Below are 57,671 nucleotides of genomic sequence, written 5' to 3'. Positions count from 1 at the left end.
CGCCATTATGGGTTATACTTGCACTTCCTCTAAAGTCATCTAAAAACCTATAGTTTTTATCTTTTGCATTTTCCTGCGCATTAGCAGTACTTAATAACAGCAATAACATTAAAGTTCCTATCTTCTTCATTGTACGTGATTACAATGCCAAAATTAGGGGAAGAACTTAGGTGCGGTACTACCCAAATAACGGATGTTTATACCAAAATTACAGATAATACATATGTAGCTTGATGATGTGATCATCAATAGGTTATCTTTATTTCAAATACAATGAGTCGTGAAGAATATTTTAGAAATTAAAACCATTGTAGACTACTTTAAATTGAGAAATTACGAAGTTCTGCATCCTTTGGTAGGTATTGTCGATTTTAAAAAGGTAAACCAAACCGGATATACCAATCAGAAGAACGACGGATTTCATTACAGCTGTTATGCTATTTTTTTGAAGGATGCCGTGGGCTGTAAATTAAAGTATGGAGGTAACTCATATGATTATGACGAAGGTACTTTGGTTTTTATGGCGCCCAACCAGACTATTGAACTTGGCGGTTATGAACCGGGTTTTGTACCCAAAGGCTATGCTTTGCTTTTTCACCCAGACCTATTGCTGGGTACAAGTTTGGCAAAAAAGATTCACGAATTTAATTTCTTTGCGTACTCAAGTAATGAGGCTTTGCATTTATCCGCTAAAGAGCGAAAGCTAATCTTGAGTTTATTGGAAAAAATTCAGTTTGAATTGGAACAGCCCATTGATAAACATAGCAAGAAACTGATTGTGACCAATATTGAGCTATTTTTAGACTATTGCCTTCGTTTTTATGACAGGCAATTCATTACACGTGAAGTAGTGAATAAGGGTACTTTAGAGAAGTTTGATCATCTACTTTCTCAATATTTTTCATCGGAAAAGCCAAAAATTAATGGTTTACCTTCAGTAGCATATTTTGCGGATCAGCTTCATTTATCTTCCAATTATTTTGGTGATCTGGTTAAAAAGGAAACCGGCAAATCTGCCCAAGAATTTATTCAAGCAAAATTGATAGATGTAGCTAAGGAAAAAGTATTCGACCCTAACAAATCAGTGAGTGAAATCGCCTATGAACTAGGTTTTAAATATCCGCAACACTTTAGTCGGTTGTTCAAACAAAAAGTAGGGCGTTCCCCTAAGGAGTTTAGGACCTCTATTAATTAATTGAGGTTAAAACCATTTCACACACATTACACTCCCCTCCTACCGTCGGCTCGTATAATAAGTGTTCCATTACCTTTAGAAGAAAGTTTTTAGAAAGAAAAAAACAAGGAAAAAAGTAGAAACTTTCGCTTTTAACCAAAGCTCAAGTTACATAACGCGGAACATTATAGTACAAAATAACTAGTTGTGTAAAACGGCGCATGCTTGCATTTGATATAATATCAGATATGATGCCTTTAGGTTCATATCGGCAGATATTATGTCAAATTCGTTTTACCGGGTAGCCTTTTAGATTTATTTAAAATTTGAGTATTCGAGGAAATATATACAAGATTTTTTATTACAATATTCTCGTCAGCTTGTCGCAACAGCTAAAATTTGCAGCCGCATAAACTCGCAGCTTTAACTCGCAGCTTTTTTAATTGATTTGTAATCAATCAAAAAATCTCGTGATCAAAATTCTTAGTCCTTGCTAACCTCTCGGCTTAATTGAAGTTTTTCTTTAGGCACTTTTAACATTATGTCAAATACGGCATAAATTCTGAAGATTAAGAATCTTTAGGATTTTGAGCGAGCTGTAGCGTTGGCATTAAGTTCTTCTATGTTTAAGTCCAACGCTATGGCTGGCTCACAAAATAAAATCCTCCTCAGGAGAATTCTATTTTATGCCCTCTTTTTTTCTTGATACGGCATAGTATACTTTGAGCGAGTTGATGCGGAGGCTTGGTTCTTTGATGAAACATATTACTTGAATTGCAGCTACATCAACTCGCCGAAAAATAAATGTTCCTTTGGTTGCACTTATTTTCTCGCGTCTAAAATATGGCCGCTCCCCTCACCTATTGTTTTACCCAAATTTTCTTAGGGCGAACTTTACAATTAATACGACTCTTTGTTTTATCTTATTTAGATAATGTTTTATGAAGTCCTTTCATAATCAGGAATATTATTTCTGAAGTATGTACTGTATTAAATAGCCTTTCATTTTCTGCAATAGACAAACCATTGTTTTTGCTTAGACGCTCTAACGTATAATTGTTCAAGAAGTCTCTGGTTAACTTGTAATCAATTTTGTCTTCACTCTTTTTAGAATTATAGTGACTTACAAACTCTTTATAATTTTCGTTTTGAGATGATTGCCATTCAATAGTTAACTCTTCAGGTTTTTTTCCATTAAGTCCTTCTATTATTCGTGATGTTATTCCACCAAATATGCCCATAAAATATACAGGTATATTATTTTCTAGCGCAAGAATTGACTCTTCTAAAAGACCTGGATATTTACCTTTAAAGTTAGACATACTACCACCTGTAAAAATTCTAGCATCTGTATTGCTTTGCATCTTTTGTCTCATCTTAGTAAGACTTTCTGCCCAGATGAATAGATTGTCATTTCCTTCAGGTACATAAAATTTTGACTGATCAATCCCTAGGTCTGCTGGTGGTTCAACAGTCACAGGTAAAACACCATTTTTTTTAAATTCTAAAATATCTGTAGTTTTAAGATTGAGATGGATAGGGAAGCTGAAGTAATTTTTAAAAAACAACTTTCCTGCTTCTTTGCTTGGTCTATACTGATGTACGAGATTTGAAAACATTCTGGTGTATCCGTTTTGGCGCAAATCACCACCATAAATCAAGCAGCTACCGTGAATTATTAAAAACCTTGTTATTTCAGTTATTAGGTTTCTTTGATGTGCTAATGAGAAACCTAAATTTTCTATTTCAGGACTATCGCTTATTGAAATAGCAACATTTTGACCATCAAAAAGATAAATTTCTTTTTCTTTAGATGAATCTTTTAGTTCTTTAGTAACAAGTTTATCTAAATCTTTAGTAGTAACGTTCTTTTTATCCTCTTTTTTCATAGCTCTGGAATATATGTTGGCAGCAATAGAGGTGTTATAAATTTAATTTTTTTGTCCACATCATTTAGTAAACTGAGTTCCTCAATACCTATTGGTGGGTCTGGATATAAAACAATAAGAGATTTAACTTCTTTATTTTCTTCTTTCAGATTCTCGATGTCTATGTAATTAAATAACTCTGGTGCTTTTGGAAGCACTAAGCAGCTATATTGTTTTTCTAGATCATACATCTTAACGATAGATTTTAAATAAAGCTCGTTGTATTTATCACTTATTACTTGTGATAATATTAGATTTATAATTTCCTCAAAATTATTATTCCAGGCAATAGTAGGAAAGTTTCCACTGTATGGAAAACTTCTTCTTTCACCTTTCTTAATATCAATTACACCTATAATTGGGCACCTATATCTTTTAGCAATAATTATCTCTTTTCTACACCATTCTCTATCTGAATATATATCAGTATTAAATATTACGAATGCAGAATGATCAATATGTTTTGTTATTTCCTGTTCAAATTGATGACCATCTGCAATATCATTAGCATCAAAAAATGCTTTCAGTTTAGTATTACTATAAATATGATTTCTAAACTGTATCGCTAAATCTTTTCCATCATCTTTTGCGTGTGAAATAAATAATTTAATTGGTGGATCACTATGCTCTTCTGTATCGTAGTCTTCTTTAACATTGAATAAAAATTTAGCAATACTTTCTAGCAATCGGTATTTAATAACTCTGCTATTACTTATAAGATTCTTATCTGGGCTAAAATGGCTTTGATCCGTCTTAATAAATTGAAAATTATTTAAGCGCTCTGGATTTAAATCAAATGCGTACTCACTAAAAGGTATAGGAAGTATTCTTGTGCTTCTAGGTTTTGATTTTAATAAATCATCTATTGTTTCTGTCCAATTAGAATCATTAAACATATGCTCATCAACCAAAAGGATTAGCGCATTTTTATCAGATTCTGAAAATGGTATTTTAGCAAAGGTTTCTTTATTATAAGGCTTTGTCCTGTAATGTACAGGTATATCATATTTAGCGTGAGTGACATTACCGTTTTCACCGCTATAAGTGTTATAAATACTTTCAGCATATTCTTTACCTTCTTTAAATTCCGGATGCCATAAGACATATATTGATAATGGGCTTTTAAACTTTTTCATTTGCATAAATTTCTGGTTAGTCTTGCTATTGATGCATTAACTATTTTATCTGACTCACTTCGCCTTGAGAATGCTAATTCTATCGCATCCTGAAATACTTTTCTGTTTTCTGTCCAATCAATAACAACGGCATATCCGGAATTAATATTAGCCATAAATCTCTCAGAGTAATTTGCAATATTATAGGTGGTGCCTAATCCATAATCTGGATGAGAAGGAAGTCTAATACCTAATAAACCAGCATATCTATCGCCAACTCTTCTATTAAGAGCTCCTCCAATTTCCCAATCCACGTGCATTCTACATTTAGTAATCGGTCCTAACAGAACAGCAAGTATTGTTGTGTCTCTCATATAACCTTGATTAATTAATCTATGTATATAATCGTCACTATTTTCGCCATTAATTTCATCTAGCATAACAGATTGATTAATTATTAAATCGCCAAAAAGATTATCAAATTCTTGCCTTTTTAATTGATCATCATTATGATAATAACTTACAAACACATTGCGTTTGGCTATGTTTTTAGGCAATCCGTAACCCCATTTAAAACAATTTTCTTCAACCCTAAAAGCATCTTTCCGATTCCATAAACCGTCCGTTCCTGTATATGCCCCTCTAATCGTGTGTCCTGAGTTGAATTGGTCCACAAGCCAATTCCTATCTTTATTTTCAAATGTTCCTACAGAATTCCCATTCACTAAACCAACTTTCACTGTGTCTATTAATTGTTTATCATCCCTAAAAGTTAGCTTTGATATTAAATATTCTTTACTCAATTTTTTTTCTTTTTATAGTTGCCAGTCCAAAACATCGTCTAGTGCATGATTGCTCATATTGCTTTCATTAATATAACTGAACATTTTTAAGTGCTTTTCGGTATATCCAGTCACATTTGATATGTATTGATTTAATGACTTTGTACCTCTTACAACTGGTACCGTCTTAATATAATCTGGTAGCGATGCGTTGGAAATCCCTTTAAGAGTTAATGCTCCAATAGTTGTTTTATCATAACCATAGCCTATTTCCCAAGGCACCCATTTAGAATAAATAGTACTTGGTGAAATAACACAAAGCATATGTGAACTATTGTTAATACCTTTTTTTATACAACGCACAACACCTGCTGGATTATTAGTTTGCACCTGATGTTTCAAATCGTAATCGTACTCATCGAGGTACACATCAATATTAGCTTTCATTATATATTGAGCAATCTTCTTACAATACTCTAAATCACTTTTATGATGACTAATAAATACACATTTTACATTACTAGCTAAATTTTTTAAAGCTAGTGACGCATTTAAACTGAGAGCTCTATTAATTCCTGCCATCCTAAATTCCAGTTATTATATGGGTAATTTAATTTGTTTATGATCATATTCTTTCCAATTAATTGGATCTCCACTAATACCATTTTTTGAGTTTTGAGACAACCATGTAATCACCTTTGTCCCAACTTCGTTTAATCCTTTATACTTCATTCCCTGTCTTTTTTTACAGATCTTAATAAACTCTTGCGGTATCAATAAAGATTGATCTCCGAGATAATAAAATTTTTGAGAAATAAGAACAATTTCTGAACTCGTATCTTTTATAAGATGCTTTTCCTTTTGTACAGTTGAATGAGCAGATTTTTCCTGTATCCATTCTTGAGTTTTAGAATCCCTATGATAAAAATTATCCCCATACATTTGAACCAAACTTCCGTTTATTATAGGTTTCTTATATTGAAACCTTTTATCTTGCCAATATTCATCAAAAGTTAGTTTTTCTTCTAGTTGCATTGCAAAAACCAAATGATTTAGTTTTTTCAACTTTTGACTTCCTGTTCCAATTATCCAATCTCCAATGTTTAAATTTTTATTTTTTCTAATATCAGGTTTACAAACAGCTAATGTGCAGTATCCGCCAAAGGGATTAGGAGCTAAGCCATAATCGTGCTCTACAACATATGAGAAGTATTCCATATTTTTTTAGCAATTTATAGTAGCCATTTTATATAATGGTTTTCTTTCACTTCCAGACGGAGTTTCCGTAGGTAAGACATCACCATTAATAATATCTATAAGCTTGTCTAAAGAGTTCCAACCTATTGTTGCTCCTCCATATTTTTTAAAAGCATCTGGTAATTCTGCAGAATCGTTATTACCATGAGTATAAATTCCAACGATTTTTTTACCTTGTTTATGTGCTTCTTCTATTTCATAATTGACCCAATCTCTTTTATGAGTGTTTGGGCCAATAAGACATATCAGAGAACCTGACCAACTTATCTGCCTTCTTAGATATCTTTCGAGTACTTTTTTTTGGGGAATTCTACCATCTTTATGTTTTGTGCTATCGACCGAATAGTTCCTAATTTTATAACCTTTTTCTGCAAACCTTTCTTTCAATCTTTGAACTTTATCATCATCCTTTCCATAATGACTTATAAATACGTTGTTACCTTTTTCTTTACCCATTTATATTATATTTAGATATTTTGATTAATATCCCATTTTGGAGGATACCAGTAATCAATTTTATTAGTTTTTGGTCTAAACTTTTGCTTGATTCTTGAACGACCAGATATTCCAGATACATTTGGATGAGCTACCCTAGCGTATTTGTCTACTTCACAAAACAAATTCTGACAGTCAATAAGTTGTAAGGACCTGCTCCAAAGATTTTTAAAGTTTAAATTATATCTTTCAAATTCAATATTTTGTCTTTCTGTGACATATTTTATAATATCAATTTCATTATAATCACCTAAATCTGTAAAACACTTTCTGATTCCATCATAAGCTCCGGGACCAGGGACAACGAAATCCATTTCATTAAAATTTACTACTTCGCTATAGTTGATGTCAATTGCATATTGATAAGCCAAAAAATTTCCAATAGTTGGATATTCTTTAAGAATATTAAAAAGGTTCTCTAGACTAATGGAATTGGAAACTTTGTTCACAAAACCATCATCAAACATGTGTTCGATTAATTTTAAATGGTTTCGATGTTTTTTTGAGTACCCAAACTTACTACGACCTGAAGTCATAATATAGGCACCTGAATAAATTGAAACACCATTGTTCATTAATGTTGTTAAAATTTCATCATAATCTTCAAAATTATAATCTGCATGTGAAATACTTCCTAAACGACTAGTAAGAAGTTCCCAAGTTTCAATTTTATTAAATGTCTTAAATAGTAAAATTCTGAACAGAACCTCTTTTGGTTCTTGACTATGGTTATAAATTACATTTTTAATTAAATATTGACTTACTCGGTCAGAAGCTCTGTAAGCATTTGTGAACTTATGTTTTGCTAAAATTTTATCGTGTGTCCAATGAACCTCATTATTAATTCTATTAAAGAATATATTTTGTCTTTCCTCAGCAAACTTCCAATATGTTTTATAGACTACCGACTCTTTTGGAAGTGATTTCTTTATTAATATTTTCAATATATATTATTTATTTTTTTCCTAAATAAGTCAGCGTTCTGTTCTTTTTACTTACCAATACTCTGCCTCCATTATTTTCAATCAAAGTATTAAAAACCCTGTATGAATTCAAGATGGTTACTTCCCATTGTCTGGCTGTACAATCCTTTATTTCTAAATCTTTTACTAGACGCTTTACAAGTTTCAATAGGCCAGTATCTATATTGTTACTGTATTTTAATAATTTGTTGTCCTTTGATTCGCTATATATTAAAAGTGATATCAATTCTTCTATAATTTGTGCGCGAGCACCATCTTCATTTGTATCTATTTCTATATTACTTTTTCTTTTACGTTTTATAAGTTTTCTTATTACAGGAGACCATCCTAAATTTGCTAAATATCCAAAATGAAAAATATCATGAAATCTATAACCATCATCTTCATAATTGTTATCTGTTAATGGATCTCCTATAGTTTCGCCCGAATCTTTATTGATTATTTTGACCAATTGTCTTCCCCCCTCTTTAAATGAAATAAACTCAATTTCAAATTCTTGAGGTAATGACTCTGTTTCATCAAAACCTTTATCGTAATTAGTAAAATCAGTTTCATCTTTCTCAGAGAAACGATCTGAAATTTTATTTATATTTTCTTTTGCTATTTCATTTAAATCTATGTTGTTTTCAGAAGCAATTACAGCTAAATACCATAGCACATCACCTAACTCTTCTTTTAACTTATTTTCAAAATTTACATAAGAATCTCCATCTCTTAATTTTTTCTTTAATTCACTAATAACTGATCCCGCTTCTCCTATTATTCCTAAATATGGTATTACAATATTTGCAGTCTCATCAGCATTGTACTTTTGTAATGTTAATTTTGCTTTGTTCTGATACTCGTTAAATTCCATAGATTTAATTCCAATATTATATCTATCAAACTAGTTTTCAATAATAGAATACTAATTCAATATAAATTACTTAGTTTTTATTAAAAAAATGGGGGAGTCTAAAAATACAAAAATTTAACAAGTAAACTATTACGGAAAACCGTTAGGAAAGTTAAAAATTTAGTAAAATACCATTGCACACACACATTAAATTTCCCTCCTATCGTCGGCTCGTACAATAAACGTTTTGTTACCTTTTAAAAAGAGAGTTATTTAAACAAAAATTTGAGAAAGTGTGGTGCCACATACTTTACTTTAAAATACAAAAATCTACTCTTAGCTAACCATTATTATTTTTTGTAATCTCTTTAAATGTATATTTACTTTTGAAAATAAATCTAATTTTTAGAAATTCTTACAGGTCTTATTATTACTTGTTGTTTAGCATCATTATTACTGATTTCTAACAAAGAGTGCTTTCGCTCTTCACTACTTAAAACCATTTCTGACCCATCAAAAAAGCTTATTTCCGCCCTTTTATAGAGAGGGTCTTTATTACCTGTTAAGTCAATTGGTATTTCTTGACCAACTAATAATTGCATTTCCTCAAAAGATTTATCAGATTTTACTTTACATGGATATTCAACATCATATTCTACTCGTGCCGAATACAAACCACCCCCGCCACCTGGTTTACTTTCACTTTTAGCAGTTACGTTTAGTACAAATCCTTCATTAGTTATAGAACCAACACTATGCCCCCCTCCATATCTTTTAGCTGTTTGTCGCGAAACAATGGATGTTGGTATAATTGACCCTTGGACAACGTTATTACAACTTTCAACAAGCTTCCTAGGGGCAGTAATCGGACATGATTTACTTCGAGTTTTCCTTTTACCCTTCCAGCCTGGGCTTGGTGTTCCTACAGCACAAGATGCATTTATATGCTCAATATTAGATTGATATTCATCAACTTGAAACACTACTTTTATAGTACCTATTTTCCTTGGAATAACTTTAATAGTAATCGGTAATATTTTTTCTTTTTTCTTTCCGAAAACCCAACCCTTTTTATAAAACAAATGAACTTCTCCTTTTATGTAATTAGTACTAGATGAATTTTCATTCAAAATTTCATTTATTGTTTCAGAAATTTTTTTGTTAGATATTAGAAATTCTATGCCAGTAGAATTCTGAGTGGACGCTTTCAACGTAATTTCATCTCCAATAGATATAAAATTATCTTCATAATCTAAGTTATAACCCTGAAAATTTAGTTTAACATTATTAGACCAATCTTTTACAAACAGAGGTATTTCAGTCTTGGTAATTCTTGGTTCATTTTTTGTAAATGGTAAATCACTAACTATTTGACTGATAGAATTTGTTAAGTTCTCCGTTCTATTAAACCCATTATTTAAAGACTCATCGAATTCATTTTTCAATGTAATAGTATTTTCAAGTAACCGAAATTGTTGTTCTGTAATTTTATCATCAATTTCATCGGCAGTATCTTTTATCGCATACCTTAAATTCCCGATTATACTTTTAATTTGAACAGATGTATTATTTATTGAATTATTATAAGCAAATTCTGCCGAGGCGGTGGCATCATCTATAGAACTGCTCATTTCGTCTAAAACTAAAATTGCATTTAATGCTGATATAGGAGAACTCGAAGGTGTGGAACAACCAGTAAGCATAAAGACCGTTGCCACCAAAATACTTTTTTTCATGGTGTTTGATTTAATTGGTTACAAGAATTACTTTAAAAAATTTTGATAAAGTCAAAAGTATTTTTCTATTTCTGATCAATAAATACCTATTAAAGGGTATTTTATAAATTATTGGGGGAGAAAATTGTACATTTTAAATCTTTGAGAAGCATAAATATATAAAATATTAACAAGAATTCTATTACGGTTTTTAGTAACTGATTTAAGTTTGTAGTAAAATACCATTCCACACACATTTCCTTCCCTCCTGCCGTCGGTCAGTTAATAAGTGTTTATTCATTGCTTGTTTATTATTTTTTAAAGGTATTCATGAATCTCAAAGCGAAATTGCTTTTCGATTTCATTATCTTTTCAGAAGAGGTTTTTAGAAGAAAAACAAAAGAAGATTGAAAAAATAACTTTGCTTTAGCTAAAGCAAAGTTACATAACGCAAGACATTATAGAACAAAAACTGATTATTGCTTTTTTATGAGAGAAGTCTATTAAAAAGCAATAATTAATGTGTTTTATTTCTTTTTCATTGGAGGTAAATCGAAAGCTGTTGCTTCGTGCTCAAAATGATTTCTGTGTGAACCATCGCAAAAAGGTTTGTTATTAGAAAGTCCGCAACGACATATACCTAACGCTGTTCTACCTTGTAAGTTATATGAATTACCTTGGCTATCTACAATTTCAAAATCTCCTTCTACTTTTACAGACCCATTACTATTTATGGTTAGTTTTGTTTTGCTCATACTATTAAATTCTTCTATTTGATTTTGGTAAAAATAGGAATATAGATTTAATTTTTATCTTGAATACTTAAGAGTTATTAATTTTAAAACAACATGTAATTGCTTCTTTTATTTATACTTTTTTTACAATGTAAATTTCACTTTAACTCCTAACAATCTGTAAATTAGCAGTAAGTCAGAAGTTGAAATACCAATTGGTACCGAAACGACTATACATCTTAAAAATACGTTAGGTAACACGGGCTGCTTTATCAGGACAATAGCACTTACAGGAGATGCTAGAAATCAGTATCAAATTGAGTCAAAAGTTGAATATTGTTTGGTGCCAACAGGAGAAGAAATGCCTATTGTTATTAAACATATAGGTAAATCAACGAATCAACAGGCAGGTTTAAAAATTTTCTACAACGGCGATCAAGTAATTGAGATCAATTTGAAGAGTAAGTGATTTGTTTTAGGTAGCGGTTTAATAATACAATCTGAAATCAAGCAACTTACAGACATTGTAATGTCTTTGGTGCAGTTCTTCAACAACATCGAACATATCATCATCTTCTTTAAATAAGTTAAAGAAAGCCTTATCAAGGTTAGCGCTACTTACTCCGTTGTATGCATTGCCATAACCAGACACAGCTTTTGCATTGGTAATGTCTAAAAAATATTGTGCTTCCTCTTCGTCTAAATCTAGAATTTTTGCGTTGGAGAAGTGTAAAATCTTTCCTTTTAATCGTCCTTCAAATAGCTCTGCAATTTCCTGTAAGGTATAGTAGTAATCGTTTAAGCAAATACTATTGGCTTCACCATGCATCACCAAATAGATGATTTCATAGTCCTTAAAATTGTGATCATCTAAGACCAGTCCGTTTAAGCTATCTTCTAATCCTTCAATGGTATCACATTTTTTGTAGATACTTGCTATACCGTATTTCATGGCCAGTTGCTCCAAGCTTTCCTGTGCTTCGGTAACCTTATCCGTTTCTATGTCTTGAACGCCTTCTAAACAATAAATGAAGTTTTCTTCATCTATAAATTGCTCTTGGGGTAATTGATTTCTTTTTTCTAGCAATATGCTGTAATTATATGAACTACAAAATTACTGTAACTCATTTATACTTTTTAGCGTTTTTAGATAAAATTAGCAATGAAAATACTAGGGTTAATGATAAGACTTATATGATAAGTATGGTATAATTGCCGATCTTTTCATAAAACGCTTGTAGCTATAAATTATTCAACATTCTGATGTTTAAAAGCACGTGTTCGTCTTCAAATTCTTACATTAGCGAAGTAAACTTTAGGAGTAGCTATTTCATAGTTTGAGAAATATCCTTAGAACCTGATTTGATTAATATCAACGTAGGGAAAAGTTATCAGGATCAACAACCTGTACTTTCCTTTTATCATTTCATTATTTATTCTTTCTGTTTACATCAAAATTAAAATCATTGTTGCGTTTTAGGCATTGATAACCTAATGGAAAAGATGATACATATTAAAGTAAACAACAGCACTCACCTATTCAAGCCGAATACTACATTAGATGAAATCATTAAAGGATTGGATATTTCTGTTAACGGAATAGCCGTGGCGGTAAATGAGAACATAATTACCAAAACAGAGTGGCATACTAAAACACTGAACGAGAGTGATGAAGTATTGGTCATTAGAGCTACCCAAGGGGGTTGAAAATCAGGCTTTCTATTCCCGTATTACCCACATGAAGCAAAAGGATTTCCATTACAATATTTAAATCACAAAAATGATCGTATTAATAGCACCAGAAAATGATATCCCTAACGAAATTGAAATACTTCATCAGTTATTTCAACAAGGTTTGGCATATTATCATTTGAGAAAACCATTTAAAGACTATCAAGAACATTGCAATTATTTAAATGCGATCGACACCAAATATCATAATAGAATTGTAGTTCACCTTTTTCATGAGTTGATCAATGCATATGATTTAAAAGGCGTGCATTTTCAAGAGCAAAAAAGAATAGACCATATTGATAATCCTGGTCAGTATTTCAAACGTTTAGATATGTACGGTAAGACTATAAGTTCTTCTTTTCATGATCCAGAGGTATTAGAAGATTGTGAATTTGAATTTGACTATCATTTACTGAGTCCCGTGTTTTCTTCCATCTCTAAACAAGGATATGAAGGAAAAGGTTTCGACGTCAAACTTAGTGAAAAGTTAATCGTGGGCATGGGCGGAATAACCGATAAAAATGTACGACAAACACTAAAGCTCGGTTTTAAAGGTATTGGTGTCTTAGGTGGCGTTTGGAATATGGAAAACCCTGTTGAAAGCTTTGTAGCCTTGAAAAAACAATATGAAGCGGCATGGATTGAAGAGAAGAAAACTTCAAATAGAAATAGCATGAATTAAGCTTTTAAGTAAAGAATCTAAATGATACCAACATTACATTATATATCACAAGGCAGTACACCACAAGAACACTTAGAAAATATTCAGAAAGCGTGTTCTTCTGGTGCGGAATTGGTGCAACTGCGTTTAAAAAACCAGTCAGAAAAAGTAGTACTTGAAACCGCACAACAAGCACGAAAAATAACATCAAAGTTTCAGGTACTATTAATCATTAACGATCACTATAAAATTGCCGCTGCAGTAAAAGCAGATGGTGTGCATTTAGGTAAATTAGACTCCTGCCCTACTAAAGCAAGAAAAGAGCTGGCGTCTTGGCAACTCATTGGTGGCACCGCCAACACATTGGAGGATTGTAAAACTCTGATCCATAAAAAAGTAGATTATATAGGTCTGGGTCCTTTTAGGTTTACGAAGACCAAAAAGAATTTGAGTCCCGTATTGGGCATGAACGGTTACTTGACCATACTCGAAGAACTCAAAACAGAATTGCCTGTAATTGCCATAGGCGGTATTGTTATAGATGATGTTTCAGAACTAATGAAAACAGGTATTCATGGTATCGCAGTTTCTGGTGAAATAACGCGCAATTTTAATAGCATTCCAGATTTTAAGAAACGCATCAATGGTGGCGAAATAGTAGAAGAACGTTGGATATCCGAAGACAAAAGAAAATAAGATGTTACAGATAGCAGATAAGAAGTTTAGCTCAAGGTTGTTTACGGGAACGGGAAAATTTAGCTCGTCGCAAGTAATGAAAGAAGCCATACTGGCATCAGAGAGTGAATTGGTGACCGTGGCCTTAAAACGGGTAGATGTTGGTGATGCTCAAGATGATATATTAAGCCATTTAAATCATAATCGCATTAATTTATTACCCAACACATCGGGAGTTCGTACTGCAAAGGAAGCTGTTTTTGCTGCTCAATTATCTCGTGAAGCGTTAGCGACCAATTGGGTGAAATTAGAAATACATCCCGATCCAAAATATCTGCTTCCCGATCCCATAGAAACGCTAAAGGCTGCCGAAGAATTAGTTAAACTAGGTTTTGTGGTTATGCCCTATATACATGCTGATCCCGTTCTGTGTAAACGATTAGAGGAAGTTGGTGTGCAGTGTGTAATGCCTTTAGGTGCGCCTATAGGAAGTAATAAAGGATTAAGAACACAAGAATTTTTAGAGATTATTATTGATCAAAGCAATGTCCCTGTTATTGTAGATGCCGGTATTGGAGCTCCTTCACATGCAGCCTTTGCAATGGAGCTTGGTGCAGATGCCGTGTTGGTAAATACGGCCATAGCCGTTTCTCAAAACCCTGTAGCAATGGGCAAAGCATTTAAAATGGCGGTAGCAGCGGGCAGAATGGCTTTTGAAGCGAAACTGGCACCTATAGTGCATAAAAAAGCCGAAGCAAGTAGTCCCTTAACTAGTTTTTTGAATTAGAAGATTATGAGCAGTTTCAAAACCCTATTCGATACCTACAATTGGAACGATACCTTAGCCAGTATTTTTTCTAAAACAGAGCAAGATGTGTTACGCGCATTAAATAACACAAAACGAGATTTAGAGGACTTTAAAGCTTTAATATCGCCTGCAGCCAAACCGTACTTGGAGCAAATGGCGCAATTGAGTCGCCAGCTCACCAAGAAACGCTTTGGGAATACCATACAAATGTATTCGCCCATGTATTTAAGTAACGAATGCCAGAACATTTGTACCTACTGCGGTTTTAGCATGACCAATAAAATTCCGCGTAGAACCTTGACCGACGCTGAAATTTTAAAAGAAGTAGCGTATATAAAATCTAAAGGCTATGACCATATTTTATTGGTTACAGGCGAAGCCAATAAAACCGTTGGTGTAGATTACTTCAATAATGCCTTGCAGTTAATTCGTTCTAAATTTTCAAATATCACTATAGAGGTACAACCCTTATTGCAAGATGAATATGAGCTGTTAATTGAAAATGGCTTGTATGCCGTTTTGGTATATCAAGAAACCTACCATAGAGAGGAGTATAAAAAGCACCACCCAAAAGGCAAGAAATCTAATTTCGATTTTCGATTGGATACTCCTGACCGATTGGGCAAAGCCGGAATTCACAAAATTGGATTGGGCGCATTATTTGGATTAGAAGATTGGCGTGCAGATAGCTTCTTTACAGCATTACATTTAAAGTATTTACAAAAGACGTACTGGAAGACGAAGTACTCCATATCGTTTCCTAGATTAAGACCCCATTCAGGAGGATTGGAACCAAAGGTTGAAATGACCGACCCAGATTTGGTGCAACTCATCTGTGCCTTTAGGTTATTAGATGAAGATGTAGAACTCTCCATGTCTACACGTGAAAGTGAGCTGTTCAGGAATAATATTGTGAATTTGGGCATTACCTCTATAAGTGCGGAGTCTAAAACCAACCCTGGTGGGTATGCCGTAGCACCAGAATCTTTAGAGCAATTTGAAATATCAGACGAAAGACCAACAGAAGACATAACTGCCATGTTAAAAAGTAAAGGTCTAGATGTTGTTTGGAAAGATTGGGCTAATAATTGGCAATACTAGGTATTCAATTTAATTTACTCTTTTTAGAGTCTATTTGACATGTAAAGTTTTGCGCAAAAAAAGTCTCTGAATACCAATTAGCTGTTAACTAATTAAGGTATACAGAGACGCTCTGTAAGAAGTAAACTTATTTTTCCAATTTCTGCCTTATGATGAAAAATAAGTCTGTAATAAAATGCTACTATTATTTATATAAACGATTGTTTATAGATGAATTACTTTTTTGGAACAATGCTTAATTAGCTATAATTGTGATTTATATTTATAATTTTTTATAATAATCTATTAATGAAATACTTATATTGGTATATAATATATTTAAAACCTTATTCAAGTTTGTTACCTTTACATAAAATTTAAAAGAATAAATTGAGGCAATTTGATTACATAAAAGAAATAGCAAAGTATGGTCTTGAAAATGACCAAGAAAGTCTATTGACAGTAATTAATGAGCTTGTTGAACATTCTAAAAAGACTAAAAAGGTGAATTTTGCAATTCAATTGCAATCTATTATTAAAGAGTCAATGCGTCAACAAAGTGCGAATAGCTTAACAAAAGTAGGCTCAGATTCATATCAGCAACGTCAGGATGATCGTGACTTGCATGATCTAATTCTAGAAAAAATAACTTCAGATTATTCTTTAGAAAACATTGTTGCTGATGATGTGGTAATGGGAGAATTAAAACATTTCATTGAAGAGCACGAAAAAATTGAATTACTACAAAACTTCAAACTTCCAGTTTCTAACAAACTATTATTACATGGACCATCTGGTTGTGGAAAAACATTAGCTTCTTATATCATTGCAGGAGAATTAAAAAAAATGATGGTTGTTGTTAATTTAGGAGCAATAGTTTCTTCTAAATTGGGTGAAACTAGTAAAAATCTTTCAAAGATATTTAGGAAGGCAGCACTTGAAGACTGTATTATCTTTATTGATGAATTTGATAGTTTAGGAAAGGTACGTGATTACAGTCAAGATCATGGAGAAATGAAACGTGTGGTTAATACCATACTTCAGTTATTTGATTATTTACCTCAAAGTAGTATTGTAATTGCTGCGACTAATCAGAAGGAAATGCTAGACTCTGCGTTAACAAGAAGATTTGATAGTATCATAGGTTTTTCATTACCAAATACTGAACAAATTAAAAATCTTGTTGAGTTAACATTAAGCAAGAGCGGTTTTATATTAAGTAATAAAAGAGAAGGAACAAAGATTATGAAACTGTGTGAAGGTTTATCTTACTACAGCATTCAAAAAACGCTTATTACTGCCTTAAAGCGTAGTTTATTCAAGCAAAGTAATAAAGATGTAAAATCCATTACTAAAATTGATAGTCAAATTTGGAAAGCTCTTGTGATTGCAGAAAAAAAATCTCTTGAGATTACCTCTTAAACTTCTCCTTCCAAATCTGCTTCAGCTTCGGCTACATTAATAACTTCAACATTGTTTATTGCTCTTAATTCGTCATATAGACGACCTGTATTTGCTCTTACCGTTTCTTCAATATTAAGAACTAGTGAGAAATTAAATTCTGTTGGGTAATTCTCAATCTGGGATGCCATAATTTGATTTGACAATAGAGCTTGTACAGCTAATTTAAAAGTTTTTCCTTCACTTCGCAGTTGTGCAACATCAACATTAAATTCAATTTTTTGAACATTACTATAAGGTGCTGGAGTAGATTTGTCTCTTGCAGATTGAGACCAGCTTAATGTGGTGCGCAACTTTGAATTTAGCACTCGTTGTACTCGGTTAATATCATCTGAAGAATGATTCTTGAAAATACTAAATGCCATATGTACAGGACAATATGTTAATTGATTGTGCTGTAAGGGTAAAAAACTAAAGCATAATGTAGCTGTTATTTTAAGTACCCGATTAGTCTTACCAAGACTTGTTGAAATTAGGTAGTCAGGAAAGTTTACAGGATATATCTTTTGTTCACCGCTTTGGATACTGTCTTCCAATATCATTGTTGCGCTATTCTCATCTGAAAAAATAGTCTTATCAGCATCAATAAGTCCGTAGCCAGAAGTTCTATTTAGTAAAGGTTTGTTTACATCTGGATATACTATGTTTTTTAAAGATGCTCCATTAATTATCAAGGCTTTTAATGTTTGTGATTTTAAATCTGGATAAACAATTTTAAGTTTTGCAGCAAGATTAGCCGTCAGTGGTGCTGCTAGACTTGTACCTACTTGTTTTGTATATCCTAAAGCTGGGTTGGATGATAATACAGACATAGCTGCATTATCCATAAAATCTATTGTGGTAGGATTGTAGAATCCATAATCTCCACCACCTTCGATAACATCTGGTTTAAAAAGATTTTTATTACTTTTCTTAACAGAATATATGGCAGTAAGATCAATATGATCTGTTCTAGAATAGATAGCAGGAAATTCTTTACCTGATGCGATACCGTTAAACACACCATCATATAAACCATCTGCGGCTGCGCCTACAGTCATATTATTCATTGAGTCAGCTGGCGTATTTAAGTTAGTATGTTCATTATTGAAATAATTTAAGTCATAATCAACATTTTCATTCATTGCTTGAATATTATTCCCAATACTAATAAAAATTAGGCTATCAGTTTCGTATGCAAATTTATCCAGTTCGTATGTGTAATTAGAGAACGCTTCGTTCGTTCTCTTATGAGTTTTATAACAAATTGTTAAGACGAAAATACTTAATTGAGGGTATTTTTCTTTCGCTTTATAAAGCAACTCAATCACCTTTTTTTCAGAAAGATAGCCATCACCACTGCCGATTAATTTAATAGATAGCAACTTAGCGTCTGCGGTTATTTCACCTTCAAAGTTATTACTATGATTGTGTCTTCCTAATGCTGCTAATGCTGCTACCATTGTACCGTGCCCATCATTACCACAATCATCAATTAATGGATTACCATCTAATGTAAAAGTATCATCTCGTAGCGTAATACTGGTTAGTGGAGTTTGCATACTTATTCCAGTATCCAATATTCCAATTAAAGGAAGTTCCTCATTTGCATTCGCTATTTCAAAACCGAAATCTCTACTAGGAATATTATAAACACCTGGTCGTACAACTCCAGAAAGGGAAGACGTTATGCTCTCTATGACATCAAAATTTTGCGCAATAGCAATAAGCTCATCTAGTGTAGCATCATAAAGCTCTAATCTATGTGTTTCTCTATTAATTTCGTATGAAATTTGATGAAGTGTTAAGTAAGATTCTAGCGCATCAAGAATACCTTTTTCAATTACTGGACTAGCTGGTAGTTCAATTGTCTTAAGCACAACTACGTTTCCTATGTTTTCTGCACTTACTTGTAAAACATCACTTAACGTAAGAAGCTTAAAATTTTTCACAAAAATTACATTCTTATTAAAATCAGTTTCTGTATTGTCATCTAAACCTCTATTGATTAAGCCTTCTATACTAGAAATAAATACCTGAAATTTATCTCGATCTGCAATAGAAAATAACGCTGTTCTATTAAAATTGGTGAAGCTTACACCTTCGAGTCCAAAAGTATTGTACCATATACTGTAGTACTTCTCTAAATGAAACTGTCCCATAAAGTCTACTTCTAAATAATCTACATCAAAAGGAACATCAATTGTCTCATCTTTTACAGCTGCTTTTACTTCTAAGTCACTCCGATAAGATCTTAAATCTTCCCGAAACGTTCTAGCCATAAATATATAATTTGGCTCTATATTGGCTTCATCTTCATTTTCTCCAAAACCGTAATTAAACTTTACTTGTCCAGATTCTTCTAGCTGTTTATCTGCATTTATTCGTAAATGGTTTTTGATTGGCATCTTTAACTTTTAGTATTTAATTTAAAGCTAACTAAGTTAACTATCATTCTATTAATTGGTATGAAATTTTATCAGAAGTATAATAGGTTGTTTTATGCTGATAAGTTTTCTGTTTTATTAAAAGATTATTTTTCTTCTTTTAGTCTTTGACAAAATTTACAAGCTTCAGCAATTTTCTTCGTTTTTGACTTTAAACTCTAACTAATAAATGTATCGAGTTACCAAAGTTATTTGTTACGGGTTTCCGTAATCATTAAAAATAATGTTGTAACCCCTATTAACATAGACTTTTAATCTTAATAAATTACGAGTCATGTGACAAGAAAGTTTACAACCCTCCCTACGTCTAAAACACAGAAGTGCTTATCACAACCACAATTAGACGAAACCTATGAATTCTATTTTCCATGATGGGCAATTAGCGGTACAAAAAATAGCCGGTGAAGAAGACATTGCCATACAAAAAAATTAAATTACACAATACATCCGTAACTTTGCCAACTCAAATACCACAACATTTACATCAGAAAATATGGACATGATTATCCCTAAACTACATTACAAACCAAAAGGAAACTCACCAATAGAGGTTTTGGAAAATATACAAAAGGCGTGTACTTCGGGTATAGAATTGGTACAGTTAGGTTTAGTAGATGTATCGGAAAAGAAGTTTTTAAAAATAGCCGAAGAAGCTAGGGAGATCACTTCTCATTTTCAGACGCGGTTGATCATTGAGAATCAGTTTAAGATTGCACATACCATTAAAGCAGATGGTGTTGTATTAGATAAAACAGCTACCGCCCCTACCGAGGTACGAAAACTGCTATACACTTGGCAAATGATTGGTGGTACGGCAAACACCTTACAAGACGCAGAAACACTGTTAGCCAAAGAAGTTGATTATATCAATTTAGGTCCTTTTAAAGGCAATACTAACGAAGAAGATTTGAGTCCGGTTTTGGGTTTAAATGGGTACATGTTACTAGTAGAAGCTTTAAAAACCGAAACCCCAATTATTGCTTTTGGTGGTATTACTACGGCAGATGTGAAAGGGTTACTAGAAGCAGGTGTATCTGGCATAGCGGTATCGGAAGAAATTACTAGCAATTTTGATAGTATAAAGACATTTCACCAATTACTACAAGCATCTTCGACTGCAGAACAACGACATACTTTTGAATAAAAAATAGCGCTAAAAAGCGCTATGGTATATGTTTATGATAAAGAAAGTTATACGAAATTACATAACAGTACCATTGTCTAACCAGCGTTGTAATAAGGCATCATTATGAGAAATGGCTACGAGATGGAATTTGGTAAAACGATTAAAAACGCGTGATTCTTTAAGAGTTTCCATACAAACCGATACTGGGTTGAGATAGTTGGAGTGTATTAAGAAAAGTTCGCCCTCACGTTTTAAAAGATAGCCCACATGTCCCTCATCAAAACCTATAAAATAAAGTCCCTCTTGGGTTAAGGTATCTATCTCTTCAAATGCTTTTTCATGGGTTTCTTGTTCCACTTGGGTAATTTCCGAACCACAACTGATCATTTTAGCCTCGTCTATGGGCAATTTTTGAGCTAATTTATAACGGTTGATATTAATTCCCATATCTCGCAGAGTGGTTGATATAAAATAACCACATGCAATTTTACCTTCATTAGGCGTAGCAGTATGTCCGCCAAAACTCCACGGAGTACCATACCAGTGCGGTATAATTTTATCTACCAGTTGATCGGCAAAAGCTGTTTTAATATGATCAATAGAAATAGTACCTGCCCGTAAATCTTTTTTTAAACGCAAACGCAGTTGATGGGCATCTTCTTTAGTACTGGCATAAGAATCAGCGATAGAATCTGATGCTATGTTGAGCACAAGTGTTTTTTCTTCCTTAAAATTAGTTGATTTCGATACAGGTAAAGTTCTTACAGCAGCAGTGCTATGATGCATCACCCTATTTGTTTTAGGTGATATATCATTAGAAAAGCCTAAAGAAAGAAGTATCGAAAATAGAAACATAGGTTACAATAGATTTAGGGATAAGATACTATTATTAGAACGTATTAGTACTGAGTAAATTACATATAAAAAGTTAAAGTTTTATGATGCTTTTTATGCGTTGGCTAAACACTTAGGTTCACTGCCCACCAGACATCATAATCTCTAGGCACTAGTGGTCTGTAACTCTGAAAACCTTGATCCGCAATCCGGAGTCCGGTAATTACACCTTTGTCATCACGTACATAGCTTATGAAAATAAACGAATGTCCGTATGGATCTAGTTTTACAACATCGGCACCCTGTACCACCTCTATATAATCTTCTTTATACCGCCAGACTTGCATAAGGGCACCCGGTTTTAATTTTCCGCCCCAAATACCGGTAGAATCAACTAAAGTACCCATACCGGCGTAGGTAATAGCACCCGCATTACCTTTGCCCCTATATTTTTCGGGAAGGCTTTGCCAGCTTTTATCTGGTTTAGAAGCAGTCACATAAAGCAAGTTAAATACCTGTTTAGAAGTATATGTAGCCGTAGCCATACTATCGGGCAAATCTTGATAAGGCAAATGACCGTGCACTTCTTTGTATCCCTTTTCAAACCGAGTTTTACTTACGGTAAGGCAATGTCCGCCAGGCTCTTTAATTTCGCTATTCAGATAATTTTGAACAATTCTATACGCTACGGGACTATCGCTATTAAAGTTGACCTCCTCAGAACTACTACTTAGTTGAGTATTACTATGCTCTTGTAGAAGCGAATCTTTATGATGGATCGTTGATTCTGTTTGGCTTGGTGTTAGACTGATGTATGAATGATCATCTAAACCCAAATTTTGAATAAAAGGCTTTGCCTTATCAGTACCGTTTTGAGTTTGTATGATAGTAGGTTCGGCATTAGAACTGTTTGTGTGCTGATTGTTTGTTTTGGTAGATGTACAACCCAAAAAGATAAAAACAATATAGAGATATGATTTCTTTAGCAACATTTTAAATGGGATGTGCTTCATATGACAAGCTTGTATACGCGTTTTATTGATTTAACCAGCTAAATTTCCTAGCTGTTTATTGGTGTGCTTTTATAAACTAGCACCAGTATAAAGGTAACATAATTACGCCCTTATATCAAGTGAAACGGTTTCAATGCTGGATGAACCAATACTAATTTGACGCTGTTATTTTAGTCCTAATATTCGCCTAAAAGTACGTATCTCACAGGTATAAAATTTGATAAGGATTTTCTGAAGGTTGAATTTTTTAGCTACTGTATTCATGATGTTTGTTTATGCTATTAGTATAGCAATAAGTCATATTATCACACAAATCAGCAAATAAATCAATCTCACGTATGAATAGGTGTTTAATAATTTGGCTGAGAAGTACTTGCTAAGAATACTTTTAACTGAAGAAGAACGCCGTTTTTTTAAGAATATCTAGTTGTAACTACTGGGCAGGTTTAAAAATCGCTTTCCACTGAAATGCTAAATAGATTACGGCACCAAGTAGAAAAGAATCAAGGAAATAAGCCCCTGTAATCTGAAAAACTTCTAAATAGGTAAACACACTAATCAATGAGCTTAACACCCAGCTAATTAGAGCAGAGGGTTCCCACTTGGCTATGTCGTCTAAGTTATAGCGCTGTCTTTTAATCCAAAAGAAATGAATAAAATAAATGGAAGAAATAGAGGGTGCCAAAATGCCCAAAAATTCCAGAAATTCGAAAAGATAGGTAGCAAAACCGAACAATGCTAAAAGGGTGCCAAATATGCTAGATACGATAACCACGTTTTTAAAGGTCCATTTTTTATTAATGGTTGAAAAGGTTAAGCTAGCCGAATACAAGTTGGTTGCATTGGTGCTCCATGTGGAAATAAACAACAGTAAAAAGGCAGGGATTACCATGTTGAATTCCTCCATTATTTTAATAATATCTACTTCGCCCGTTTGTATAGAGGGTACGGCACTAAGAAAATAAGCCAACGGCGTACCAATTGTTAAACCTAATACCGAAGCCAAACTTTGCTTGTCTGTTTTAACGAATCTAGAGAAATCTGCCATTAAAACGGGGAACAATATAGCGGCACCCACCAAAATAGAGGTAGCCTTAAAAAGTGTCATACTGTTTTCTTCAGGTACAAAGTCAAAAAGTGATGAGAAACTTTCTAATTCCGCAACAGATAAATAAAAGATATATCCTAGAAAAGCAGTTAAAATAGGTATCGATATATTAGCCACTTTTTCAATGCTACGGATACCGTATACCGTGGTAAAGGTTATGAATAGACTGGTTACAATAATGATAAGCTCTTTTGATACGGAAAAGCTAAAGGTACTTACTGCGGTATCGAATATGGCTATAGCCAATAGTTCTAATGCAACGGCAAACCAACCGACCAAAGTAACACCAAAGATAAAATTGACAATTTTGGCACCGTATTCTCCAAAACTAAAATGAAGAATCATGTAAGTGGATAACCTAGAGCGATTACCAATTAAAGTGGTAGCCATACACATAAGTGTCAATACCAGTGTAGAAATACCAAATGCGATCAGGGCTTTTTCAAAACCTAAGCTTAAGGCAATTTCAGAGCCCAAGAACAAGGTTGAAACCGAGAGTCCGGTACTTGCAATTATCAGTGCAACAACCCAAACGGAAACGAAGTCTTTGGGCTGTACTTTGGTTGTTGCGTATTGATCTTCGGTGCTAGACATTTGTGGCGCTTAATAAGCTCTCTGCTAAAGGTCTTAATTCTTCATGACATACTTCGCCATTATCGGTAATTTGTATGTCATCAAAATAAATACTGGTTTTGGCAACAACACCATCAAAATGCGATTTTGCCATTTGTCCGAAAGGTGGCATATCCATAGCACTAGTATGTCCGAAGCCAAAATCTACACCGCCCCATATTCGTTCGTCTTCTACCAACTCGCCCGTAATTGCATGTACTTTGGGGTTTAAGCCTAGCATATTATGTGAGATTTTATACATATTTTCATCATCCCATGAAGAAAGGTATTCCTTGAATTGGACAGCGCCCTCCCCTACTACTTCAGTGATTACACCGTCTTTCATTACAAATTCTACTTTGTTATAAAGCTCTGCATGCTGTAAATAATCGAACACAATACGACCATTCATACTATTTAGTTTAGGCACAATATTCACAAAACCTGGAGCCGTACCAAATTTTGGCATGGAGAAATCACCGTCATCATAATCAAACGTATAATTAGTATCTATATCGTAAGAAACATCAGTTCCGTTTGTACTGGTAATACGAACTGTTTTACATTTTTGTGCCATGTTGGTCAACGGTAGCAATAGCTTTTTTAAATCGGCAATTTTATAGCCTGTAAATACCCTATCAAGGGAATCTATAGTGCTTTCTGCAATAATCAAATAGCGAAGCTTTTTATTATCCCTCATGGCAGTTTCCCAAATATCTGAATATAGAATAACGACAGAATTTGCCTCGATCCAAACATCAGCTTTAAGCAATGCAGCCGTTAACGCTTCTGAAGGCCAATCTACCATACCCGCCTGACCATCTTTTTTTGCCTGTGGAATATACATGACCAATGGAAATGCACCTGCGTTCATTGCAGCTTGAGCCATGGCGTCTATTGTTTCTCTATCTGTTCCTAGATCAGAAGTAATGGCTACGGTTTCCCCGGCTTTTACTTGAAACATATCTTCCATTAGTATTCTTGAAAATCGAGCTCTTTTAGTCTCCATAATAATTTTTTAAACATAGAATGATAAGGGCATCATAAAACGATGCCCATGATAATCTCTATTAGTTAATGGTTTGGATTTTTTTAGAACTTTACAGAAATGGCTGTTCCAACAGTTAACGGTTGCCCTCTCCAAGCAACATCATCTGGGCTACCTACAAATTCTCCAGGAGAAAATTCTTGGTAGTATGCTTTATCCGTAAGGTTTTTACCCCATAACTCTAGCTTCCAGTTTTTGTATGAAAGTCCTAAACGAGCATCTAAAAGAGAATATGCATCGGTAGTAAAAGCATCTCTATTACTTTCATGCCAGTACGTTTTACCTGTAGTATCTAAGTTTAAGAATCCATTAAATTTTAAATCGTCCGTAATGTTTACACTAGATTCTAAACCAACTGCGAAAGTACTTACAGGTACAAATGGTGTTTTTTGACCATCATAGGCAGAGTTGTTGGTAAACGTACCATCATCGCCTCCAGTAGATCCACCTTCTATAATTTTAGCATCTGTAATACCTACGTTGGCAAATACATCTAAGAAATTAGATAACCTAGCTCTAGATTCTAGCTCAAAGCCAAAAACTTCACTTTTGTCATAATTGTATACACCCGCAATAAAGGTGGTTAAGTCCAAAATATATTGTTGTTGGTTGTTTAGCTTAGAATAGAAAACAGAACCGTTTAAAATAAAGCGATCATTCCAAGATGTTGTTTTAAATCCTAATTCATAATTGTCTGATGTTTCATCTTCAAAATCTCTGTTAAACAAATCAGTTGGTTGTGCATTAAAACCACCATTTCTGTAGCCACGACCGTAGTTGGTGTATACCAATACATTTTTATTCACTTGGTATGACAATGAGACTTTAGGCTGAATTTCGCTATTGTCTCTTTCTGAATTGGTAACGAACAATACATCATCTTGTGTAAACTTGTCCATATCTAAACGGAAACCGGCAGATAAGGTCAATTTGTCTGTCAGTTTATAATCTCCAAATCCGAATAAGGCAATTGTCTCGGTTTCGTTGATATAGTCTGCTGTATCGTAAGCATCAGGTCCGCCAAAATCAACACCTGTAGTTCCATTTTGATAGAAATCCTTTTCTATTCTTTGATAGAATCCTCCTAAACTCCAATCGAACTTGGTGTCTGTTTTAGCATTGTTTATTCTAATCTCTTGATTAAAAGTTTTAGTGGTGATTTCTTCACCCTGCGTTAATCCATCCAGCTCCAAGAAATCTAAATCTCCGTTTGTAGAACGATCTACTTTATTGATAGAAGTAATACTCTGTAACTTAACACCTGTAAGGTTGTAATCCATTTTTAAGGTTCCGTAATTGTTGGTCATTTTAGAAGTCCCTAATACATCGGAGAAAATTACATTATTACCATCTGCAGGATTTGGATCTAGAATACCGCCAGTAAACTCCCCATCAGTTCCCGTTGGGTTAACAGAGTAATAGGTAGCACCACCATCTATATTAAAATATTGGTAAGAACCTGTAATAGAAAAGTTAGATGATAATTTCGCTTTTAATTGACCTCTTACATTAATATCTTCTCTAAAATCAACTTTCTCATCTAAAAATTCATTGGTTAACAATCCATCAAAATCTTTGTATTGAGTAGAAAAGCGATAGAACAATTTGTCTTTGGCGATTGCACCGGAAGAAATAAACTGTGCTTGTTTAAAGCCACCGTTACCAACACCAAGTTTTATTTGATTGCTCATTTTATTGGTAGGGTCTTTAGTGTAAATATTTACGGCACCGCCAATAGCATTTTTACCGTAAAGTGCACCTTGTGGACCTTTTACCACTTCTACCAAGGCTAAATCATATAAGTCTTGACTAAGTAAACTAGGATCCGGAATGGTAACCCCGTCAATAACAAAAGCCAAAGGAGCATCACCTCCCCTTACCTGTGGAATACCACGAACCGTAATAAAGTTTAAACCTATAGATTGTGAAGAATTAAACTTTAAGTTAGGTACTAGCGTAGAGAATGAACTTATATCTGTAATACCGGCACTTTCAATACCTTCTGCATTTAAAGCCGTTACCGACTCTGCAGTGGTTTGTATAGATTCGGTTCGTTTTCTAGATTTTCCCATGATACCCGCGAAACCTTGTACGGTAACACCTGTAAGCGATACAGCGGTTTCTGCTAATTCGATATCCAATTGAGATTGTCCTGAAACGGTTACTTCTTGAGTTTCATATCCTATATATGAAATGGATAACACAGCTTCATTAGATGAGACCGTAATCTCAAAATTTCCATTGAAATCTGAAATTACACCAGTAGTTGTTCCTTTTTCGCTAATACTAGCTCCAGGTAATGGTTCACTGTTTTGATCTGTTATTTTACCAGTTACCAAGGTTTGTGAAAAGCCAATGGTAGAAACCAGAAAACAAATAAGTACGAGTAAGTTTTTCATGTTCAGTTATATTAATTTGTTTGCTAAATGTAGAAACACATGTATTAATTATGATTAATTCTGAATACTAAAAATATTTTTAATAATTTTATTGTTAAAATAGGAATTTATGATAATTGCTTCAGGTTCATTGGTTTTAACATCGGAATATTTTAAAATTCTTATTGATAAGATACATGATGAGTTTATTAAAAAACATGGTCTTAAACAATTACCAAAAACATTTCAACTCTATGGCTATGGGGCTTTTGATGAAAATAAACCAAGTTTAAAAAGTGATTTTGAGGCATTAGGGTCCGAGTTTATTAATGGCAAGTATCTATATGATAAGTTTAGAGATTTTGAAAAGGGTAAACCATTAATAAAATTGAATCATTATTATAAAACCATCATCTTACTTTTTTTAGGATATAAAGATTACGGAACATTTTTAGAGAAACATAAACCATCTGAAGATGAACATGAAAAGCAACTAACCTTACTTAAAAGTAATGATGAGGATATTACGTATTACTACATTAACTACTACTTTGGCGAGGATAATACCATTTTAAAAGGGCAAAGTATCATTTCAAAAAACTGGAAAAAGATTCAGCATATATTTATGTATCCCCTAGAAGACGGTACCATGAGAGAATATTATAGTCATGGAAATATAAAACGCCAAGGAGATACCCTTACCATTAAAACCAATACCCTCTCCGGAGATAGATATATTGATGGCGCCAGTGAGATTTATTACTTGGGGCATAGAGCACCATCAAATATAAATTACTTGATAGGCACCTATTGCACCTTTGATTTGTTTACGAATACCGTTGCCGGCAGGGCTATTTTAGAGAAATGTGAGACTAAACAAGAAATGGAGCAAAAATCTAAAGACCCTAATATACCACCATATATTGCTATGGAAATAAGGAACAAGCGTATTGTAAACCCGAGCGTAGTGCCTAGGCACGCTTTAGAATTGTCAGGTAATAGTCCGTATGCATCGCTATATGGTAAAATACCGGGAACGTATAATGTAACTTTTGATTTTGCGGATGGATTTAAAGAGAAACTGAAATTTAAAATTCTACCATCCAATTATGAAATAGTTACTCTAACGGAAAATGTATACATAGAAAAGGACCGTATAGAATTACTGAATAAAGGATCTGTAATTAATTTCAGGTTTAATTTTTCTGGAATTATAGCGCTTGAGCGGGTCAATATTTATTTCAAAAGTTACTATTTAAAGAACAATAGTAGAAATCAAGAAGGTGTTTTTAGTGGTATAGATAATGAGAATAGATTGGTGAACGGGTCTTTAAATGTTGATTTTACTGAGGCTTGATTTCCGTTTTGGACATTTAATTTAGTTAATACTGCCTTATGTTGAAACTATGGCAACACATCTTTTGAAGGGTATTTTTAAAATTGCCAATCCATACACATGTTTATTCTCGTCTCAACTTAGAAATTACCACACCTACATTTTTTTCTTCGAATCGTGCTATAAAACTAAGCATGTAATCAATAATTTTAGATTTAGGCGCTTTTATGAATTGACCTAAACTTAGCACTACTAAATCCATTTGGTCTATTGCGCCATTTTGGTGTTCACTACCTAAACCCCAAAGTAAATTACCGTTATGCCATGACAGTTCTCTTGCTTTTTGCATGCTAAAATTGATAATTTTTTCATCTGTATTTTTACCTGCAAGGTCTAATAAGAACAGCATACTAGATACGCGGCTAAGTCGGTCTTGCATTTCGTTTACAATGCTAGCGAGAATACTATTTACTTTAGTAAAATCATTTTCAATTTCTAATATATCCTTGCCATGCATTTCAGCACTTACAGCTAATCCTAAATCGAGATTGATATGCGTATTTATACCCAACATTATATGCTGTAGAATGGTCATCGGTTCATTTCTATTTTGAAATGCAAATGCCCAAGATTTACTAATAGGGATATTATTTATATAACCGTTATAGGCATCTAAGTAATAGTTAGCGAAAGCCACATCGAATTTTTCCATACGCTCATTATCCTCAAAGTTTTTTAGTTGTACTTCTTTAAGAATTTGGGCAGTTACCCGTCTATATAAATAAGCGAAATAACCAATACGGTCGTTATTCGCAATAGCATCGTCAATAATGCTATCTAGTTGCTCTAGTACTTCTGGTATGGTGGTGGCTCTTTTAATGGTAATGCTCTTTATGAGATTAAGTTCAATGTAAAGGAAATTTACTGTTCGCCGTTATTTAGCTCTTTTAAATTGGATAATAAATCATCTAAATCTTGTTTGGAGAAGGATTGTCCTTGTCTGATGAGCATAAAAATATCGCTAGTTGCTGCTATATCCTCTAGCGGATTTGAATTTAAAAGAAGCAAATCCGCCTTCTTACCATTCTCTACAGAGCCATATTGGTCTAGAAGTCCGAAGAATTTAGGTCCGTTGATCACAGAGGTTTGAAGTGCCTCTAGCGGAGTTAATCCCGCATTCACAAATATCTTTAGCTCTTCGTGCAAAGCAGAGCCTGGGTAAATGTAAGAGTTTAAGAATCCTGCATCGGTACCGGCAATAATATCCATTCCCGAAGATTTTATGATCGGAATCAATGACACTAGTTTATTGTATCGCTCTTTACGTGCCTCTATTTCTTCTTCGTTGGCTTTATTCGCTCTTTGAACCCGCCAATCGTACGTTTTTATCAATCCTTTTCCTAAATACTGCAATTGCTCATCTGCTAAGTGATTGTCCTCATCTAGAAAAGAAGTAATTCGGGTTCCAATCAATGTAGGTACAACGGCAGTACTACTACCTTTTAATTCTTTGTAAATAGACAATGCATATTGGTCATTAAAGGAATCGTAAAGTGCTTTGTTTGCCGATGCGTAATCGAGCTCCTTTAATTTGTACTTTTCTATGATAGCCGACTCTTGAGGGGAACCTGCTTTCAGCATATATGACATATGTTCTACGGTACTCATTCCCTGTGCGGCAAGATCAGTAGCTTTTAAACTAAAAGGAATATGCCCAGACACTTTATACCCACGTTCGTGTGCTTTTTTTACGGCTAGCTCAAAAAGCTCGGGAGAAAGTGTATTATCAGTAATCTTTACAAAATCTGCTTGAACCGTTTCAAGAGAGTCTAAGGCAAGTTCTAATCCTGCTTCATCACCAATCTCTTGATCACCTGGCCAGATGGAATTGATACCTTCTATTTTTGGTCCTGATGAAAAAATATTCGGCCCTAAAAGTGAACCTTTATTAACCTCAGCTTTCCATTCAAAAACAGCGGGACTAATATCTGCCGAGCAATCACGAACAGTAGTTACTCCGTTGGCGATATATAGTGGTAATAAATTCTTGTTTTCTGTAATAAGGCTGTCGCCACCTCCAAAATGCACATGCATATCCCAAAGACCAGGAATCACGAACTTTCCGCTGGCATTTACCTTTTTCTTGGCCTTCCAAATTTTTGCACCTTCATCATCTAAAATAGCAGCAATGGAATCCCCTATTACGGCAATACTCTGATTCTCGCTCAAGTTCCCAGAATAGGTGTCAATTACGGTTACCGATTGCAGCACCAAATCATAATTTATTTCCTTTTTAGAATTACAGGAAATTATAAATAGCGTACATAGCCCAGATAATAAAAAGTAATTAATTTTCATGCGTAAGGTTTATAACGAAAATAACTAATTTGTATAGACAGAATAAGCATATTTTAAACAAATAACCCTGTGTGTAATCGCACAGGGTCATTGTTGTATTTTAAGTGTGTTTATATGCTAAGACTTTGGAACAATATTCTGATTTACGCTAAAAAAATTATTGGGGTCGTAGGTGTTTTTAATTCTAACCAACCTATTGTAGTTGTGCCTATAACTAGCCTTTATACGATCTTGACCTTCTTCCATCATAAAATTAGAATATGCACCACCCGCGGAATATGGGTGTAAAGCTTCTTGATATTCCTTACTCCATTTGGTAATTTTATCGGCATTCTTTGGGTCTGGATCTACTCCAATATAAACACCTGCATATTTAGCATCTCTATATGCCCAAGGAGTATCTTCTGCTCCTACGCTACTAGCTGCACCAGTTAAAGGGTACAAATGCATTTGTGATAAAGGCGTTGGAATCTTGGAACCATATTTTAAATGTTGGGCGCGTACCTCAGGACCTAAACCGTTGAAGAAATCTGCTCTCCAATACCATTGCAGTCCTGGCGGTAAAAGTCCGTCGAACATACTCTGTAATGCAGGAAATGGCATTTCGCCTACGTGTGCAAAAACAGGATTTAAATCTAAGACAGGTTTGAATAAAGCATCGAAATTATCTGGGTCACCAACGTAGCACCAAACAATACCGCAGAACTTCTTGTTGTGCAAATGTTCTGGAAACGGAGATTCAGGTATCACCATAGTAGCTATAAATCCGTTAAGGTCTTCTGAAGCTTCATGGATAAAGGTATTGTACCATTCCATAACTTCTTCTACCTGTTCAATAGGCCATAAGGTAGGTCCACCAATAACCGTTTTTAATTCATGTGCTTGAAATGTAAAAGTAGTAACCACCCCAAAATTTCCACCACCACCACGTATAGCCCAAAATAAATCGATATTCTCAGTAGCATTTACGGTTACAAAAGAACCATCTGCCAATACCATATCCGCTTCTAACAAATTATCAATGGTAAGTCCGTATTTACGGGTGAGGTAACCAACACCTCCGCCAAGTGTTAATCCCCCTACTCCGGTAGTAGAAATCATACCAGAAGGAATAGCTAAACCATGCTCGTGAATTGCAGCATCTACCTCGTTCCATATATTTCCGCCACCTACTTTTACCCTATTGGTAGAAGAGTCTACCTCAACGAATTTTAATCCGGACAAATCAATAACCAATCCGTCATTACACAAGCCCAAACCCGCACCATTATGTCCGCCACCACGTATGGCTACCAGTATATTATTATCTCTTCCAAAATTTACGGATGCGATAACATCTTCTACGGTTTTACACATGGCGAATACGCCTGGGCGTTTATCAATCATGGCATTGTATACTTGCCGAGTATCATCATAATTTTCATCTGACGGTAATACTAGACTGCCTTTTAATTTAGTGGCAAAGGCATTTATGGTTTGGGCGGAGAGGTCTATAATTGATTTTTTCATGTTTCAATGTATTGATTAAAATGTTTAAAATGAGATCGTTAGTTTTATTTTAAAGGAGAATGGTGTTCGTGGACCATTTTCCAACCGTCAGTTGTATTCACGAACAATAATGTAATTTGATCATTAACCACAACAAGGTCTTCACCAAACTTGAGTTGAAAATCTGAATGGAAGGTTAAGTTGGCAACTTCCCCGTAAACGGCAATTTTTAAATCGTTAGCATCGAATTTGACTACTTCGGTTACGGAACCGAATACATTACGCTCATGAGCTTCATTGGCAGCACCACCATTGTGAGGTTCTCCATTTTTGAATTCGGTAAACTTAGGACTGTAGGCATGAAAGGAGATAAGTTTATCCATATCACCATCTTTAATACTTTGTGCTATGGCACCAAAGGTTTCTAAAACTTCTTGTTTTGCCTCAGGAAACTCATTGTTTATAAGGTCTGTGTCAGATTCAACTTCAATTGTTTTGGTGAACCCGGTAAGTACTATTCCTGTAAAAATTAATAGCGCTGTAAATGTTAATTTTGATTTCATGATAATATATTTTAAAAGTTTATAGTTAAGAATAGGCAATGCGATTCTTCTCCAAAAAGCACAGGACTGTTAGAACTGTATATGGGGAACAATGCAATATTTAATCTAAAATGTGTGTATTGATACCAGGTTAACCTAGTATACTTTTAGGGGAAGTTTGAAAACCAAATGTTTTCTTATGTATTAAATATACTGTAAAATATCTGCTGGGCGTACCCTAAAGGTCTTGTATTAACCTAAGTTTAAAGGAGAATGATGTTCGTGCACCATTTTCCATCCATCATCGATATTTACAAATAACAAGGTAATCTGGTCATTAATAATTACGAGGTCATCGCCAAATTTAAGGTGAAAGTCTGAATGAAAGGTTAAGTTGGCAACGTCTCCATACACCGCAATCTGTAAATCTTTAGCATCGAACTTTACTACTTCGGTTACGGAACCAAAAACGGTACGTTCATGATTTTCATTTGCTGCACTTCCATTACGAGGCTCTCCGTTTTTAAATTCGGTAAACTTAGTACTGTAGGCATGAAAGGAAATCAGTTTGTCCATGTCGCCATCTTTAATACTTTGTGCAATGGCACCAAAGGTTTCCATGACCTCTTGTTTCTCGTCTGGGAACTCCTCAGCAATTAAGTCGATAGCCACAATGGGATTTTCAACTTTTTTTTCGCAACTGGTAAATACTAAGCCAATTGCCATGATGTACGCTACTGTTAAATTTGTTTTCATCTTGTAGATATTTAAATTGTTCAAGACAAAAGTAGAATGGAATTACGTTTGGCAATTCTACGATTAGACCAAAAAAACACACTTTTAGACCAGTAGTATTTTAATGTCAACTATATGATAAACAGTATTTTATTTTTCAGTGGTAAAGTTAGAGGGAAGAATTTTGTACTTTTTCTGAAAGCATTTTGAAAAGTAAGCCGGACTGCTAAACCCAGTGAGATATGCAATCTCGGAAATATTATTCTGTTGCTTTTCTAATAGCTCTAATGCTTTGCTTAAACGATATTCCCTTAAAAATATATTAGGAGATTTTCCCACTAAAGTCATCATAGTACGATACAATTGCGATTTACTATAACTTAAGTTTTTCTCAAAATCGACAACGTTGATGGTATTCTGAGACCATATTTTTTCGGTATAGTCCATTAATGAGACTATAAAATTTTCATCTGCCGTATCTAAAATAGTAATTGTATTTCGTGCTAAGGGTTTGTTCTGGTTTTCCCCTTCGTAAAGATCTTTAATGACCTCCGTTATAGAAAAACCACCTTTAGCAATATCACTTAAGTAATCTGCTGATTTTATGGTATCCTCAAAAATGCTGTCTTTCTCGGTTACAGGAGTCCCTGCATGAATACCAATTTTAAATTCTAAGTCTGGCGTTATAACACCATGGTATGCATCTTCTATTTTTATTCCGCAATGAACGGCATTGGTAACGGTATTAAATGAGATTAAAAAGGTATTGTTTTCATGTTTTACCACCTTCCCTTTATAATTTGATACTGCTGACTTAATAGATTGTGTATAGCCTCTTATGGCTGCGTTTAGTGTAGAAACCTTAGTTGTTCTAAGAGTTTTGTTTGTGATTTTAACCACCATTAGCGTTCTAAAAGCGGGTTCGTTGATAATATTAAGACTAACGTTCTTAGATTTTTTAGGATCTTCTATGCGACCAAGAAAAGATTCTACAATAGTATCATTAACCTCTATAATTTGAGTAGGAATAGCACCATGTGCATCTTCATGTAAGGCAATTAACGCTTCTTTGCTAGGAGCTTCAATTAAACAAAAAGCAGTTTTCCGTTTTTCATCGCACCAATAGGTAAGTCCGCGGCATTTATACTTATGCTCCAGGTCTAAATCTGCTTGATGCATTTCTGCAACATGAGCCGATGTTATTCCTTCAGGTAGGTTGTGTAAATCCAAAAATAGTGGCATAGGGTTGGTTTAGACTGTAACTTACGTCATTTTTATCTGTAATAAATTTAATATAAAAATTATTGAAGTGAAAACAGTAAATATTTCAATATCAATTGGTTGATTCTAATTTGGACTACGATGTACCAATGGTTGATTCACTAATACCCACGGGTGTTATAGCGTATTGTCAATAAAATATTTTAAATTAGAAAATAGGATTAAGATCTATTCTACAAATTCTTAATCAGTTATACCTAACCATTTGCGAATTTAAATATGGATTTTATTGATTTTAATTATGTATTAACTTCTGTATTTACAGCAATTTTTGGTGTTTTTGGAATTTATCACTTAGCCTCTTTTTTGGTGCTTAGGCACAAGATACTTTTCTATTATTTTATACTAATACTAGGGCTTACTTTACACTGGGGGTTGTATTTAATTTTAAAGGGTTCTTTTGGTGATGAGGTTTTAGTAATAGCGGAAAAGGCATCTCTTACTACAGCTATGATAACTACTTTCGGACTGTTAATGTTCACAAAGAACTATCTGAATATTCGAAAAAGTAATCATCCGAATTTATCGAAAACGTATATAATTTTCAAGATGATTGTGGTCTGCCTTCCCATTGTACATGTATTAAATGCATTGATTATTGGAGAAGGTTGGTTCAATAACATTTTGGTGATGCTTGCCGCAATAACTGCTATGGTATCTATATTTTTAAATATCTTTTCTGGCTTTCGTTTATATAATGTCGAAAAATTTAATAGGTATTATTTGTTTTCTTACGCCCCACTTTTACTTGCTGCTATTCTGTATATAGGTACATGGTTTATGCAGAGGTATTTCGATATAAATGTTAACCCTATAGTTTTGATAACTTCAATTTTAGTGACGTTACAATTAATTCTATTCTCCATTTTAGTAGGATTTAAGTTTAAATCTATCGAAGAAGAGAATATAAAAACACAGGTCGAAATCAATAAAATGCTTACCAAGGAAGTAGATAAGCAGACCAAAAACCTACAATTGGCAAAGAAATCGTTAGAAACGCAAAATGGGGAGCTAGAAACGGTCAATAAACTTAAAAACAAACTTTTCTCATTACTTACCCATGATGTAAGAGGTCCGTTAAATAACATTACGGTTCTGGTGGAAATGATAGAAGCCCACTTGACAGATGATGATCTTAAACGGATAACGAAAAAGTTGAAAAATGAAATCCACGATAGGGTTTCTATGGTCAATGCTTTGCTTGAGTGGTCTTATAAACAACTAGAAGGTATTAAGTTGAATAAGAAGTTATGTGATATTGAGGAAGCTTTCAATTCCATAAGAAATGAATTTGAACGGGTAGCAAAGGAAAAAGAGGTGAGTTTAATTTTTGACATTTTCCATCCAGAACTATGTATCGATGAAAATATGCTCAAGGTTATATTACAGAACTTGACTTCAAACGCTATCAAATTTAGTTCGAAGGGACAGCAGGTAATACTATCTTCTCAGCGAGAATTTGGTAAGATTGAAATAAGCGTGCAAGATTTTGGGATGGGAATGAATACAGATTGGTACAGTAAGTTAGATGATGATCTTATGCCTCAAATAAGAGAAGGAACCAATGGAGAAAAAGGTACCGGTTTTGGCTTATTGATCACCAAAGATTTTGTAGAAATGAATGGTGGTGAAATGATTTGTGAAAGTGAAAACAACAAGGGTACAAAATTCATACTTCGTTTTAATCCGTCAGGAGAAGTATAAATAACTTCATATTTCTTGTATAGTACAGGGACTGAAATGCTTTTATTTTAGAACGTTTTACAGTTTTGATAACTGCAGTGTTTAAACCCAATAATTTAAGTCTGCCATAAGTGTAGACTTCTTACGATTTTAAAAAATTTACGTACCTTTTCAAATATTATGCATGCATAATAAATGTAATTTAATCTAATAATAAATGACCAAGTACACCCATATTTTTGAACCCTTAGATTTAGGTTTTACCACACTTAAGAACCGCATAATTATGGGATCTATGCATACAGGTCTAGAAGAGAAAAAAAATGGTCTTGAAAGGATAGCCACCTATTATGCAGAACGCGCAAAAGGAGGTGTTGGGTTAATTGTCTCAGGTGGCATTGCTCCAAACGTACAAGGGTGGACAGCTCCTTTTTCTGCACGTATGAGTACAAAGAAACATGCGAAACATCATAAGGTCATAACAGATGCAGTACATAAAGAAGGTGGCAAAATATGTATGCAGATTTTACACTCTGGGCGTTATGGGTATCATCCTTTAGCGGTTGCCCCTTCTGCCATAAAATCCCCTATTACTCCATTTAAGCCTTTTAAGTTAAAACAATCAGGTATCAAGAGAACCATTAAGGACTTTGTAAACTCTGCAAAGCTTGCAAAATTAGCAGGTTATGATGGTGTGGAGATTATGGGGTCTGAAGGATACCTTATCAACCAATTTATAACAGAAAGAACAAATAAGCGTACAGATAATTATGGCGGAAGTTATGAGAACCGTATGCGTTTACCTATAGCATTAGTAAAACAAACTAGAGAAGCAGTTGGTGAGGAGTTTATCATCATCTACCGGTTGTCTATGCTGGACCTCGTAGAAAAAGGAAGCTCATGGCAAGAAGTAGTTGCCTTGGGTAAAGAAATTGAAAAGGCAGGCGCTACCATTATAAATACCGGAATTGGGTGGCATGAAGCTCGTATACCCACAATAGCAACATCGGTACCACGGGCGGCATTTACTTGGGTAACTAAGAAGATGAAAGAAGAACTCTCTATTCCGCTAGTAACCTCTAATAGAATTAATATGCCAGAAACGGCAGAGCAGGTATTGGCAGAAGGTCATGCGGATTTAGTTTCTATGGCTAGACCATTTCTAGCCGATTCAGAATGGGTAAATAAAGCATCGGAAAATAAGTCGGACCAAATAAATACCTGTATAGGCTGTAATCAAGCTTGTTTAGATCATGTGTTTCAACAGAAAGTAGCCAGTTGTTTGGTAAACCCAAGAGCTTGTCATGAAACGGAACTTAACTATCTACCTACGGAGCATAAGAAAAAGATTGCCGTTATCGGTGCAGGACCAGCGGGATTAGCTGCTTCAACTATAGCTGCTCAACGTGGACATGAGGTGGTTCTTTTTGATGCCGATAAGAAAATAGGCGGACAGTTTAATATGGCGAAGCAAATTCCCGGTAAAGAGGAGTTTTACGAAACCATACGTTACTTCAACACTCAAATAGCACTACATAAAGTAACCGTGAAATTAAATACACGTGTACAAGCCGATGATATAAAGAATGGCAATTTTGATGAGGTTATATTAGCTACAGGTATTCAACCAAGATCACCAAAAATTGAAGGCATTGAACATCCTAAAGTTTTAAACTACTTAGATGTATTAAAGCATAAAAAACCAGTAGGCAAAAGAGTTGCCGTAATTGGCGCAGGAGGAATTGGTTTCGATGTGTCTGAATTTTTAGCTCACGAAGGAGAGAGTACATCGTTGCATATAGACGCTTGGTTAAAGGAATGGGGAATAGATAAAACCATTACCGCACGTAGTGGTATTGAAGGAATGCAAGCAGTTGTTGAGCCGTCTCCACGAGAACTATTTATGTTTAAACGTAGTAAAGGGAAATTTGGAGCCAATTTAGGAAAGACAACCGGCTGGATTCACCGTTCTACCCTTAAAAAGAAAAATGTACAATTTATCAATAGTGTGCAATACAGCAAAATAGATGATGAAGGCTTACATTATGTTCAAAATGAAGAACAAAAGGTTTTAGCGGTAGATAATATAATCATTTGCGCAGGTCAGTTGCCATTTAAAGAACTATTATCCCCTTTAGAAGCCATTGGTTTAAAAGTACATGTTGTTGGCGGTGCAGATGTAGCTTCTGAGCTGGATGCAAAACGAGCCATAAATCAAGCAAGCCGTTTAGCAGCTATAATTTAAACAACATTCAATTTTAATTTTTTATCAGAATACCTGCCATGAGTTTGTAGTTATGTGATATCTGTCTAATAATCTATTATACTACTCCCCTATACTACAAGGGGGAGAAGGATTACTATATATCGCTTCTTTAAATAACATATGCTAATAGCTACTGGCTACTAGCTGTTAAAGCGTATTACACCAGTTACTTTAATTTTCTATTTAATAATTTCCAAAATAAATTAGACACAGCCGTTATTTCATTTGGTGCTGAATTTCTGCACAAGTTCAGTTACATCAATTACCACTTACAAAAATCAATTAGTTTTTTAATGCATTAACCTCTGTGTGTTTATACGGCAATAATAGAATCGTATGAACTAATACTACCAATCAACTCTATATACCTTGCATATTGATATTCAGTTGAATATCAAAATATATTTCTACCATCTTCTATTAGACAATAGATTAAAAATTTTAAACCAAACAAAAATGGATAAGCAATTATCAAGATACGTATAAGCAGGTATTTTAGGAGCAATAGTCATGACCCTTATTATGGTAATGGCTCCAAATTTAGGTATGCCCGAAATGGCGCCGTGGAAATTATTAGCAGGCGCTATGGGCGTTCCAATAGTTGTAGGTTGGATCATGCACTTTGTAATTGGGATAATCTTTGCCCTAGGTTATGGATATTTCTTTGCACCCAATGTAATTATTACCAATATATGGTTAAAAGGTATCGCTTTTGGTATAGTAGCATTAATTCTAGCACAAATAGGAATGCAGGTAATGGGTATGATGTTAGAAATGCCACCAATGAACGGATCAATGCCGATGAGGTTAGTTGCCATGCTAATTGGGCATCTTGTATTTGGTGTAGTTACAGTGAAAACAATAGGAAAATAAGAATATAAAGAATTATGAAAAATATAGACTTCAGTTCACTAAAGGCAGTATTTGTAAACTGCACCTTAAAAAAATCACCATCTAAAAGTCACACACGTAACCTAATGGATGTATCCATTAAAATTATGGAATCTGAGGGTGTTGATGTTGAGGTTTTACGCCTTGCGGATTATGATATTCCGGTTGGTGTACAACCAGATATGACTAAAAAGGGTTATGACAAAGATGAGTGGCCCGAAATATATGATAAGATAAAAGCCGCAGATATTCTTGTTATAGGAACGCCTATATGGTTGGGAGAGCGGTCTTCTATAGCAACAAAACTTATAGAACGATTGTACGCTATGAGTGGGTACCAAAATGACAAAGGGCAATATGTATACTATGGCAGGGCTGGTGGTTGTATTGTAACCGGTAATGAAGATGGTGTAAAACATTGTTCTATGGGAATATTATATGCGCTACAACATTTAGGATATAGCATTCCGCCGCAAGCGGATGCCGGTTGGATTGGTAAAGTTGGACCAGGACCTAGCTATGGTGATACGCAATGGAACGGGGAAAGTATTAACCCGCCAGTAGGTTTTGATTCAGAATTTACAAACAGGAATACCACTTTTATGAGCTATAACTTAATGCATCTAGCAAAAATGTTGAAAGATAATGGTGGGTATCCTTCTTACGGGAATTCTAGAAAAGAATGGGATGACGGTACACGTTGGAATTTTGAGAATCCTGAATATAGATAGAATACGGATGCATAAGTCATCCAATTTAAAAATATAAAGAATACTATTATGAGTAAAAATGTATCAGAACAACTACTGGATATTTTGCAAGGTGTTGGCGTAGAAAAAGTATATGGAGTTACGGGTGATGCCCTTAACTTTTTTGTAAAAGCTATAGAGGAACGTGATGGAGTAGATTGGATAGGAATGAAACACGAAGGAAATGCCTCTTTTGCTGCCTTTGGACATAGCCAAACCACAGAAAATTTAGCTGTTTGTGCAGGTACGGTTGGTCCTGGGGCACTGCATTTAATAAACGGACTTTATAATGCTAAGAAAGAACGTACTCCGGTGATTGCCATTACGGGACAAATCAATCAGAAACAACAAGGAACAAGTTTCTTTCAAGAGGTGGATTTAAAAAAGGTATTTGACGATGTTTGCGATTATCAGGCAATTATTGAAACTCCGGAACAAGCCCCAATGGTTATACAACGTGCCATTAAAATTGCAATGGCAAATAATGCGGTGTGCAGAATTGAGCTACCGGCAAATGTAGCGGAAATGAAAGCCGAGAATGAGCAATTTGTTCATCCTATCAAGAAATACGTTTCCCGCTTAGTTCCAGAGGAATCTGTAGTTATTGAAGCTGCCAATCTATTGAACAATGCTAAAACGGTAGGTATATTAGCTGGTGATGGATGTAGGGAAAGCAGAACTGCGGTAATTGAATTATCTAAAAAACTGAATGCACCTATAACCCATAGTCTTCGTGCAAGTGATATTTTTGACCACGATACGGATAATGTAGTTGGGTTAACGGGATTGATAGGAAATCCATCTGGATATAATGCGGTTATGAAGTGCGATTTGCTATTGATGTTGGGAACAGATTTTCCGTATATCGATTTTCTTCCGCATGAAACAAAAACGATTCAAGTAGATATTCGCCAAGAGAATATAGGCAATAGAACCGCTGTGTCTTTAGGCGTGTGGAGTGATATCTCTTCTTTCCTAGAAATCCTTAACCCTAAAGTTGAACAAAAAGAGGATACTACTTTTATAGATAAACTAAAAAAGAATTTTGAGGATTGGAAAGAGAATATGAAGGAACAGGCTTCCCCTACTCGTGAAAATGAACCTCTACACCCGCAGATATTTGCAGATTTAGTAAATGAGCATGCTTCTAATGATGCCATTTTTACGGTTGAAACAGGAACATCTGCAATATGGGCAGCACATCATATATCGTTTCATAGTCAAAGACGCTTAATAGGCTCTTTTAATCACGGTTCTATGGCAGTGGGCCTACCTTCTGCAATTGGAGCACAAATGGCTAATCCTAAAAAAGAAATTTGGTGTTTGAGTGGAGACGGAGCTTTTAATATGGCGATGCAAGACTTTATAACAGCCGTTAAATATGAGTTGCCTGTAAAAGTGCTCATCTTTAATAATTCTGAATTGAGTTTTGTAAAACTAGAAATGGAACAAGTTGGTTTAGCGGCTAGTCTAGATGCATTGCATGAAACCAATGTCAATTTTGCCGAGTATGCTAAATTATGTGGTGGAGATGGTGTACGGGTAGAACATGCCAAAGATATTGATGCTGCTGTACTACAGGCAAAGAATAGTAAAAAGCCTTTTATTATAGATGCCGTAGTTAGTAGCGGAGCATTGTCCTTACCTCCTCATATTGGAATAAAAGAAGCTATTGGTTTTGGAACTTCTAAATTAAAGGAAGTCGGACAGGTAATTAGTGGTGATAAAAAGCAATGGGGTAATTTAAAAAAGGAATTACAATCGTATTTTGATTAGTGGTTAGTTTGTTGAGGTAGTCTTTGTAAGTTATACTACCTATATTGTGAAGATTCTTTGTATCTAATGTTGGGTACAAAGAATCTTTTTTATTCAATGGCTATTCGAGCTTAACATTTGACTAAATGGTTAAATAAATATTGGTAAATCTGGATAGGATAGTTAAAATAGTAATGGACGATACACTTTTTGGTATGCTATAATCGATAAAATCGGCAGGTTTGTCTGACATCCTATTTTTAATTTTTTCAGGTTTTAAAGGGGTAAATAGGATCTTTTAACTTTTCAAGCAAGTTATTAACCTTTCATCCGAATTTATTTTCCAAAATGAGGCATAGCGGTAATTTTCGTCTCTCAAACCTCAAATCTGAAAACTCAAACTTAATAGTTATGAAACTTGAATTAATTATTGTTGATGACTCCGCTTTATGGCTGTCATTAGCAGAAAAGCTTGCTAAATCACATCCATTAGTCCGTAATGTACTTACTTTTGAAGATTCTTATGATGCTTGGGTACATATACAATTAGCGAAACCACAGGTAGTCATGGCCGATATAGAAATGCCAGGTATGAACGGATTTTCATTTCTTGAAATGTTCGGTAACCGTATGCCATTTATATCAAGTTCTACCAAACAGGAATTTGAAGTGATAGCCAGAGAACTTGGCTGTGTAGATTTTATAAGTAAGCCCTTTACAAAGAGTGAACTCCATAATTCTATAGATTTGGTCTATAATAGAATATATGGAAGAAAAGTTAGTGCATAATTTATATGACCTTTACAGTTACAAGTAAATTACTTCAATAAATTAAATCATAATCTAAGCTAGGATAGAAGCTTAATGCATCAATAAAATTGTTATAGGACACTACAATTTTATAGTAATGATACTTTTAATTGAGAATATCTGACGATAAGTAACGATTAAAAGTTGGTAGCCCTCTACCCTACCGTTGTATCCAAATCAATATTCCTTATACTTAATATGGATGTTTATTCCTTGGGATTTTATCGATTTTAATGGATAGGATAGCTTTTGTTTAGACATTGAATCCACCTAAGTAAATTAACTTATTTTAAGATTTACAAGAAAGAATTATACACTACATTTGCCGCCTTAAATAATTATCAAGAATCTCAAAAAGGAGATAGCAACCTGCAATAACAAGCAAGGTGCTAAATAGATAAGCCAATTAATTGGAACAAATGTTAACTCATGCGTCTACTTATTTGCAGCTATTTCCTTTTTAGAATAAAGAAAGAAATGGCAAACGCAAAAGACAGAACTCCTAAATTTACAGCCTTAATACCCTTATTTGTATTCGTATTTACATTTTTAGGTGTTGGTATATACCAAAATGACTTTTATGCTTTACCAGCTCCCATTGCGGTAATAGTGGGCATAATTGCTGCATTTTTACTGTTTAGACAATCTATTATTTCTAAAATTAAAACGCTTTTAAAAGGCTGTGGCGATGACAAAATACTAACCATGTGTTTAATCTATTTGCTTGCAGGTGCCTTTGCGGCAATTACCAATGAAACCGGTAGTGTAGACGCGATAGTAAATTTAGGTTTAGATTATATAGCTATTCAATATATTTATGTTGGCATCTTTATCATTGCAGGATTTTTATCGGTTTCTACAGGGACTTCTGTAGGTGCAATTGTAGCTTTAGCTCCTATTGTAGTAGGATTTGCAGATAAGAGCGGTGCTGATTTAGCTATTTTATGTGGGGCGCTATTAGGTGGTAGTATGTTTGGGGATAATTTATCTGTTATTTCAGACACTACAATTGCGGCAACACAATCATTAGGTTGTAAAATGAGCGATAAGTTTAAACAGAATATCAAAATTGCCGTACCCGCAGCCCTATTTACTATCGCTATTTTGGTTTTTCAAGGTTTAGGATTACGGTCAGGAGAAACAGAGGCAGTAGTTTATAGCTATTCGGTCATTAAAATTATGCCTTATCTATTAGTGATTATCCTTTCTATTGTAGGAGTAAATGTTTTTGTCACTTTGCTTTTAGGCTCTCTTTTTGCAGGACTCTTAGGAATTGTATATGGCGATTTCACCCTCTTGGAATCAACTAAAATCGCCTATAACGGATTTACCAACATGACAGAGATTTTCTTATTGTCGTTACTTACCGGTGGCTTGGCAGCTTTGGTAGAACGAAATGGAGGGATAGAGTTTATATTGGTAAACATAAAAAAGCTTATAAAAAACAAAAAAACGGCACAGTTAGGTATTGCCACATTGGTGAGCACCATTAACATGGCGATAGCCAATAATACCGTATCTATAATTATCGCTGGCCCTATTGCCAAAACAATTAATGATGAGTATGAGCTGGATAACAAAAAGACCGCTTCAATCTTGGATATTTTCGCTTGTATTTTTCAAGGATTATTACCTTATGGAGCACAAGTTTTAATGATTTTGAGCTTTTCTAAAGGAAGAATAGATTACTTAGATTTGGTATCTAATACCTGGTATTTATCGCTATTATTCATCTACACCATAGTATTTATCAATTTTAAACCTTTACGATCACGATAAATGAGTATTAATAGAAAATAACTCTAAAAAGGGCTTTCATAATTCTTAATAAAATGTCGTTGTGGTTACTGTAAATTAACCAAAAGTCTCCTTTAATGCCAGCCAATATAATATTAATGTTAAAAGTTTAAAATGCTGTTAATTCTAAAGGAGACCTGCAAGAAATTTCTGTAAAAAGGTAACTTTGAGTAAGCAATTTTACTGAATTAGAAAAGCTAGGATTTCATAGCGAATGTATGTGAATATGGAATTTATGAAATCCAGAATTCAATCATCATTAAATCTAAAAATCATTTATTATGAAGCATTTAATAACATTATGTACAGCTGTATTGATAAGTTCCCTATCATATGGTCAATGGCAAGTTTCTGCGAGTTCTGGTTATGCCTTAGGGAGCGCAACTATGAAACTAGGAGAACGTATAAATATCTCTGAAACCGAAAATTCTTATGGTAGTTATGGTGAAGGCACAAATGTTCAATTAAGAGGAACGTATTTCTTTGATGATTCATTTGGGGTTGATTTAAGTGTAGGTTATCTACAAGGTACGAATCAAGATGTATCTATTATTGACTTACCAAGTACAGAGGTAAATGCAGTTGCTAGAGCACGTGCCTTTGGAGCTTCTGCTTCTGTGGTATATAAGTTTACCAATAATATATATGGACGCTTTGGAGCCCTGCTAAAATTAGGAGGTAAAACGGAAGGTGTTATTTATCAGAAATCAGTTTTTTCTGAAGCAGAAGCTGAAGCTTTTGGTGTACCGGTAGGTTCATACTCCGAAACAAATTATAAAGAGGATTTTCACGGACATTTTCCTTTAGGCTTCGTAGGAGCTTTAGGGTACAAGTATGACTTAGATTCACATTTTAGCATATTCGCAGAAGCTGAGTATTATGGAATAAGTTTAAAGCGAAAAGATTCTGAAATTTCGGCTTTCAATACAGATGTTAAACTACCTGATGGAACGGTTGCTGTAAGTGGTTTATATACTTTAGATAATTTACCTGAAGGCATAAACAGAACAACTACCTATGTAGATAATTTATCTAATTCAAATACGGATACATCTAAAGAGCTTTCTCAAAAAGTACCTTATTCTTCTTTTGGACTAAACATAGGTATTACCTATAAGTTTGAACGCTTAAATAAAGAGCAGTAGAAATTTAAGAGTCAATTTTCTTAAATTTTTAAAAGCCCCTATTAAATACATAGTTTAATAGGGGCTTTTCAATTGTAAATCTGTAGTCTATGTGATTAATGTCTAATCTTACTATATTCCAAGTATGCGTTTAAAAATCTTGATTTCACATTTATAAAACTTAGTAAGAACTACTAATAATTTCTCTTCCTTGTTTTTGTTGATTGCCATATATATAGTTTTGTTTCATTAGTATGCAGATTTTCAAATTTGTCACAAAAGACAACTAAAAATTATTAAATCCGCCGGGTTACTACAGTAATGGTTTTCTTAAAACAGGAAGGTTAATAAATATTTTGCAATTCAATATTATCTGTTTTTTAGTAATGTAAAATAGAAAGTACTGCCTACCCCCTCTTGACTTTCAACCCGGATGGTTCCTTTATACAAAGTGATGATTTTTTTGACAATAGAAAGTCCGATGCCAGACGAAGAACCTGTACTTTCTAGTTTTGTAAAAACTTTAAAAATTCGTTCAAAATAATCTGATTTAATACCCACACCATTATCTTTTACAAAAAACTGGTGGCAATCTTCCTGCTCAGAATATCCTACTTCAACAACACCATTCTCTTTATCATTATAGTTGATTGCATTCTGAATCAAGTTTTGGAACACTTGCTTAAATCGCCATGCATTACCGTACAAACTAGGTAAGTTATCTTGGACGGTTATTTTAATATGGTCTGGAATGTGAAGTGTTTGTAACACCTCTTCGATCATTGGGTTAAAATCAATATGCTTGTCTTCGGTTTCTAATTTATCAATGGTAGAATAGTCCAAAATCCCTTTAATTAAGAAATTCATTTTTTCTACATTAAACATCACTTGATGTAATGGAGCCATAGCATTTTCATCTAATACATCCTTATTGTCATCCATAAACCAACTAGTCAGCGTGCTTATGTTGATAAGTGGTGCTTTTAAATCATGAGAAACAACATGTGCATATTCATTCAACTCTTCATTTTGGCGAGATAAGAATTGTAATAATTCCTCTTTTTTCTCTTCCTGTTCCTTTATACGCTCTTCTTGCTCTTTTCTCTGTAATACGTTTACGAGCATATTGGCAAAAACAAAAAGAATTTCCTTTTCATGATCGTTGTATTTATTGATTTTGTGTACAGAATCAAAACCAATAAATCCAATCAACTCCTTATTTTTAATTTTAGGTATGGTTATTAGACTTTTAATGCCTTGTGGTTCTAAAACGGCACGTAAACCTAGCTCACCATCTTCGGGTAGTTCACTAACATCCTCAACAAAAAAGGGTTCCCCTTTTTTATGTGCTTCTATCCATTGTGGAATAAAATCTATGGGTACATTTTGTAAATTATCAATTTCAGGCTCAATTCCTTCTGCACACCATTCATAGGTGTTAGAAGTTGTATTATTTACAAAATCATAAGAGAAAATATAACTCCTATCAGATTCAACAAACTGACATATTTGCTGTAAAGATTCTCTAATTAATTTATTAATATCCGATAAATCTGCATTAATATGCTTTGTAGAAATACTGATTAATAATTCTTGAAAGCGTAATTGTCTTTCAATAATTTTATCTTTTTCTAACTGCTCTACATCTTTTGTTGTAAGATTTTCAAGATATTCTGATTGCCTATTTAAATTATCTTGTTTTTTCATAGCATTTTAAATTGTTACAATAATATCCGCCGGACTTAAGTTCACTAAAATAGTATAATAAGCTACAATATTACAGTAAAACCTATGCTATATACAGAATTGTCAATTATTAACAGTTAGTTGTAGAACAAAAAAAGCGTATTCAAAAGAATACGCTTTGCTATAGAAATATGAACTATTTACTTTAATAAAGCAAGAATACCTTGTAGTTCACTAAGGTCTAAACCAGCGTTGTTGTTTGTATCTAAAGTATCAAAATTTTCAGCTACAGCGCCTACAGCTTCAGTTGAACTAACAGAGTTGTCATTATTGGCATCAAGAAGTTTAAAAAGACTTGCTACTTGTTGTACTGTAGAATTAGGGCTCAATGATGCTAACATTGATGCTGCGTCAGATACCTTAGAGGTATCCATGTTTTTTACACTGTTACAACTAGCTAAAGCTGCGATAAGAATAAATGAGGCTACTACTTTTTTCATGGTTATGTGTTTTAAATTATTTTGCAAAAATACACTAACCTAGCTCAAGATAAAGAAGTATATACCAAAGCCAATATTTAGCCTACCTATAATCCAAATTCATAGATGAAACATTTTTATTGAATTTCTGAACTGCCATTGTCGAATTACAACAATATCGATTTTTAGATTACGTTTTACTAAACAATCAACCCCTATTCTATGAAATCTAATATTTTAGTTCTCCTTTTTTTGCTAACATTATCTAGTTGTTCTAAAGAAGATGAAAAACCAGAGGTTATAAAATCTGAAGCTAAAGAAATAACAACTTTTGAAATTGAAGGAGTAACGACCGAAATTGATGGGGATATAATTAAAATTTATGCGCCGGCATCCTTAGATTTCTATTATTGGAAGCCAACAATTAATATTTCTGAAAAGGCAAGTATCTCTCCAGTAATAAATGTAAAAGTAGACTTTACCAATCCTATTTTATTCAGGGTTTATGCAGAAGACGGAAGCTTTAAATTATATACGACAGAGTTAATTTTGTTAGAGGGGTTACAAGAAATTGTACTAAAGCTAGGGTCGAAAGATGGTAAACAAATTGCAGTTGATTGGTACTTAGGTAAGATAAATGAACTGAACAACAAAATACAAATAGATTACTCTGGTGATGCTGTAGAAAGGTGGGAATCATGGGAGTTATTTCCATTTTTGGCTATAGAAACAACAAATGATTTAGAAACAGAACCTGCAAATAATCACTTCATAGATTTGAGTATAAAAGACCATCAATTAACTATACCAGGTTTAGACAAAACTTATGAATTATCTATTCAGAGTTCTGATAATTTTATAAAAGGAATTAATTTGCCAATAAGAAGAGAGTTTATTAGTTCGAACTTTGCAAGAGATGCTTTTCCAGAATATATAGTAGGCTTGGAAGAAGATGATATCCTGTTTTACACCTTAAAAAATCAAGATTTAACTAATATAACACCCGATTACTTTAAAATAAGTGATTATGCTAGCATTACTCCCGATTCCTCACTTCCACAAGATTTTTCCGAAGATGTTGTTATACGGTAACATCGGAAACTGGAGTTTCAAAAACCAGAAAAGTTCGTGTTGTAGAAAAAAATATACTTATGTCTAATGCTACAAATGGTGCTTTTAGTTTGTCATATACTACTAATTTTTTTAGATATTATATAGCCACTAGCCCCATAGTTGATGTTGAATTGGTTAATGTAGAAACTGGTGAAATATTAGGAAGCGAAATCTGGCAAAATTACGAAACCGAAGATGGGAGGTTTTACTTGCAAATGGTTGCAGATGAAATGCCTGAATCTAAAACATCATTCTTTTACAGAGTTACTTTAGAAGAAGGTATTACTGTAGACACCCACGGTGGAGTAGTTTTTGATCCTGATGGTAACTAATATGAATTTCAATTTTGCTATTAAGATTCAAGAGCGACAAAATTCTAATTATTTTCAAAAGCTTTAAACCAGAAATTAAGAGAAACCTTTTCTTGTCTTTGATCTTGAATAGGTGGTCCGTTTTGTGATCCGCCACGACCGCCACCGCCTGGACCTCCAGGTCCACCTCCACTTCCACCAGGTCCGCCGCTTTGGTTCCCACCTCCAAAACTAATCCCTGAACCATCGTTTTTTGATTCTGTTTTAATTTTAGGAGAAACAACCCCTATTGATAATTTTGATAAATCACTACCCTTGCCCGACAATAAATTGTGCTTAGGTATTAGAAGAATATATAATAATTCTTCAGCCTCTTCATCGAAGCTGTAAGTGATTGTAACACCTAAATTGTTTAAGTCTAAATGAAACTCTTGTTCAGAGTCGAAATTTACAAAGGAGGCTGTTTTAGGCAGTTTTTCTATTAAAACTGCTATGTCAGGTCCTTTTTGAGCTTCTTCATCCTTATCTTCTCTATTACGTTCTCTATCGTTTTTGTCCGGTCTTTGTGGCAATGTAGCATTAATTGGATACTGAATGGAAACATTTTTTTTCTTTTTCCCTTTCACATCAAAGTACACATAGACCCCCCCGTGCAACATAGATAGCATTGTAGCTTGGTCTACAGTGCTTAGTTTTACAACAACATTTTTATCATCTATGATACTCTCATAAACAATATTGTCTTGAGAATTTTGCGCGTGGCTACAAACAATATTAAGTAACATTATAAGATAAAAAAATGCTTTCATTTAGTTGATTTATTTTGTGTGAACACACCAAACCTAATCTAATATCCGTTACTGTTGCGATGTATTAAGTGGATGCCTGTAAGTTTTTAGTGAATGGCGGTATTTACATCATTAAAGTATTTTAAGGAGGTTCATTACATGTCCGATCAAACAAAAAAAAGCTCCGGTATTACTACCAGAGCTCATCATCAACATCAATAGAACCAAACTCAATTTTCAATTCTACTATAAACCCAATGAGGTTATTGCTTCGTCTTCTTTGGTAAAGGCATAAGCACGCCAAGGTCTATTGTAATCGGTAAACCTCCAAAGAACGTCCCCATCGTTATTAACTTCCCAAATAGTTCCCGTGCCTTCAGAAATCAATGTATTTCCATTACTCATACGAACTCCACTACCAAGTCCATTACTATATAGATCTGTATCTGTAAATTCCCATATAAGTGTAGGTTCGTTATCCTGACCAGCAATTAACTCGTAAGGCGGACTCAACTGATATTCTGCTACGGCAGATTGGTTATCGTATTTGTTATTTACAAAGACCAACATTTTATTGTCATCAAAAAGATTAGGGTAATGTACACGGTTCATTGTTGCGTCTCCTACATTGTCATAAGCAAGAGGGTTTCCAAAACGATAAACTAAATCGCCACCAAGGTTATAATTACCGCCTGTACCTGTAGTCGCTTCTGCTGTTGTAGTACTATGGTCAACAACCCAAACCTCACTATAAAAATTTACGGTCATATATAGCAAGTCGTTTTCTTCATCTAATGTTATACCATTGACATGCGTTATATCCCCGTCTGTTTGGTCATTGTTGTAGTTAATATCAATTAAATTTGGAAGGTCACCAACGACGCCAAAATTTGCTTTACGTTCATCATAATCCTGTACAATATGGTCTATAGCATGCCATTCCCAAACTACTTCTTGGGTAAGTGGATTCATTTCTATAATAGCATCTGGGTAAATGTCGAAATTTCCAGAAAATCCTAATTCTGCAGCTTCTTCAGCGCTAACCTTTTCCCAAATCGGAAAAATTATATTTCCGTTAGATAAATAGTTTATATCATGATGGGCAATGTAAGAATCACCTGAATAATTAATTTCCCATGCAATCGTTTGGTCGGCATTAATTTTTCTAAAGGCACCGCCGTAACCTCCAAAAGTTATTTGTGGATTGTTTACTTTAATTGAGGCTACTAGACTACCATCGTCATGTAGTTCAGCATCGTTACCTAGTTGGTCGCCATCAAAGTCCCAATCGAATAATGTATTGCCATCATGGTCAATTAAAAACACTCCAGTATCAGGTTCCACTGCCAAGATATAGGAATTACTGTCTACTGTGCTGCTTATTTCTATGATTTCGTCAGTGTCATTAGTGCTTAATGATATATTGTCTGAATCATCACTACACGAAGTAAGAGCAAGAAGAAGGAGTAACAAAGAGCCTGTACCATACTTTAATTTCATTTTTCTCATCATTTAATCTTTTAGGGGTTATAGATGTTTTTAAGCAACTATAATTTTGTATAGCCGCTTATGCCCAATTAGATTTTAAATGTAGATAATGGTTTAAATGAAATAATAGCCTTTCAGTGAAGAAGGGGTTTTAATCAGCGGGTGGGTTATTTTTATCGGTAAAGCAAATAGGTATTTTGTACTTTATTGTAATTGGTGTTGTAACATGTTGGAATTTTGTAATTGTTTAATTACAACGTAGTATGTTATAGAAATATGGTGATGGTTTGTTTCTAATATGTATGATACTATAATTAATCCCTCATTAAAGCTTCTAATGCTTCTGGAGTTCTTGGTAAATCTTTACTTAATACTTCACAGCCATCTTCTGTAATAACAATCATATCTTCAGTAAAAACCGATATGTTTTCATCGTGGTTGTAGTACCAAGGTTCAACGGTAAAAACCATACCTGGCTTTAATATAGCATTAGAAAGACTTGGGTCTCCGGTAGAAAGACCTAAGTGATGACCAAAGAATAAACCTACTTGCATATATGGTTTTGCATTATTAGGAATGACACTATTTGTTAGAGTTTGTACATCTTTAAATGTAATACCTGGCTTTAGAAATTTAATGATCTCGTCGGCAACTTTGGTTTCCATTACAAGAATTTCTTTCTGTCTTTTGGTAAACGTACCCGAAACAGGAAAGGTTCTACCAATATCACTAACATATTGATTGTATTCACAACCTACATCGAAAATGACCAAATCGCCATTTTCCATTACCCTATTTCTACGGTTATAATGAGTAGCCAAAATTCTCCAAGGCCAGTGGGAATTTGGGCCTGATTTAATGATAGAACCGAATGCGAGTCTTTGCGAGCCATTTACTTTAAAATCGCCTTCTAATATTCCTTCTAAAAAACGTTCGTCTACACCTACTTTAATCGTTTTTGCAGATTGTTTAATACCTTCAACAGTAATGGATGCAGCCTTTCTTAAAATTTCGATTTCAGAATTCGATTTTATCATTCGAACATTTGCAACGGCTTCGTACATATTTTTATGTTTTAAGCCAGAGTGCCTGTTATTAAATGTCTGTAAAAGAACTTGAACGGGAGAATATGTTGCTACATATTCATTAGACACATATCTAATATCACCTTCCCTATTATTATTTATTAAAACTGTATTTTTCTCTTTGCTGGCATTGTTCATTAATTCTGTAAAGTCTTGCATGGAAGCCAACGGTACACCTGTTTTATCAGAAATACTGGTGTCATTTAATAAAGGTCTTCCGGGAAAATCATTCACTCTTGATCCATTTTCAAATCTTAAATCACGTTCTGGAGTGTAAATTACTGTAGTGTTATGGTTTAAGTCCATAACCAATATAGCGTTGGGTAATTCAAGACCTGTGAAGTAATAAAAATCATCTGCTTGGCGAAATGTTTCACCAAATGAAAATCCGTCATTTGCAGGTATTACAACTAATCCTGTTTCACCTTCCTTTTTTAACATGTTTGCTAAATTATCGCGTCGTGTGCTTAATTCCTCTTTGGTAAAAGGTAAATCTGTCCACTCAAAATACGTTTGAACTGGAGTCTGACTAAATGCAAAGAACGTAGAGATAAGATAAAGAAGGATGGTTGTGGTAATTTTCATTTCGGCTTATTTGGTGTTCCGAATTTCGAGTTTTTTTAAATAAGAAAGAATTATCTCATATCAAAAAAGAGAATATGCGCCTATTTAAAGGTATTTAGGTAATCTTCTGGAATTACTTTAATTAAAATTTCTAACGAATATTTAATGAGAATTGCCTATAAATTATGAATTTGATAAAATTACATTGAATGTGACTATAATAATTAGGATTTATTAAAAAATAATTTAAAATCATTAAAAGAATTTTAATAAACATTTAGATTCATTAGGATATTGGTAAAATATAAGTTATATTCTTACAACGATAAAAACAGAAAAATATATGAGGCAACTTAAGATCACTAAACAAATTACCAACAGAGACACCAAATCATTAGAAAAGTACTTTCAAGAAATATCAAAAATAGATTTGATTACCGCAGATGAGGAAGTGGAACTGACCAGAAGAATTCGTGAAGGAGATCAAATTGCCCTTAACACACTAGTAAATGCTAATTTACGTTTTGTAGTTTCTACAGCAAAACAATATCAAGGAAGTGGAATTAGACTTTCAGATTTAATTAACGAAGGAAATATTGGATTGGTCAAAGCGGCAAAACGTTTTGATGAGACAAGAGGTTTTAAATTTATCTCTTATGCAGTATGGTGGATTAGACAATCTATACTATCCGCTATTTCTGAACAATCTCGTATGGTGCGTATTCCTCTGAATAAGATTGGAGAAATAAGTAAAATTAAAAAAGTATACTCAACATTAGAGCAGTCTTACCAAAGACCTCCAAGTACAGTTGAGATTGCAAGAGAATTAGATATGAGCGGCGCACAGGTTAAACTTGCCATGAAAAACTCAGGTAAGCACTTATCTATGGATGCACCTTTTCAAGAAGGCGAATCTTCAAATCTGTACGATGTGGTATCTTCAAAGGATAATAATAGTCCAGATTCAAAAATGATGATGGATTCTTTGAAATTTGATATTGATCAAGCGTTAAACACGTTACCAAGTAGAGAGAGTGAGATTATAAAGCTTTATTATGGTATTGGAGATAGAAGTCCTAAAAGTTTAAGTGAAATAGGCGAACTTTTCGATCTTACTAGAGAACGTGTAAGACAAATAAGAGAAAAAGCTGTAAAAATTCTAAGAAGAAAATCTAATAACGAAATGTTGAAGGCATATTTATAGATCTTTAATAGCTACATATATTGAAACAAAAAGCCGACTAAAATAGTCGGCTTTTTGTTTGTCATTTAATTAAATGTATCCTTTTATTTCTTTCTTTTAGGTTCTTCCACTTTTAACTGTGAAGCGGTATTTTGTGAAATATAATTCGCTAATATTTTTTCAACCAATTCCTCTTTGGTTAAATGATGAAACACTGTTTTAACCTTTGTTTTGAACTCTTCCGATATTTCGCGGTTAGGTTTAGTCTTAAAAATTTTTTTAGCCCAAAGTAATGTATTGTTTTCCTCTATGCTCTGTGTATCTGCTTTTTTGAATTTAGAGAACGTTAAACCTAACTCTTTTTCAAAATCTGCAACCTCTGCAACCTCTTCTTTTTGAAGTATGGTTAAAGAAAGTCCTTTTGCTCCTGCTCTTGCCGTACGTCCACTTCTATGTACATAGGCATCGTATGTATCTGGTAAATGATAATTAACAACGTATGCAAGATCCTTAACATCAATACCACGGGCAGCTAAATCTGTAGCTACTAGAATATCTATATGACCATCTCTAAACTGTCCCATTATACGGTCACGAATACCTTGGGATAAACTACCGTGCAAAGCACCAGATGAGAATTTATTTATAGCTAAGTTTTTAGCTAATTTATTTACCGCCGCTTTTGTCTTACAGAATATAATACCCCTTTGGCCCTCTTTCGTATTTAAGAAATGCATAAGCACATCTAACTTTTCTATAGGCTCTACCACTACGTATTCATGATCAATACCTTGGTGGCCTAATGTAGACATATCTGCCTCTACATGTATTACATGCTTAGACATGTAATTCTGAACAAGCTGTTTAATTGCGCCAGACATGGTAGCCGTAAACAAAAGTGTGCGACGAGATTTTGGAATGCCCGAAATAATAACATCCAAATCTTCTTTTAGAGCAGTAACCATTTCATCGGCTTCGTCCAAAACCAGGTATTTTAATTTTTTAATATCTATAGCCTCACGTTTTACTAAATCAACCAAACGACCTGGTGTTGCTACTATAATATGTGTAGGCGTTTTAAGTCGTTCTATTTGTGGTTTTATAGGAATACCTCCACATAATGCGGCAATAGAAATTGCAGGAGCATGAGAAGCGTATGAAGATAAATTAGCGTGAATCTGTTGTGCTAATTCTCTAGTAGGTGCTAAAATAACCACTTGTACTGTGGTGCTTTCGGCGTTAATTAATTGTAATAATGGCAATCCAAAAGCAGCTGTTTTACCAGTTCCGGTTTTAGCTAAAGCAACAAGATCCTCTTTTTTATTCAGAACAACAGGAATACATTTTTTCTGAATATCTGTGGGTACAGAAATTTGTAATTCCTTTAAACTTTTTTGAAATTCACTATTGATTCCTAAATCCGAAAATTGGCTTGACATAAAATAATTTTCAGCAAAGATAACGACAGTTTTACTAGTCTAGGGTATTATGGGCCAAAGGTTATGATTAATGTTAATTTGAACAATAAAAGAAGAATCTAGGTAGGTCATATAAACTAAAAAAGCTTGCATCAAATAAGTTTGATGCAAGCTATAATTTGGATTAGCAATCCAGTTAATGGTGTTAAAGTTATTTCTTAACGTTTACAAAACCTCTAATTCCAAGTAAGACTTCCATTTTAGCAATATTTAGTCCTGGGTTTTCAGCAGTACCTTCATCCCCAAGTTCACTGATGTCAACACCTTCCGTGCCTCGAGGTAAGTCATAAGATTCACCTACTGATGCAGATCCATAACCAAGATCTCTCATTGAACCAGCAGTAATTCTACTTAACGGGTTTTCACCTAAATTTAAGAATCCGGTCATAAGTTCATTGTTAAGAGTAGATTCTCTCCAATGTCCTAATGCAGTACCAGGACCACCCATATTTTCAATTGGTAGTTCATCAGTACCTCCTTCAGCATTCCAAAATACATTTGCTTTTTTTCCTGTAAAATATGGATTGCTATCTGGTCCTGCTCTAAGAGTTCTATCAAAACCGAAAGGAGCAGTATTCCATAATGTACCTATTCCTAATACATGACCCATTTCATGAACAATTACTTCTTCGAACAAATCTATTTCTTCAAGAAAATCTAAATCTGCAACATCAAAATACATTACTCCTGTCAATGATA

Annotated in this window: 51 protein-coding genes and 2 riboswitches (2 of these 53 cut by a window edge); of the genes, 20 read left to right on the top strand and 31 right to left on the bottom strand. The window is 34.0% G+C overall.

Annotated features, from left to right (window positions below; translation table 11 throughout):
* A protein-coding gene (locus P178_RS0115915; RefSeq protein ID WP_051638335.1) for a hypothetical protein crosses the window boundary here: on the bottom strand, nt 1-130 show its 5' portion. The gene continues 632 nt to the left of window position 1, outside the view; only the first 130 of its 762 coding nucleotides appear in the window; its start codon is at nt 128-130; its stop codon lies beyond the left edge, outside the window.
* Nucleotides 131-280: 150 nt separating this feature from the next.
* On the opposite strand from P178_RS0115915, the gene P178_RS0115905 reads away from it, so the two are divergent.
* Nucleotides 281-1,195: a helix-turn-helix domain-containing protein gene (locus tag P178_RS0115905; protein ID WP_027067145.1), complete on the top strand. Its 915-nt coding sequence runs from the start codon at nt 281-283 to the stop codon at nt 1,193-1,195.
* Nucleotides 1,196-2,097: 902 nt separating this feature from the next.
* Here P178_RS0115905 and P178_RS0115900 read toward each other — a convergent pair.
* From P178_RS0115900 to P178_RS0115845, 11 genes are all read right to left on the bottom strand, one after another.
* A complete protein-coding gene (locus P178_RS0115900; RefSeq protein WP_027067144.1) occupies nt 2,098-3,063 on the bottom strand; it encodes a hypothetical protein in 966 nt (321 codons plus the stop codon).
* Nucleotides 3,060-4,238, bottom strand: coding sequence for a toll/interleukin-1 receptor domain-containing protein (locus P178_RS0115895; RefSeq protein ID WP_027067143.1), 1,179 nt, complete (start codon nt 4,236-4,238; stop codon nt 3,060-3,062). The genes P178_RS0115900 and P178_RS0115895 overlap by 4 nt, the downstream gene beginning before the upstream one ends.
* On the bottom strand, nt 4,235-4,942 hold the full coding sequence (locus P178_RS0115890) for a TIR domain-containing protein (protein ID WP_197026815.1): 708 nt from the start codon (nt 4,940-4,942) through the stop codon (nt 4,235-4,237). The genes P178_RS0115895 and P178_RS0115890 overlap by 4 nt, the downstream gene beginning before the upstream one ends.
* Nucleotides 4,943-5,032: 90 nt before the next feature.
* Entirely contained in the window at nt 5,033-5,581 is a 549-nt protein-coding gene (locus P178_RS0115885) for a toll/interleukin-1 receptor domain-containing protein (protein ID WP_036146988.1), read from the bottom strand.
* Nucleotides 5,582-5,596: 15 nt separating this feature from the next.
* Nucleotides 5,597-6,217, bottom strand: coding sequence for a hypothetical protein (locus P178_RS0115880; RefSeq protein WP_027067140.1), 621 nt, complete (start codon nt 6,215-6,217; stop codon nt 5,597-5,599).
* A 6-nt stretch (nt 6,218-6,223) separates the two neighbouring features.
* Entirely contained in the window at nt 6,224-6,712 is a 489-nt protein-coding gene (locus P178_RS0115875) for a TIR domain-containing protein (RefSeq protein ID WP_027067139.1), read from the bottom strand.
* 11 nt (nt 6,713-6,723) lie between these two features.
* The gene (locus tag P178_RS0115870; protein WP_027067138.1) at nt 6,724-7,695 is read right to left on the bottom strand and encodes a nucleotide kinase domain-containing protein; all 972 of its coding nucleotides are present in this window, start codon (nt 7,693-7,695) and stop codon (nt 6,724-6,726) included.
* 10 nt (nt 7,696-7,705) lie between these two features.
* The gene (locus tag P178_RS0115865) at nt 7,706-8,590 is read right to left on the bottom strand and encodes a nucleoside triphosphate pyrophosphohydrolase family protein (RefSeq protein WP_027067137.1); all 885 of its coding nucleotides are present in this window, start codon (nt 8,588-8,590) and stop codon (nt 7,706-7,708) included.
* 377 nt (nt 8,591-8,967) lie between these two features.
* Nucleotides 8,968-10,305 (bottom strand): hypothetical protein, encoded by a 1,338-nt coding sequence (locus P178_RS0115860; protein WP_027067136.1) that lies wholly within the window; start codon nt 10,303-10,305, stop codon nt 8,968-8,970.
* Between the two features lie 506 nt (nt 10,306-10,811).
* Nucleotides 10,812-11,039, bottom strand: a complete 228-nt coding sequence (locus tag P178_RS0115855; RefSeq protein ID WP_027067135.1) for a CDGSH iron-sulfur domain-containing protein — start codon at nt 11,037-11,039, stop codon at nt 10,812-10,814.
* Nucleotides 11,040-11,505: 466 nt separating this feature from the next.
* The gene (locus P178_RS0115845) at nt 11,506-12,105 is read right to left on the bottom strand and encodes a DUF6642 family protein (RefSeq protein ID WP_027067134.1); all 600 of its coding nucleotides are present in this window, start codon (nt 12,103-12,105) and stop codon (nt 11,506-11,508) included.
* A 220-nt stretch (nt 12,106-12,325) separates the two neighbouring features.
* A riboswitch (TPP riboswitch) is annotated at nt 12,326-12,419 on the top strand.
* Between the two features lie 102 nt (nt 12,420-12,521).
* On the opposite strand from P178_RS0115845, the gene thiS reads away from it, so the two are divergent.
* The 6 genes from thiS (at nt 12,522) to P178_RS0115815 (ending at nt 17,398) form a co-directional block, all read left to right on the top strand.
* On the top strand, nt 12,522-12,725 hold the full coding sequence (gene thiS, locus P178_RS0115840) for a sulfur carrier protein ThiS (protein WP_027067133.1): 204 nt from the start codon (nt 12,522-12,524) through the stop codon (nt 12,723-12,725).
* 73 nt (nt 12,726-12,798) lie between these two features.
* Complete coding sequence (locus P178_RS0115835; protein WP_027067132.1) at nt 12,799-13,434, top strand: thiamine phosphate synthase; 636 nt, start codon at nt 12,799-12,801, stop codon at nt 13,432-13,434.
* A gap of 21 nt (nt 13,435-13,455) precedes the next feature.
* Nucleotides 13,456-14,109 (top strand): thiamine phosphate synthase, encoded by a 654-nt coding sequence (gene thiE, locus P178_RS0115830; RefSeq protein ID WP_027067131.1) that lies wholly within the window; start codon nt 13,456-13,458, stop codon nt 14,107-14,109.
* Between the two features lies 1 nt (nt 14,110).
* On the top strand, nt 14,111-14,875 hold the full coding sequence (locus P178_RS0115825) for a thiazole synthase (RefSeq protein WP_027067130.1): 765 nt from the start codon (nt 14,111-14,113) through the stop codon (nt 14,873-14,875).
* 6 nt (nt 14,876-14,881) lie between these two features.
* The gene (gene thiH, locus P178_RS0115820; RefSeq protein WP_027067129.1) at nt 14,882-15,997 is read left to right on the top strand and encodes a 2-iminoacetate synthase ThiH; all 1,116 of its coding nucleotides are present in this window, start codon (nt 14,882-14,884) and stop codon (nt 15,995-15,997) included.
* Nucleotides 15,998-16,366: 369 nt separating this feature from the next.
* A complete protein-coding gene (locus P178_RS0115815; protein WP_027067128.1) occupies nt 16,367-17,398 on the top strand; it encodes an AAA family ATPase in 1,032 nt (343 codons plus the stop codon).
* Here P178_RS0115815 and P178_RS0115810 read toward each other — a convergent pair.
* Nucleotides 17,395-19,824 carry a S8 family serine peptidase gene (locus tag P178_RS0115810; protein ID WP_027067127.1) on the bottom strand — a complete coding sequence of 810 codons (2,430 nt, stop codon included), beginning with the start codon at nt 19,822-19,824 and terminating at the stop codon, nt 17,395-17,397. The genes P178_RS0115815 and P178_RS0115810 overlap by 4 nt on opposite strands.
* A 538-nt stretch (nt 19,825-20,362) precedes the next feature.
* Here P178_RS0115810 and P178_RS0115800 point away from each other — a divergent pair.
* Complete coding sequence (locus P178_RS0115800; protein ID WP_036147446.1) at nt 20,363-21,007, top strand: thiamine phosphate synthase; 645 nt, start codon at nt 20,363-20,365, stop codon at nt 21,005-21,007.
* A gap of 57 nt (nt 21,008-21,064) precedes the next feature.
* Here P178_RS0115800 and P178_RS0115795 read toward each other — a convergent pair whose 3' ends face one another.
* The 5 genes from P178_RS0115795 to P178_RS0115775 all read right to left on the bottom strand — a co-directional run bounded on the left by P178_RS0115795 (nt 21,065) and on the right by P178_RS0115775 (nt 28,003).
* Complete coding sequence (locus tag P178_RS0115795) at nt 21,065-21,844, bottom strand: hypothetical protein (protein WP_027067125.1); 780 nt, start codon at nt 21,842-21,844, stop codon at nt 21,065-21,067.
* A 104-nt stretch (nt 21,845-21,948) separates the two neighbouring features.
* Nucleotides 21,949-22,836 (bottom strand): hypothetical protein, encoded by an 888-nt coding sequence (locus P178_RS0115790; RefSeq protein WP_155941661.1) that lies wholly within the window; start codon nt 22,834-22,836, stop codon nt 21,949-21,951.
* Nucleotides 22,837-23,269: 433 nt separating this feature from the next.
* On the bottom strand, nt 23,270-24,538 hold the full coding sequence (locus tag P178_RS0115785) for a purine-cytosine permease family protein (protein ID WP_027067123.1): 1,269 nt from the start codon (nt 24,536-24,538) through the stop codon (nt 23,270-23,272).
* Entirely contained in the window at nt 24,531-25,565 is a 1,035-nt protein-coding gene (locus P178_RS0115780) for a hypothetical protein (RefSeq protein WP_155941660.1), read from the bottom strand. The genes P178_RS0115785 and P178_RS0115780 overlap by 8 nt, the downstream gene beginning before the upstream one ends.
* An 83-nt stretch (nt 25,566-25,648) precedes the next feature.
* The gene (locus tag P178_RS0115775; protein WP_027067121.1) at nt 25,649-28,003 is read right to left on the bottom strand and encodes a TonB-dependent receptor; all 2,355 of its coding nucleotides are present in this window, start codon (nt 28,001-28,003) and stop codon (nt 25,649-25,651) included.
* A gap of 109 nt (nt 28,004-28,112) precedes the next feature.
* Between P178_RS0115775 and P178_RS0115770 the strand changes: the two genes are divergently transcribed.
* Nucleotides 28,113-29,339, top strand: a complete 1,227-nt coding sequence (locus P178_RS0115770) for a hypothetical protein (RefSeq protein WP_027067120.1) — start codon at nt 28,113-28,115, stop codon at nt 29,337-29,339.
* A 103-nt stretch (nt 29,340-29,442) separates the two neighbouring features.
* Here P178_RS0115770 and P178_RS22235 read toward each other — a convergent pair whose 3' ends face one another.
* From P178_RS22235 to P178_RS0115740, 6 genes are all read right to left on the bottom strand, one after another.
* Nucleotides 29,443-30,180, bottom strand: coding sequence for a DUF5995 family protein (locus P178_RS22235; RefSeq protein ID WP_262493294.1), 738 nt, complete (start codon nt 30,178-30,180; stop codon nt 29,443-29,445).
* A 59-nt stretch (nt 30,181-30,239) separates the two neighbouring features.
* Nucleotides 30,240-31,676, bottom strand: a complete 1,437-nt coding sequence (locus tag P178_RS0115760; RefSeq protein ID WP_027067119.1) for an amidohydrolase family protein — start codon at nt 31,674-31,676, stop codon at nt 30,240-30,242.
* A gap of 117 nt (nt 31,677-31,793) precedes the next feature.
* On the bottom strand, nt 31,794-33,185 hold the full coding sequence (locus P178_RS0115755; RefSeq protein WP_027067118.1) for an FAD-binding oxidoreductase: 1,392 nt from the start codon (nt 33,183-33,185) through the stop codon (nt 31,794-31,796).
* Nucleotides 33,186-33,229: 44 nt separating this feature from the next.
* A complete protein-coding gene (locus tag P178_RS0115750; protein ID WP_027067117.1) occupies nt 33,230-33,727 on the bottom strand; it encodes a YybH family protein in 498 nt (165 codons plus the stop codon).
* Between the two features lie 231 nt (nt 33,728-33,958).
* Nucleotides 33,959-34,462 carry a YybH family protein gene (locus P178_RS0115745; protein WP_027067116.1) on the bottom strand — a complete coding sequence of 168 codons (504 nt, stop codon included), beginning with the start codon at nt 34,460-34,462 and terminating at the stop codon, nt 33,959-33,961.
* A gap of 129 nt (nt 34,463-34,591) precedes the next feature.
* The gene (locus P178_RS0115740; protein ID WP_027067115.1) at nt 34,592-35,683 is read right to left on the bottom strand and encodes a nickel-binding protein; all 1,092 of its coding nucleotides are present in this window, start codon (nt 35,681-35,683) and stop codon (nt 34,592-34,594) included.
* Between the two features lie 258 nt (nt 35,684-35,941).
* On the opposite strand from P178_RS0115740, the gene P178_RS0115735 reads away from it, so the two are divergent.
* The 8 genes from P178_RS0115735 (at nt 35,942) to P178_RS0115700 (ending at nt 46,818) form a co-directional block, all read left to right on the top strand.
* Nucleotides 35,942-37,426, top strand: a complete 1,485-nt coding sequence (locus P178_RS0115735) for a sensor histidine kinase (protein WP_027067114.1) — start codon at nt 35,942-35,944, stop codon at nt 37,424-37,426.
* A gap of 196 nt (nt 37,427-37,622) precedes the next feature.
* Complete coding sequence (locus tag P178_RS0115730) at nt 37,623-39,650, top strand: NADPH-dependent 2,4-dienoyl-CoA reductase (RefSeq protein WP_027067113.1); 2,028 nt, start codon at nt 37,623-37,625, stop codon at nt 39,648-39,650.
* A gap of 513 nt (nt 39,651-40,163) precedes the next feature.
* Nucleotides 40,164-40,544: a hypothetical protein gene (locus P178_RS0115725; protein ID WP_410477214.1), complete on the top strand. Its 381-nt coding sequence runs from the start codon at nt 40,164-40,166 to the stop codon at nt 40,542-40,544.
* A 14-nt stretch (nt 40,545-40,558) separates the two neighbouring features.
* Complete coding sequence (locus P178_RS0115720) at nt 40,559-41,293, top strand: flavodoxin family protein (protein WP_027067111.1); 735 nt, start codon at nt 40,559-40,561, stop codon at nt 41,291-41,293.
* Nucleotides 41,294-41,341: 48 nt separating this feature from the next.
* Nucleotides 41,342-43,087, top strand: coding sequence for a thiamine pyrophosphate-dependent enzyme (locus P178_RS22230; protein WP_051638333.1), 1,746 nt, complete (start codon nt 41,342-41,344; stop codon nt 43,085-43,087).
* A gap of 390 nt (nt 43,088-43,477) precedes the next feature.
* On the top strand, nt 43,478-43,855 hold the full coding sequence (locus tag P178_RS0115710) for a PleD family two-component system response regulator (protein WP_197026814.1): 378 nt from the start codon (nt 43,478-43,480) through the stop codon (nt 43,853-43,855).
* 354 nt (nt 43,856-44,209) lie between these two features.
* A riboswitch (SAM-I-IV-variant riboswitch) is annotated at nt 44,210-44,306 on the top strand.
* 47 nt (nt 44,307-44,353) lie between these two features.
* On the top strand, nt 44,354-45,655 hold the full coding sequence (locus tag P178_RS0115705) for a Na+/H+ antiporter NhaC family protein (RefSeq protein WP_027067109.1): 1,302 nt from the start codon (nt 44,354-44,356) through the stop codon (nt 45,653-45,655).
* A 299-nt stretch (nt 45,656-45,954) separates the two neighbouring features.
* Complete coding sequence (locus P178_RS0115700) at nt 45,955-46,818, top strand: outer membrane beta-barrel protein (RefSeq protein ID WP_027067108.1); 864 nt, start codon at nt 45,955-45,957, stop codon at nt 46,816-46,818.
* A 348-nt stretch (nt 46,819-47,166) separates the two neighbouring features.
* On the opposite strand, the gene P178_RS0115695 is transcribed toward P178_RS0115700, so the two are convergent.
* Nucleotides 47,167-48,504: an ATP-binding protein gene (locus P178_RS0115695; RefSeq protein WP_027067107.1), complete on the bottom strand. Its 1,338-nt coding sequence runs from the start codon at nt 48,502-48,504 to the stop codon at nt 47,167-47,169.
* 179 nt (nt 48,505-48,683) lie between these two features.
* Nucleotides 48,684-48,983, bottom strand: coding sequence for a hypothetical protein (locus P178_RS0115690; protein ID WP_027067106.1), 300 nt, complete (start codon nt 48,981-48,983; stop codon nt 48,684-48,686).
* A 201-nt stretch (nt 48,984-49,184) separates the two neighbouring features.
* Here P178_RS0115690 and P178_RS0115685 point away from each other — a divergent pair, with 201 nt between their 5' ends.
* Nucleotides 49,185-50,054: a hypothetical protein gene (locus P178_RS0115685; RefSeq protein ID WP_027067105.1), complete on the top strand. Its 870-nt coding sequence runs from the start codon at nt 49,185-49,187 to the stop codon at nt 50,052-50,054.
* 59 nt (nt 50,055-50,113) lie between these two features.
* A complete protein-coding gene (locus P178_RS0115680; RefSeq protein ID WP_027067104.1) occupies nt 50,114-50,407 on the top strand; it encodes a hypothetical protein in 294 nt (97 codons plus the stop codon).
* Nucleotides 50,408-50,451: 44 nt separating this feature from the next.
* Here the strand turns inward: P178_RS0115680 and P178_RS0115675 are convergent, their stop codons facing one another.
* The 3 genes from P178_RS0115675 to P178_RS0115665 all read right to left on the bottom strand — a co-directional run bounded on the left by P178_RS0115675 (nt 50,452) and on the right by P178_RS0115665 (nt 54,332).
* Entirely contained in the window at nt 50,452-51,195 is a 744-nt protein-coding gene (locus tag P178_RS0115675; RefSeq protein ID WP_027067103.1) for a hypothetical protein, read from the bottom strand.
* 225 nt (nt 51,196-51,420) lie between these two features.
* Nucleotides 51,421-52,674 carry an arylsulfotransferase family protein gene (locus tag P178_RS0115670; RefSeq protein WP_231500556.1) on the bottom strand — a complete coding sequence of 418 codons (1,254 nt, stop codon included), beginning with the start codon at nt 52,672-52,674 and terminating at the stop codon, nt 51,421-51,423.
* A 302-nt stretch (nt 52,675-52,976) separates the two neighbouring features.
* Nucleotides 52,977-54,332, bottom strand: coding sequence for a M24 family metallopeptidase (locus P178_RS0115665; protein WP_027067101.1), 1,356 nt, complete (start codon nt 54,330-54,332; stop codon nt 52,977-52,979).
* A gap of 322 nt (nt 54,333-54,654) precedes the next feature.
* Between P178_RS0115665 and P178_RS0115660 the strand changes: the two genes are divergently transcribed.
* Nucleotides 54,655-55,515 carry an RNA polymerase sigma factor RpoD/SigA gene (locus P178_RS0115660; RefSeq protein WP_027067100.1) on the top strand — a complete coding sequence of 287 codons (861 nt, stop codon included), beginning with the start codon at nt 54,655-54,657 and terminating at the stop codon, nt 55,513-55,515.
* Between the two features lie 83 nt (nt 55,516-55,598).
* Here P178_RS0115660 and P178_RS0115655 read toward each other — a convergent pair whose 3' ends face one another.
* Both P178_RS0115655 and P178_RS22225 read right to left on the bottom strand, forming a co-directional pair.
* Nucleotides 55,599-56,933 carry a DEAD/DEAH box helicase gene (locus P178_RS0115655; RefSeq protein ID WP_027067099.1) on the bottom strand — a complete coding sequence of 445 codons (1,335 nt, stop codon included), beginning with the start codon at nt 56,931-56,933 and terminating at the stop codon, nt 55,599-55,601.
* A gap of 190 nt (nt 56,934-57,123) precedes the next feature.
* A protein-coding gene (locus P178_RS22225; RefSeq protein WP_051638332.1) for a leishmanolysin-related zinc metalloendopeptidase crosses the window boundary here: on the bottom strand, nt 57,124-57,671 show its 3' portion. It continues 493 nt past the right edge of the window; the window shows 548 of its 1,041 coding nt (coding positions 494-1,041); its start codon lies off the right edge, out of view; the stop codon is at nt 57,124-57,126.

Source organism: Maribacter sp. Hel_I_7, assembly GCF_000688315.1.
GTDB classification, from domain to species: Bacteria; Bacteroidota; Bacteroidia; order Flavobacteriales; family Flavobacteriaceae; genus Maribacter; species Maribacter stanieri.
Note: the sequence above shows the minus strand (reverse complement) of the source record. Positions and strands in the feature narration are given on the sequence as shown.

Bases quoted from the DNA above. Each gene is read 5' to 3' on its own strand.
- P178_RS0115900 (WP_027067144.1), bottom strand. From the start codon at position 3,063: ATGAAAAAAGAGGATAAAAAGAACGTTACTACTAAAGATTTAGATAAA.
- P178_RS0115895 (WP_027067143.1), bottom strand. From the start codon at position 4,238: ATGAAAAAGTTTAAAAGCCCATTATCAATATATGTCTTATGGCATCCG.
- P178_RS0115885 (WP_036146988.1), bottom strand. From the start codon at position 5,581: ATGGCAGGAATTAATAGAGCTCTCAGTTTAAATGCGTCACTAGCTTTA.
- P178_RS0115880 (WP_027067140.1), bottom strand. From the start codon at position 6,217: ATGGAATACTTCTCATATGTTGTAGAGCACGATTATGGCTTAGCTCCT.
- P178_RS0115875 (WP_027067139.1), bottom strand. From the start codon at position 6,712: ATGGGTAAAGAAAAAGGTAACAACGTATTTATAAGTCATTATGGAAAG.
- P178_RS0115865 (WP_027067137.1), bottom strand. From the start codon at position 8,590: ATGGAATTTAACGAGTATCAGAACAAAGCAAAATTAACATTACAAAAG.
- P178_RS0115860 (WP_027067136.1), bottom strand. From the start codon at position 10,305: ATGAAAAAAAGTATTTTGGTGGCAACGGTCTTTATGCTTACTGGTTGT.
- P178_RS0115855 (WP_027067135.1), bottom strand. From the start codon at position 11,039: ATGAGCAAAACAAAACTAACCATAAATAGTAATGGGTCTGTAAAAGTA.
- thiS (WP_027067133.1), top strand. From the start codon at position 12,522: ATGATACATATTAAAGTAAACAACAGCACTCACCTATTCAAGCCGAAT.
- P178_RS0115835 (WP_027067132.1), top strand. From the start codon at position 12,799: ATGATCGTATTAATAGCACCAGAAAATGATATCCCTAACGAAATTGAA.
- thiE (WP_027067131.1), top strand. From the start codon at position 13,456: ATGATACCAACATTACATTATATATCACAAGGCAGTACACCACAAGAA.
- P178_RS0115825 (WP_027067130.1), top strand. From the start codon at position 14,111: ATGTTACAGATAGCAGATAAGAAGTTTAGCTCAAGGTTGTTTACGGGA.
- thiH (WP_027067129.1), top strand. From the start codon at position 14,882: ATGAGCAGTTTCAAAACCCTATTCGATACCTACAATTGGAACGATACC.
- P178_RS0115810 (WP_027067127.1), bottom strand. From the start codon at position 19,824: ATGCCAATCAAAAACCATTTACGAATAAATGCAGATAAACAGCTAGAA.
- P178_RS0115800 (WP_036147446.1), top strand. From the start codon at position 20,363: ATGATTATCCCTAAACTACATTACAAACCAAAAGGAAACTCACCAATA.
- P178_RS0115795 (WP_027067125.1), bottom strand. From the start codon at position 21,844: ATGTTTCTATTTTCGATACTTCTTTCTTTAGGCTTTTCTAATGATATA.
- P178_RS0115790 (WP_155941661.1), bottom strand. From the start codon at position 22,836: ATGAAGCACATCCCATTTAAAATGTTGCTAAAGAAATCATATCTCTAT.
- P178_RS0115785 (WP_027067123.1), bottom strand. From the start codon at position 24,538: ATGTCTAGCACCGAAGATCAATACGCAACAACCAAAGTACAGCCCAAA.
- P178_RS0115780 (WP_155941660.1), bottom strand. From the start codon at position 25,565: ATGGAGACTAAAAGAGCTCGATTTTCAAGAATACTAATGGAAGATATG.
- P178_RS0115775 (WP_027067121.1), bottom strand. From the start codon at position 28,003: ATGAAAAACTTACTCGTACTTATTTGTTTTCTGGTTTCTACCATTGGC.
- P178_RS0115770 (WP_027067120.1), top strand. From the start codon at position 28,113: ATGATAATTGCTTCAGGTTCATTGGTTTTAACATCGGAATATTTTAAA.
- P178_RS0115760 (WP_027067119.1), bottom strand. From the start codon at position 31,676: ATGAAAATTAATTACTTTTTATTATCTGGGCTATGTACGCTATTTATA.
- P178_RS0115755 (WP_027067118.1), bottom strand. From the start codon at position 33,185: ATGAAAAAATCAATTATAGACCTCTCCGCCCAAACCATAAATGCCTTT.
- P178_RS0115750 (WP_027067117.1), bottom strand. From the start codon at position 33,727: ATGAAATCAAAATTAACATTTACAGCGCTATTAATTTTTACAGGAATA.
- P178_RS0115745 (WP_027067116.1), bottom strand. From the start codon at position 34,462: ATGAAAACAAATTTAACAGTAGCGTACATCATGGCAATTGGCTTAGTA.
- P178_RS0115740 (WP_027067115.1), bottom strand. From the start codon at position 35,683: ATGCCACTATTTTTGGATTTACACAACCTACCTGAAGGAATAACATCG.
- P178_RS0115735 (WP_027067114.1), top strand. From the start codon at position 35,942: ATGGATTTTATTGATTTTAATTATGTATTAACTTCTGTATTTACAGCA.
- P178_RS0115730 (WP_027067113.1), top strand. From the start codon at position 37,623: ATGACCAAGTACACCCATATTTTTGAACCCTTAGATTTAGGTTTTACC.
- P178_RS0115720 (WP_027067111.1), top strand. From the start codon at position 40,559: ATGAAAAATATAGACTTCAGTTCACTAAAGGCAGTATTTGTAAACTGC.
- P178_RS22230 (WP_051638333.1), top strand. From the start codon at position 41,342: ATGAGTAAAAATGTATCAGAACAACTACTGGATATTTTGCAAGGTGTT.
- P178_RS0115710 (WP_197026814.1), top strand. From the start codon at position 43,478: ATGAAACTTGAATTAATTATTGTTGATGACTCCGCTTTATGGCTGTCA.
- P178_RS0115705 (WP_027067109.1), top strand. From the start codon at position 44,354: ATGGCAAACGCAAAAGACAGAACTCCTAAATTTACAGCCTTAATACCC.
- P178_RS0115700 (WP_027067108.1), top strand. From the start codon at position 45,955: ATGAAGCATTTAATAACATTATGTACAGCTGTATTGATAAGTTCCCTA.
- P178_RS0115695 (WP_027067107.1), bottom strand. From the start codon at position 48,504: ATGAAAAAACAAGATAATTTAAATAGGCAATCAGAATATCTTGAAAAT.
- P178_RS0115690 (WP_027067106.1), bottom strand. From the start codon at position 48,983: ATGAAAAAAGTAGTAGCCTCATTTATTCTTATCGCAGCTTTAGCTAGT.
- P178_RS0115685 (WP_027067105.1), top strand. From the start codon at position 49,185: ATGAAATCTAATATTTTAGTTCTCCTTTTTTTGCTAACATTATCTAGT.
- P178_RS0115680 (WP_027067104.1), top strand. From the start codon at position 50,114: ATGTCTAATGCTACAAATGGTGCTTTTAGTTTGTCATATACTACTAAT.
- P178_RS0115675 (WP_027067103.1), bottom strand. From the start codon at position 51,195: ATGAAAGCATTTTTTTATCTTATAATGTTACTTAATATTGTTTGTAGC.
- P178_RS0115670 (WP_231500556.1), bottom strand. From the start codon at position 52,674: ATGAAATTAAAGTATGGTACAGGCTCTTTGTTACTCCTTCTTCTTGCT.
- P178_RS0115665 (WP_027067101.1), bottom strand. From the start codon at position 54,332: ATGAAAATTACCACAACCATCCTTCTTTATCTTATCTCTACGTTCTTT.
- P178_RS0115660 (WP_027067100.1), top strand. From the start codon at position 54,655: ATGAGGCAACTTAAGATCACTAAACAAATTACCAACAGAGACACCAAA.
- P178_RS0115655 (WP_027067099.1), bottom strand. From the start codon at position 56,933: ATGTCAAGCCAATTTTCGGATTTAGGAATCAATAGTGAATTTCAAAAA.